This is a genomic window from Pseudomonas sp. AC016, assembly GCF_979253365.1.
This window is the reverse complement of sequence record NZ_CEEDCC010000001.1, coordinates 5,733,021-5,789,904: the sequence shown is the minus strand read 5'-3', so window position 1 is coordinate 5,789,904 and position 56,884 is coordinate 5,733,021. Positions and strand designations below refer to the sequence as shown.

Sequence of the window (56,884 nt, the reverse complement as noted above, 5' to 3'; positions counted from 1 at the left end):
CGCAGCGGCTTTCAGCAGTACCAGTGCGTGATCCCCGAACACTGTGCGCAGGACGCCATGCAGGCACTGCTCGATACCATCGCCGAGTCCGGCCAGGGCTCGTTTCTGGCGGTGCTCAAACGCTGCGGCGATATTGCCTCGCCGGGGTTGCTGTCGTTCCCGATGCCGGGCACCTCGCTGGCGCTGGATTTTCCGCAACACCGTGACCTTGCCGGCTCGCTGTTCCCGCGTCTGGACGCCATTGTCCATGACGCGGGCGGACGTCTGTATCCGGCCAAGGACGCCCACATGAACGGGAGCGATTTCCGCCAGGCCTACCCGGCCTGGGAGCGACTGGAAGCCCTGCGCGACCCATCCCTGATGTCCCGCTTCTGGAAACGAGTCCTGCCATGAAACGAATTCTGATCATCGGAGCCACCTCGGCCATCGCCCATGCCTGCGCCCGTCTCTGGGCTGCGCAGGGCTGCGATTTCTTTCTGGTGGCACGCAGTGCCGACAGGCTGCAAGTCACGGCGGCCGATCTCGAGGGGCGCGGCGCCAGGACCGTCACCCTGCACGAAATGGATGCCACGCATTTTGCCGAGCACCCGAGAATGCTCGCCGACTGCCTCCAGGTACTCGGCCAGATCGATGTGGTACTGATCGCCCATGGCACCCTGCCTGACCAGCGAGCCTGCGAGCAGGATGTCGGGCTGGCCCTGCAGGAGTTCATCACCAACAGCGCGTCGGTGATCGCGCTGCTGACCCTGCTTGCCCAGCATTTCGAGGTCCAGCGTTGCGGCACACTGGCGGTCATCTCCTCGGTCGCAGGTGAACGGGGCCGACCTTCCAATTACCTGTATGGGGCCGCCAAGGCTGCGGTCTCGACCTTTTGCGACGGTCTGCAGGCGCGCCTGTTCAAGGTCGGCGTGCACGTGCTGACTATCAAGCCTGGTTTTGTCGATACGCCGATGACTCAGGGCCTGTCGTTGCCAGCGGCGTTGCTCGCGCAGCCGGAACAGGTCGCCGAACGGATCGTCAACGGTATCGCGCGCCAGTCCACCAGCCTGTATGCGCCCGGGTTCTGGGCGCTGATCATGCTGGTGATCCGCTCGATTCCGCAGCCGCTGTTCAAGAGGCTGAACCTGTGACTGCCGCGCCCTGGCTGTCCGGCTGGCGCTACCGGGCCGTGGTGCTGTCGGTCATCGGCTCGGCGCTGGGCTATCTGGCTTTTTGTCTGTGGGGCGGCTGGCACGAGGTGGCGCAGGCCGCAGCAAGGGTTGGCGCGATGGGCATCGGCCTTGCGCTGTTGATGTCAGCTGTCAATTACGGGCTGCGTTTCGTGCGCTGGCAGCTCTACCTTTGCGTGCTCGGCCATCCGCTGCCCTGGCGTCCCAGCCTCGGTGCCTATCTCGCCGGATTCGCCCTGACCACCACGCCGGGTAAAGCGGGAGAAGCGTTGCGCGGGGTACTGCTAAAGCCGCTGGGCGTGCCCTACCCGAAGAGTTTTGCGGCGTTTGTCAGTGAGCGTCTGTCAGACCTGCTGGCGATTGCCCTGCTGACGCTGTTCGGCCTGTCCTGGTATCCGCCCGCGCAACCGATGATCACGATGGGTCTGGTTCTGGTGCTACTGGGCTTGCTGGTCCTTTCCCAGCGGCGCTTGCTGGAATGGCTGCGCGGGATGATTCCGGTAACAGCGACTCGATTGCCGACACTGTTCAGGCACCTGTTCGACGTGCTTCTGGCCGCTCGCCAATGCCATCGGCTGGATGTGCTGCTGGGTGCCAACCTGCTCAGCCTGATCGCCTGGAGTGCCGAGGCGCTGGCGTTTCATTGGGTGCTCGGCTGGATGGGCGCAGAGATTCCACTGACCTTCGCGGTGTTCACTTATGCATTGGCGATGCTCGCCGGTGCCCTGAGTTTCATGCCCGGGGGGCTGGGCGGTGCCGAGGCGGTGATGATCGGGCTGCTGATGTTCAAGGGCATGCCGGCTGCCGACGCGATTGCCGCCACCATCCTGATTCGTCTCGCGACCTTGTGGTTTGCAGTAGCGATAGGCGCGGTGATGCTGGGACGGTTCAGGGATTCGACAAGCTATAGCCGCTGAACAACGCCGTGGGAGGCCCCACCACGTCTTCGACGTAGCGCTGTCGCGCAGCAAACACCGGACTACCCACTACTCATCTCAAGGAGGAGCCGCTCAATGAGTTCATCCAACGCCAAACATTCAGTCGTCATACCGTTGCTGCTGCTATGCGCTGCTATCACAGCCAGCTTCATCGCTTCCAGCGGCCCGATCCAGTGGATGGACAACGGTGTGTTTCTGGCGGATGCCACCACAGGCGAGTATTTCAGTCAGTCACTCGGCCCGCTGGATCATCCGTTTTATCACTTCTTCAGCTCGATGTTTTACGCCCTGTCTGGCTCTCAGGTGCTCAGTCTGATGAACTCGCTGCTCCTGCTGCCGCTGGCATGGATCATCTACCGACTGGCCACCAGCGTCGGTGCCACCCCTCGTCAGGCGCTGCTCGCAGCGACCGCCACGGTACTGGCCCACGCGGTGTTCTGGGTGTCGACCAAAGCCGAGGTGTATCTGCTGCACACACTGTTCGTGCTCTTGGCCTATGCCGTGCAGTTCAGCGCCCACTCGCGGTGGACGCCGTTAAAGAAATTGTTCGTCATCGGCGTCCTGACCGGCATAAGCGCGTCGATTCATCAACTCACCTTCATCGTGATGCTGCCGCTCTATATCCAACTGCTGGTCCAGCACAAGGCGCGGGTCCTGATGACGGTGCCCGGATTCACGCTAGGGTTCGCCACTGCCGCCGTGGCGGTGTTCAACGATCTGAATGCCGGAATGAGCCTGATAGACATCGCCCGTCGCTACCTGACAGGCGCCTCGACCACTATCGCCGGACCTGAATGGGAAGGCAGCCTGTTTCGTTTCGATGACATGTGGCACGAGAAAAACTCGGTGGTGCTGCTGATGTTGTCGCTGATGGGTCCGCAGATCGCCGGACTGCTGTTGTTTCCCAGAGACAGCCGACTGCGCCTGCTGTGGAGCGCAGCCTTGCTGAATCTGATCTTCGCGATTTCCTACAATGTCACCGACCGTTTCACCTTCTTCCTGCCGGGAATCGCGATGTTGAGCGTTATCGGCATGATCCAGCTGCCTGCGCTGCTGCCTCGCAATCGGGCCGGCACTGCGCTGCTCAATGCCTCTGTGCTGACGTCGCCATTGGTGATCATGCTGGCCTGGTCGCTCTACGCCAGCGGCGTGGTCAATTTACCGACCCACAAAGAGAAGCTGCCGTTTCGCGAGGACATTCATTACTTTATGGTGCCCTACCTGCCCGACCGGTCTGCCGAGCAGTTCGTGAACGCGTACGAGCAGTCCGTGCCGGAAGGCGCGCTGATCATCGCTGACTGGACGCCGATGGGCGCGATACGCTCCGGGCAGGCAGTCGGTTTGTTGCGCGGTCGCAGATTGGCGATGTGCGGCGACAACATCGACATCCGCGCCTATCTGGGCAACCCGGGCGTCTATCTGGCGCGCCTGAGCTATTGCGGGATGATTGCGGACAATTACGCGCTGGAGGACAAGTCAGTGGGATTTGCGTTACACACCAAGTAACGCAAACCCCATATTACCAAGTGAATCAGGGCTGCCAGAGCGCCTGACCACCGCCGAGCTTGCGGTCGAGGAAACTGGCCGCACTGATCAGCGCCAGATGACTCAGCGCCTGCGGGGTATTACCGAGATGACGGGCATGCGGGTCGAACTCTTCGGCGTACAGACCCAGCGGGTTGGCGTAGCGCAGCAGTTGCTCGAACTCCAGGTGCGCCTGACCGACTCGCCCGGCGCGGGCCAGGCATTCGACGTACCAGAACGAACAGGCGACAAACGCGCCCTCTTCGCCTGCCAGGCCGTCGTCATGATCGTCGTCGTTGCGATAGCGGAACACCATGCCGTCACGCACCAGCGTGCGCTCGATGGCATCCAGGGTCGCCAGCCATTTGGGATCGCTGGCACCGACAAAACGCACCAGCGGCATCAACAGCATCGAGGCATCCAGATTGCGGCTGCCCTTGTGCTGCACGAAATGCCCCAGTTCGTCGTTCCAGAAATTTTCCCAGATGTCGTCGTGAATCTGCTCGCGCACCTTGGTCCAGCGCTCGAAAGGCCCGGACAGCGAACGCTTGAACGCCAGGCGCAACGCCCGGTCCAGCGCCACCCAGCACATCAGCCGCGAATGCAGAAAGTGCTGATCGCCGCCGCGCATTTCCCAGATGCCCACGTCCCGGTCACTCCAGTGCTCGCAGACGTAGTCCACCTGACGCACCACGTGCTTCCAGCCATCATGGGAAATGGCGTCGCCGTACTTGTTGGCCAGATAAACGGCGTCCATCAGTTCGCCATAGATATCAAGCTGCGTCTGTTCGTAGGCTTCGTTGCCGATGCGCACGGGTAACGCGCCGCCGTAGCCGGTCAGGTGGTCGAGGTGTTCCTCAGGCAGCTTATCGTGACCGTCCAGGGCATAGAGAATGCCCATCTTCTGCGTGTTCTCGCAGCTGTCATCCAGCCGACCGCGCATCCAGCCCATGAAAGCGTTGGCTTCGTCGGTATAGCCCAGCCGCATGAAGGCGTACACGGTGAAGGATGCATCACGGATCCAGGTGTAGCGGTAGTCCCAGTTACGCTCGCCGCTGGGGGTTTCCGGCAGGCCGAAGGTCGCCGCGGCGATGATGCCGCCATGCTTGCGCGACGTCAGCAGCTTGAGTGCCAGCGCCGAGCGCATGACCATCTCGCGCCAGCGGCCCTTGTACTCGGACTGTCCCGCCCAGCGACGCCAGAACGCCAGGGTGTCGTCGAAATAGCGTGAACACTTGCCCGCCGCCACGTGCGGATCGTCGACACCGCCGAGAATGAATTCGATGGTCTGGCCCTTTTCCATCTGGAACTCGGCGACCGCTGCGTCGTGTTCCACATGCAAAGGCGTTGCCGCAGACAGACGCATGCCGGGCTGGCCCTCGGCCTGAAAGCAGACGTCATTGCCGTCCTGATGCGCGATGGTCTCGGCGCGACTGTAATCCATGCGCACCTTGCAGCGCATGCGGATCGTAGCCTTGCCGAAGCGCACCTGAACGCGCCGCACGATGCGCGGCAGGTCGTCCTGATCCTCGCCGATAGGCATCAGATCAGTCACTTCCACGACCGCTTCTTCTGAAATCCAGCGGGTCTGCAGCACGTTGGTGTCCGGCAGATAAATCTGCAGGCGCCGCGCATCGGGCAGGTCTGGCGCCAGCTGAAAGATGCCCGCGTCGTTGGTGTCCAGCAATGCGGTAAAGATCGAGGGACTGTCGAAATCCGGCCAGCAGCAGAAATCGATGCTCCCGGTGTCGGCGATCAGCGCAGCACTGCGCATGTCGCCAATGATGCCGTGGTTCTCGATCGCGTTCTGCGCCTCTTCTGGAAAGTCAGCCATTGCCGCGGAACTCCGGATAAAGGGTCATGCCGCCGTCGATAAACAGCGTCGTGCCATGCACGTAATCCGAAGCGTCGGACGCCAGCCAGACAACAGCATTGGCCACGTCTTCCGGCTCGCCGATGCGGCCATAGGGAATCAGTTCGAGCATTTTCTTTTCTGCATCGCCCTGCCGCGCGTCGGCATTGATCGGGGTGCGGATGGCGCCAGGCGCAATGCTGTTGACGCGAATCTTCTGCTCGCCTACTTCCTGAGCAATGCTGCGCATCAATAGATCGACGCCGCCCTTGGAGGCCGCGTAGTTGACGTGCCCCGCCCAGGGAATCAGCTGGTGCACCGAACTCATGTGAATGATCTTGCCCATTGCCCGTGACACATCCTTGCGCATGCCCTGGCTGATGAACTGACGCACGGCAGCGCGGGCACAGAGAAACTGGCCGGTAAGGTTGACGTTGATGACCGTGTTCCAGTCCTCAAGGCTCATGTCGACGAACGCGGCGTCCTTTTGCAGACCCGAGTTGGCGAACAGGATGTCCAGCGCACCGAACTGCTCGATGGTCTGGGCAAACAGCCGCTCGACCTCATCTTCCTTGGAAACGTCGGCACCCACGGCGATTGCCTGCCCGCCCGCCGCACGAATTTCTTCCGCGAGCTTTTCAGCAGGTTCAGCCTTGGAGTGGTAATTGATCACGACCGCCGCCCCGGCATCTGCCAGAGCGCGTGCAGCCGCAGCGCCCAGACCGGAACTGGCACCGGTGACGAGTGCGACTTGTTGCTTGAGAGAGATATGCATCGAATTTCAGCCTCGAAGTCTGCTAGGGCATGCGTTAGATGCTGACTGGCGAGGCTGAAAGTTAGTTCAGTGGCGTTTCGCTTACGGAGCCGGATTAGGCTGGGAAACGTGGATGGCTTCGATCCCGGCAATCACGTCGTCGGACAGCGTGACATCAATGCTCGCCAGATTGACAGCCAGTTGATCCAGCTTGGTGGCGCCGATGATATTGCTGGTCACGAAAGGTCGACTGGTCACGTAGGCCAGTGCCATCTGCGACGGGTCCAGGCCGTGCTCGCGGGCCAATGCCACGTACTTGGCCGTCGCGCTGACGGCCTGTGGATTGTTGTAGCGCTGGAAGCGTTCGAACAGGGTCAGACGACCGTCTGCCGGACGTGCGCCGTCCAGGTATTTGCCAGCCAGAACACCGAACGCCAGCGGCGAATATGCCAGCAGGCCGATCTGCTCACGAATGGCGATTTCCGCAAGGCCCACTTCAAAGGTGCGATTCAGCAGGTTGTAAGGGTTCTGAATCGACACGGCGCGTGGCAGGTCCAGTTTTTCAGCCAGATGCAGAAAACGCTGGGTGCCCCATGGCGTTTCGTTGGACAGGCCGAAATGACGAATCTTGCCCGCCTTGACCAGATCGCCCAGCACCGACAGGGTTTCCTCGATCTCGACCGACTGATCGTCCGGGTCGTGGGTGTAGCCCAGAACACCGAAGAAGTTGGTCTTGCGGTCCGGCCAGTGCAACTGGTACAGGTCCAGATAATCAGTGTTCAGACGCTTGAGGCTGGCATCCAGCGCGGCGGTGATGTTGTGGCGGTCCAGACGCGGGTTGCCATCGCGGATATGGTCCATGCGGCCCGGCCCGGCAACCTTGCTGGCCAGCACCCAGTCGCTGCGGTCGCCGTACTTCTTGAAGTACTCGCCGATGATGCTTTCGGTCTTGGTGTAGGTTTCGCCACGCGGCGGCACCGGGTACATCTCGGCGGTGTCGAGGAAGTTGACGCCAGCCTCTTTGGCCATGCGAATCTGTTCGAATGCCTCTTCCTGCGTGTTCTGCTCGCCCCAGGTCATGGTGCCCAAAGTGATGGCGCTGACCGACAGGTCAGTCTTGCCCAATGAACGAAATTGCATTGATGACTCCATCCGGTTTCAGAAAAAAAGCACACAGGGGTGCCATAAAAACGAGCCCTATAAAACGCCTGTCGATGATGCACTGCAAGGACTTTTGTCGCTTTTCATGACAGTCTTCATTTAGCGATAGCCCTGAGCCTGCAGGTCGAAAAGCGCGGCGTAGCGGCCTTGTGCCTCGATCAGGCTGTCATGGCTGCCGCGTTCCAGGACCTTGCCGTGTTCCAGCACCACAATGTGTTCGGCGTTGCGTACGCTGGAGAAACGGTGGGAAATCAGCAGGGTCATGCGCCCCTTGGCGTACTCGCGGAAATGATCGAATACTGCCGCTTCCGCCCCGGCATCCAGCGCGGCCGTCGGCTCGTCGAGAATCAGAATGTCGGCGTCGCGGCGCATGTACGCACGTGACAGCGCAATCTTCTGCCATTGGCCACCGGACAGTTCCTGGCCGCCCGCGAACCAGCGGCCCAATTGCGTTTCGTAACCCTTGTCGAGCTGTTCGATGAACTGCGCAGCCATGCCTTGAGCTGCGGCTTCGCGCCAGCGGGTTTCGTCGTGAAACGCTTCAGTGTCACCGACGCCGAGGTTTTCGCCGACCAGAAACTGGTAGCGAATGAAGTCCTGAAAGATCACCCCGATACGGGTACGCAGCGCTACTTCATCCCACTCCTGAAGGTCGCTGCCGTCGAGCAGAATGCGCCCGTGATCGGGCTTGTAGAGACGGGTCAGCAGCTTGATCAGCGTGGTCTTGCCGGAACCGTTTTCGCCGACCAGCGCCACGCTGCGGCCCGGCGCCAGATGCAGGTCGATATGCTCCAGTGCAGGACGGCTGGTGCCGGGATAGGTGAAGCTCACGTCTTCGAAACGCAGGCCATCACTCGGCAAGGCGCCGTACGTCAGACTTCCGGCTGGCACGACGACCGGCTGGGCGAGGTAGACATAAAGATCGGCCAGGTACAGTCCGTCCTCATAAAGCCCACTGATCGCGCTGAGGCTGCTGCTGACGGCGGCCTGCCCCTGTTTGAACAGCACCAGGTACATGGTCATCTGGCCGAGCGTGATACGGCCGTGCACCGCATCGACCACCACCCAGGCGTAGGCCAGATAAAACGCGGCAGTGCCCAGCAAACCGAGTAAGAAACCCCAGCCGTCGCGGCGTACGGTCAGGCGACGGTCTTCGGCGTACAGTCGCTCGAAGGTCTCGCGATAGCGCTTGAGCAGCAGCGGCGCGAACCCGAAAAGCTTGACCTCCTTGATGTAGCCCTCGTGAGAAAGCAGCGTTTCGATGTAGTTCTGGCGGCGTGTTTCCGGAGCGCGGCGGGTGAACAGACGGAATGCATCACCGGAAAAATGCGCCTCGGCAAAGAACACCGGCAATGCGCCGAGCACCAGAATTACCAGCGCCCAAGGTGAGAAATGCACCAGCAGCACGGCAAAGCTGATCAGCGAGATCAGGTTCTGCAGCAGGCCCAGCGATTTGGTGACCAGCGCCAGCGGTCTTGTCGAGGCCTCTCGCCGCACGCGCACCAGCTTGTCGTAGAACTCCGAGTCCTCGAACTGCATCAAAGACAGGGTCTGGGCCTTTTCCAGAATCAGGGTGTTGACCTTCTGCCCCAGCAGTACCCGCAACAGCGCCTGCTGCACCGACAAGCCGCGCTGCGCAGCGGCCAGCAATGCCAGCACGCCCGCCTCGAACAGCACGTAGCGCAACACTGGCCAGAGCGGCGCTTCGCCGGTGCTGGCATGCAATTGCATGGCGCTGACCACGGCATCCACAATGCGTTGGCCCAGCCAGGCGGCCAGCGCGGGCAACAGGCCGGCCACCAGCGTGGCAAGAATCAGGCCCAGCGACAGCCATCTGGAGGTGGTCCAGACCAGTTGCATTGCCCGAAAGGCCTGCTGCATGAACGACGAAAAACGCTTGAAAACGGGCATACGCAATAGAACTCTTGATACCGGACCAACCCCTGAAGGTCGGCCATCATACGGCCGCAAACGCAGGCTCGCTCAAAAACAGGAGGCTCATCGTGAACGATGCTTACAACCTGCAACGCTTTGTGGAGGCTCAGCAACCGGTATTTGCACAGGTGCTGGCGGAGCTTGAAGCCGGGAAGAAACGCAGCCACTGGATGTGGTTTGTGTTTCCGCAGATCCGTGGCCTGGGTCGTAGCGATATGGCCCAGCGCTATGCCATCAGCAGCCTCGATGAAGCACGGGCCTATCTGCAACATCCTGTACTCGGCCCACGCCTTGAACAGTGTGCCCACCTCATCGCCCCACAGGTAGAACGTACGGCGCGACAAATATTCAGTTCGCCTGACGACCTGAAGCTGCATTCGAGCATGACCCTGTTCAAACTCGCAGCGCCTGACCGGCCGGTGTTTCAGGAAGTGCTGGATACGTTCTTTGACGGTGAGCCGGATGCGATGACGGTGAAGCTGGCAGGCGGTTGAATCGGTTTTCACAGTAGACATCTGGCTGTGGGAGGCGGCTTGCCGGCGATGCTTTTTCTCAGTTGATCCGCCGGTGGCTGGTCTGACGCAATCGCCGGCAAGCCGCCTCCCACAGGTATGCATTTGGCTTTGTTACATCCCCGCCGGAGCACGCTGTACGCAGCGCTCACGCCGGTCATCCACGCGCTCGGCGAACCAGGCGGTGGTCAATTTGCGGGTGATCTTGGGGCTCTTCAGGGTGATGCCAGGCAGAATCGCTCGGGGTAATGGCTTGCCGGCCGCTCTGTCGGCCATCGCAAACACCTTGCGGTACAGATCGGTTTCTTCGAATTCGAAGGTGTCGCCCTGCTTGAGCTGGCTCCAGATCTGCGATTTGTTCATGCCCAGCCGGTCACCCAGCGTGCGCACTGCCAGCTCTGTCGAACCCGGCGATGTGGAGTCGAAACGAATCAGGTCACCGTCGAACGCCAGATCGATGCCCGTCGCCTGACTCACCGCAGCCTGAAACGCGGCGTTGCGGCTCGCGTACCAACCGGCGTTGAAATCGGCGAATCGGTACAGGGTTTTGTCATAGCTCACGGGGTAGCCCAGCAAGTGCGCGATGCCGAAGTACATGCCGCCGCGCCGGGTAAACACCTCACGTCGGATGGTGCCATCGACCGTGTAGGGATAATCCTCGGAACGCTTCTCTGCGAAGGCAATGCTGACCTGCATCGGGCCGCCGGTCTTGACCGGATTGAAGTTGCCGAACAGCGCCTGCCCCAGCGGCACCATGCCGATGAAGTCATCGAAAATCGCGCTCAGCTCTTTCTCGGTGCGGGCCGCATCAAGACGCTTGCCGTAGGTCTTGCCATCGGGTGAGCGAACGCGCAGCGCGGTGGCGATCAAGGCATTCGGAATATGCAGACGCGCCGCACGCCGATCTATTTCGGCGCGTGCAATGCGTCCCATGTCAGGAACGGCAGGGTCGACCTGATAGGTTGACTCCTGCTCGGTCACGGCCAGTACCGAACAGACATTCTCGGTGGTCAGGGGGATTTTCTGCGCTGTGAAGGCCGCCTGGATGTCCGTGGCCCACGCCTGACGGTCGCTGACCGTGGTCGGCATCAGGCGCAGGATTCGCGCCCGCGCCTGATCAGGGCTCAGTTCGGGTTCCTGTGGTCGCTGCGTGCCGCACGCGGCCAGCAGCATCAATGCGACGCTCATCGTGAGCGATTTGAACAGACCTTGATTCAATCCTTGACCCCGCTACATGTGCTCTTCTGAGTCCGGACTCAGTGTCCTGCGTCAGAACACTGACCAGTCGATCCTCGCACTGAGCTTTTCCAGCGCAGCCATACCGACAAGCGAATTGCCCGCTGCGTTCAATTCCGGGGACCACACACAGACCGAGAACCGCTCTGGCACAACGGCGACGATGCCGCCACCGACGCCGCTCTTGCCGGGCAGCCCGACCCGGTAGGCAAAGTTGCCCGCCTCGTCGTAAAGACCGCTGGTGGCCATGATCGAGTTCAGTTGCGTGGCCTGTCGGGCGCTCAGTATCTGCTCGCCGCTGTGAATGCAGAAACCCTGATTGGCGAGAAAACCGAAGGCGCGGGCCAGGTCGATGCAGCTCATGCTCAGGGCGCAATGATGGAAATAGCTGCGCAGTACATCTTCAACATCGCCATGAAAGTTGTCGAACGACTTCATCAGGTACGCCGCTGCCGCATTGCGCGACCGATGCTGGTATTCGGATTCTGCGACTTTGGAATCGGAGGTGATCGACGGGTTGCCGCACAGGCGCCGGACAAAGTCACGCATCGACAACGAGGGCGCCGCGAAGCGGGCCTGGTTGATGTCGCAGATCACCAGCGCACCGGCATTGATGAACGGGTTGCGTGGCCTGCCCCGTTCGAACTCCAGCTGCACCAGCGAATTGAACGGCTGGCCGGAAGGCTCGTGACCGAGACGCTGCCAGATATCCTCGCCCGAGTGCCCGATGGCCTGCACCAGACTGAACACCTTGGAAATGCTCTGGATCGAAAACCGCGTTTCGGCATCGCCTGCGCTGAACATCTGGCCGTCGTTGCCGTACACCGCGATGCCCAGTTGATCGGGCCTGACGCCACCCAATGCCGGAATGTAATCGGCCACTTTGCCCTGACCGATCAAGGGTCTCACTTCATCGAGGATTTCGTTCAGCAGGTCTTGCATCTAAGCGCCCCTTGTTTTGGGTGCGCACACTACACCAACAACAGGCGGCTGGCATCATCGCAAGGTGATATCCCGACTCTTCTCGAATGCCTGCCGGTCCACCCGCTCTGCAACCTTGACGGCATGAGGAAAGATTTTCTTCTCGACGAACAGATCATCGACCTGCTGCAGGGCGTCGACGTCGCGGTCTTCGACCGGTTCCAGTGCCTCGATGCCCCACAGGATTTATCCGCGCCCGACGCCGAGAGGCCTGTTCGTTCCTGAGCAAATCCATATAGAAACAATTCTCATAAGAGATGTTATATTGTATCTATAACTATCAGGAAGTCTCACATGTCGTCTCGTAGAATTGCGTCTCTGGCAGGCTTGGCCATCGGGATGCTCGGCAATCCCGGTTTTGCGGAAGAACAACAAAAAACCATCGAGCTGGAAAGCGTCAACGTCACCTCCGACTATCAATACGAAACGGCAACCAGCCCGGTACAGGGCTATCGCGCAACCCGCTCCGCCACCGCAACCAAGACCGATACCGCGATCAAGGACATCCCGCAGTCGATCAGTGTGGTGCCTGCGTCGGTGCTGAAGGATCTGGGCAGCAACAGCGTCGATCGGGCGCTGGACTTCGCTGGCGGCGTGTCGAAGCAGAACAATTTCGGTGGTCTGACGCTCTACGAGTACAGCATTCGCGGCTTCACCACCTCCGAGTTCTACAAGGACGGTTTCAGCGCCAACCGTGGCTACCCCGCCACGCCCGACGCGGCGAACATCGAGCGTATCGAGGTCCTCAAGGGTCCCGCCGCCAGCCTGTATGGCCGTGGTGATCCAGGCGGTACCGTCAACATCGTCACCAAGAAGCCACAGCGTGAAGCCTTCACCACCCTGCAGACCAGCGCTGGCAGTTGGGACCGCTATCGCACGGCGCTGGACGTCAACACGCCGCTGGACGAGGAAGGCAACCTGCTGTCGCGGGTCAATCTGGCAGTCGAAGACAACAACAGCTTTCGCGATCATGTCGAAAGCAAACGGGTGTTCGTTGCGCCCTCCTTCAGCTGGCAATTGAATCCTGACACTCACCTGTTGGTGGAAACCGAGTTCGTCCGTCATACATCGACCTTCGACCGCGGCGTCGTCGCGCCCAACAACAAATGGAGCGGCGTGTCGCGCTCGACCTTTCTCGGCGAACCCGACGACGACATCGATAACGACAACAACATGGTCCAGTTCGCGCTGGATCATCAGCTCAATGACACCTGGTCGTTGCGCCTGGCCAGTCATTACAAACAGGGCGAGATGTCGGGTTACGCCAGCGAATCGCGTCCTCTGAGCGCCGACGGCCGCACCGTCAACCGCCGCTATCGTGAGCGCGACAACAATTGGCATGACAGCATTACCCAGCTTGAACTGCGCGGCCGTTTCGAGGGCATGGGCCTTGAGCACGAAGTGCTGATCGGCACCGAATACGAGAACTACCGCAAGAACGAGCGCGTCACCAACATCGCGCCGGTGGCGGGCACCAGCTATGCCATCGACCTTTACAACCCGGTCTACGGCCAGCCCAAACCCAACGGTGCCCGCTCAGGCACTGACTTCTTCGAACATGTCGAAAGCCGTGCGTTGAATCTGCAGGATCAGATTGTGTTCACCGACAAGCTGCGCGGGATGATCGGTGCGCGCTTCGAACATTTCGATCAGCAGATTGACGACTACACCACCAACCGGACGTCCGGCCAGCGGCACGACGCGTTCACTCAGCGTGCGGGGCTTCTGTATCAGCTCACGCCACAGGTCGGCCTGTTCACCAACGTCTCGACCTCGTTCAAACCCAATAACGGGCTCGACGCGTCAGGCAACACCTTCGATCCGGAAGAAGGCATTGGTTACGAAGCGGGTATCAAGAGTGAACTGTTCGATGATCGTCTGAGCACCACGCTGTCTGCGTTTCACATCGAGAAGGAAAACGTGCTGGCCCTCGACCCGTCCACTGACACCAACCGCGCCGTGGGTAAAGCGCGCAGCCAGGGTTTCGACCTGCAGTTCACCGGGCAAGTAACCGAAGCGGTTCGCGTGATCGGTGCCTTCGCTTACATCGACGCCGAAGTCACCAAGGGTGACCGCACGATCCCGACCGGCAGCCGAATCCTCGGCGTGGCAAAGCACAGCGGCAGTCTGCTGGGCGTCTACGAATTCCAGGAAGGCGTGCTGCGTGGTTCGGACGTCGGCGCCGCCTACACCTATGTCGGCGACCGTTCCGGCGAGTCAGGCACCCGCTTCGAGCTGCCTGCGTACCAGACCGTCGATTTGCTCGCCCACTACAAGGCCAGCGATAACGTGACCGTGGGGTTGAACCTCAACAATATTTTCGACGAGAAATATTATGAGCGCTCCTTCAGCAATTACTGGGTCGCACCAGGCGAGCCGCGTAACTTCACGGTCAGCCTCACGCTGAATCTCTGATCACCCAAACAACAAGGATGCATCATGCTTTCATCGAAACCGCTCGTGGCCCTGAGCCTGCTCAGCGCACTATTCGCCGCTCAGGTCAGTGCCCATGGATTGTGGACCGAACAGCGTCGCGGCAACATCGAAGTGGTCTACGGCCACGGCGCCGAGGACAACGCGTTCAAGGCGCAGAAAGTCAGCGGCGCCTGGGCGTATGACCTTCAGGGCCGGATGATTCCGGTGACCGTGCAACGTCTGGACGATCACGCGCGCCTGGTGCCGCTCAAGCCGCCGGCCGTGATGTCGGTCGCGCTGGACAACGGCATGTGGACCCGCAACGCCGAGAAGAAATGGATCAACGAGGGACGCAGCAAGGTGCCCAACGGCACCGACTCGATCCACACCTTCAAGTACAGCGTGGCCATCTACGAAGAAGGTGCGAAGCTGCCGACGTTCGAAAAGCTGAACTTCGTCATCGTGCCCCAGGCTGATCCGTTGAAGGTTGGCGTTGGCAAGCCGCTGCCGGTCAAGGTTCTGCTCGATGGCAAACCCGCTGCGGGTATCAAGCTGATCGGCGATTACCGCAGCGCGCCGGACGTGGTCAGCGCCGAGACCGATGCTCAGGGCCTGGCCACTGTGGTGGTGCGTAATGAAGGCTTGAACATCATCGCAGCCGAAGTGACGCTGCCGGTGAAGGACAACGCCGATATCGCCGAGCGTGGCCTGTTCACCTCGCTGACTTTCGTGGGTGAAGCGCACCACGATTGATGCCTGACACGCTGCGCTGATGCGCAGCGAACACAGGGTTGTGAGAGGCCTCTTTGCGACAGCGCTGTCGCGCAGCAAACCTCGTGGGAGATTCTATGGTTTTGGGAAACCCCTCAAGCCGCCTTTGATTGATATTCGCTCTGGGTTTTTAACAGGGCGAATACGACTCGAGCCATCTTCCTTGCCAGCATGACCAAGGCTTGAGTGGTGCTGAAGCCACGCTTTCTCTGCTCTTCATAAAACGGCTTCCACGCGGCTGTACGGCTGCCAGACATGGCCGCGTTATGAAGCAGCCGACGGGCTTCCGGATCGCCACGCTTGGTCAGGCGGCGCGGCCCGTCACTTTGTCCGGATTTGGACACCCTGAGGTCCAGGCCTAAAAAGGCGATGAAGGCGTTGGCGTTGCTGAATTCGCCTCGCTGAAAAGTAGTGACCAGCCGGGCCGCCGTCAGAAAGCCGATACCTTCTACTTTCATGCAACGACTGACCTGTCCCATCAACTCGGCTCGCTGCAGGACATCCTTGATCTTCTTCTCGACCAGCGCTTCAAGGCGCTTCATCGAATTGATCTGCGCCGCGAACGCTGTTTTCAACAGGGGCTCATTGGACCAGCTCTGAACCAGTCCGGTACGCGCCTGGACCAACGCCGCACGACGACGAAACAGGCTCAGCAACTGACGATAAAGCGGGCACGGCGGTACCCAAGGGTGCAGCTCGTCAGCCTCTTTCTTCAAATATCGGGCAAGCAAACGAGCGTCCAGCGCATCCGTCTTGGCGCGTACATTGACGCCTTTTCGGTAATGGCTCAGTTGGTAACCATCGATCATATAGATGGTGCAGCCGGCCTCATAAGCCATGTCGGCGAACAGTACGTGGTAGGTATTGGTGGCTTCGACAGCGATTGACACCGTTCCAGCCAAGGTACGCAACCACTTGCTGATAGACGCCTTGGTGTTGGGAATCGCTTCAAGTCGGTCGGACTGGTCCTGATAGATCACCAGCTCATTTTTGGCGACGTCTACTCCGACGACAGGTTTAGTCTGGGCAACCAGCATTGCCATGGCGCAATCTCCGGGATAAGGTTTGAGAACTTGAAGGGACCACCCAGAGGCGCAGGCTTGTTTCTATCGTAGGTCGCGAGCCATAAGCATTCTTTATCGGCGCTTGGGTGAAAGGAGGAGGGGTGAAATCTCCCACAGGTCTGTACTGCGCAAACAGTCAGAAGCGAACTGAGTCCCTCCTCCTCCCTTCAAGTCCTACCATACAAGCGGACTTGTCCGCGAAAAGGCCTGTACATCCGACGACTATTCATCGGCTGAACTACAGCATTCGCGGACAAGTCCGCTCCCACAAAATCCGGTTTCTTCAGCGGGTTACAGGTTGTTCGATAAGAGACGGCTTGCCAGCGATGCGTGTTTTCAGTCGACTTTTCAGTGACTGGCCTGACGTCATCGCCGGCAAGCCGCCTCTCACATTTAGATCCGTGTCATGACCGCACTGATTTACAAATACTTCAACCAGGTGATATCCCGACGCCGCGCCTTGAGTGATGCGAACCAGCGCACGGCGGGGAACAGCACCACTGCCAGCACAATGGACGTCAGCCAGACGCCCCACATGTGGTCGAAGCCGAAGTAGTTGCCCTGATTCTTGCCCCAGATCGCCAGTGCAATCAGGTACAGGATCTTCAGCACGTACAGGTGCAGCAGGTAGAAGAACATCGGTGCCGAACCCAGCACCACCAGCGGTCGCAGCCAGCCCTTTTCCTGACAGTGCTCGAAGGCGATCAGAATCAGCATGCCGATGCCCAGCGTCAGGCTGATGAACAGCAACGACGGCGGGTACTTGGTGATATTCAAAAAGCTCATCACGGTCTGTATTCCAGTCTCGCCCACGCTCCACGGTTTTTCACCGTAGCCGTTGATCAGGCGCAGCACCAGGAAGGCCTGCAGCGCACCCAGACCGCACATCCACAGTTTGGTGCGGCGTGACGCCGCGTCGTACCCCGCAGAGAACCACGGCCCTGCGGCGTAGCCCAGAGCAATGATGCCGATCCACGGCAGCAACGGGTAAGAGGTACGCAAACGCAGGTTGTCCGAGACGTCGATCCAGCCACGGTCATGCAGGATGGCCCAGGGAATGTGCATCGCCGAGTCGACGCCGAAGTGCAGCGAATCCAGCAGGTTATGACCGGCAATGATCACCACGCCAATCACCACCAGCGCCCAGCGGGGCAGGTAGACCATCGCCGACAGCGCCACCATGCTAAGGCCGATGGCCCAGATTACCTGCAGGTAGATCACGGTCGGCGGGAACTGGAAGGTCCAGGCAAAGCTCACCAGCGTGAACTCGAGGGCGATCAGGAACAGGCCGCGTTTGAGCAGGAATGCCGAAACGTCCGCCCGGCCGCTGTATTTCTCGCCATACAGGTAAGCCGAAAGCCCGGTCAGCAGGACAAACAACGGTGCACACAGGTGCGCCAGCAGGCGGCTGAAAAACAGCTCGGGCTCGGTGCTTGCCACCTCCATCGGGTCTAGCACCTGACGGTGCAGAAAGAAGGTTTCCCGCACGTGGTCCAGCAGCATGAAAAGAATGATCAGCCCGCGAAGAGCATCGATGGAACGCAGCCGGGAAGCCGGCGCACGTGAGGGATGAACAGCTGTCGTCATGAAGGGTCAAGGTCCGTGGGTGGGTGGGCGGTGTCGATTTTCCTGGCTGTTGCAGGCTCCCCGATCCAGAACGGGAAGCCCTTCGACCCTGTTTAAAACTCGTTCTGCAACGCCTTGTAGCCGCGCACCAGATCGATATTGGTGTGCGCCACGTCTTCGGAAAACTCCGAAGCCGAGATGCTCACTGGCGGGTATTGCGAAAGGTCGGTATTAGGCCCGATCCGGGTGGTGGACGGCACGTAAAAGTTTTCCGGCAGGTCGCGGCCGTCAACCACCGAGTTGTGGCGCACCACGCTGCCATTGCCGACCTGACAGTTGAAGAGCACGCTGTTGAAGCCGATGAACACCCGGTCACCGACCTGACACGGCCCGTGCACGATGGAGCGGTGGGCAATCGAAGTGAACTCGCCGATGGTCACTGCCGCGCCGGATTTGGAATGGATCACCACGCCGTCCTGAATGTTGGAGTTGGCGCCGATCACGATGGGTTCCATGTCGCCTGTGGCATCGACTTCATCGGCGCGGATCACTGCATAGGGGCCGACGAACACATTGTCCTTGATGATGACCTTGCCGCAGATGATTGCGGTCTTGTCGATGTAGGCGGATTCGGCAATCACCGGCAAATGGCCGGACGGGTTTTTACGGATCACGGTGGCAAGCCTCAGGTCAGGTAGTTGGACGTTTGTGCAGCAGCATCATGTGGGTGAAGGCTTTCGAAATGGCGCACGCTGACGCTGGAAGCGGCGTACAGGCCTTCCAGTGCCTGCTGGATCTTGCGGGCAGCGTCTTCGACGTACATCAGGTTCTGGCCGTTGAGCCGGGCGAATGCCTGCTCGTCGGCGCGCTTGACGGCGGTCTGGACCGGCGTCCCGAGAGCACGCTCGGTGGTGTCGATCAGTGCCATCAAACCAAGCTCGGTAGCGTGCTCCGGAATACGTACCTGAACCGTCGCCACGCTGCGCTGGCTGTGCGGCGTGGCCAGCGAGCCGTTGGCGCGCAACCAGTTCGCGACCTGCATGGTGTCGACAAAGGTCTGGCGGTCGAAATGAGCGATGAACGCGCTTTCCAGCAACTGTCGCGACAGCGCCGCCGAGCACGGGCAGGTAGACGAATAGGTAATGCCCACCGACAGATCCAGAGACAGGCGCCCCGCTTCCCAGATGCCTTCGAGCGTGACCGGATAGGATTTCCAGCCGCTGAGCCCTTCGGTGACCAGCGCAGGGCGGCGACACAGCAGGTTGAAATTCAGCCTGATGCGCGAGCGGGTCGAACGGCAACTGGCGTGGCTTTCCACCATCGCTTCAAGCAGGTCCGCCAAGGACGCGACGTTGAGCTCACGCTCTTCGGCAAAGCGGTCGAGCAGGCGATACAGCCGCGACATGTGAATGCCTTTGACACTCGGGTCGGCCAGATCAACATGCAGGTCCACAAAGGCATGCACCGAATGGCTGACACCCTCTTCGCTCAAACGTATCGGCACTTCGATGGCTTGCATGCCGACCCAGTCGAGAGCGATCAGGGCCGAAGACGCTTCCGTCAGGGCAACATCAGGGAGAGAGTTGTTCATGTGAGTCGGTCGTCTCGTTGGCTGGCCTCGCTTGGAACGCGATGCCTGATGTCTTGGGGCGTTTATCACCCCCACACAAATTCGTTACACTATAACATCATCAATACCAACAGCATCAACCGAACACGCAGCCCGCCCTGACCATAACGGACGCACTCGCCGGAAAATCCGGCTACAGGTTTCAGGTCTTCGTCAATTCCTCGATCAGAAAGTCCCGGAATGCCGACACGGCCGCAGGCAGGTTGCGCCCTGCCATGCTTTGCAGTTCGATGCGCCGCGCCTTCATGCCTTCATCGCTGATCGGCAGGGAAACGAGTTGTTTTTCCTGCACGCGCTTGTCCAGGGTCATCTCGCTGGACAGACTGATGCCGCCCTCCTCACTCACAAAGCGCAGCAGCGCACCGATGTAGTTGCTGGTCAGCACCGGATCGAACATCAGGCCCTGCACGCCGCAGCAGATGTCGAACAGTTGTCGCAGCGTGGTATCGGTGTTGGTCAGGGCAATGGCGTAGGGCTGCAACTCGGCCAGCGCCACTTCCTTGCGTGACGCCAGTGGATGGTTGGGGCTGACCACCGCACAGATCGCGCCGCTGTGCACGTGCTCGACCTTGATTTCATTCTGCGGCGTGAGGCTGAACGTCAGGCACAGGTCCGCGTCGCCCGAACGCACCCGTTCGGTAGCCTGGGCGGGTGCGCAGACTTCCATGGAAAAGTGGATGCCTTCATAGATTTGCCGGAAACGGGCGATGCATTGCGGTAGAAAGTCCAGCGCAAACCCTTCGGAACAGGCCAGCCGCACATGCCCCCGCTGCAACCCCTGCAGCTCGGTAATTTCCAGCACCACCTGCTCGGCTTCCAGCTGCGATTTGCGCGCGTAGGCAGCCAGCCGAGTCCCGGCCTCGCTGAGCACCATACCTCGCGCCTGACGCTCGAACAGCACGGCGTCCAACTCGCGTTCCAGCTTGCTGATCTGTCGGCTGACCGCCGAGGACGCGACATTGAGCCGGGTTGAAGCTTCGCTGATCGAACCGCACCGCGCCACTTCCAGAAAATAGCGCAGGGCCGTGGATTGAACGCCGTAGAGCTGCATGACGACTCCTGTGTTGCCTTTTTGGCAATGAAAGGTTCGAAATATTGTACTTGTGGCATTGATACGCTTTGCCTAGAGTCGTGTCGAGGCCGTCGGCTAGACCAAAAGAAAATCATGGCCGCTCAAGACATACCCCTCTTCTCGCATTTGCGATCCCACTGCCCTTTGATCCAATCACTTTGCCTTAGGGAGACAACGGCATGGGCATCAAGGGTTTCGCTCGCAGCATTGCGCTGTTGGGCCTGTTCAGCAGCTTTTCCGCCTTCGCCGGCAAGGCCGACGACACACTGGTTTACGCCTCCGACAGCGAGCCGGAAAACATCAGCCCCTACCACAACGACTTGCGCGAAGGCGTGATCCTCGGTCGCCTGATCTGGGACAACCTGGTCTATCGCAACCCCGACAACGGTCAATACGAACCGATGCTCGCAACCAGCTGGAAGCAGGTCGATGACACCACCATCGATTTTCAGCTGCGCGAAGGCGTGAAGTTCCACAACGGCGATCCGTTCACCGCCGACGACGTGGTGTTCACCCTCAACTACGTCGTGTCTCCCGAATCCAAAGTGGTCACAGTGCAGAACGTCGACTGGATCAAGAGCGCCGAAAAACTCGGTGACTACAGCGTCCGCCTGCACCTGAAAAAGCCCTTCCCGCCCGCACTGGAATACCTGTCCAACGCGGTGCCGATGTTTCCGAAAAAGTACTTCGAGCAGGTCGGGCTTGCAGGCTTCAGTCGCAAGCCTATCGGCACTGGCCCTTATAAGGTCATCGCCATCGCGACCGGCGAAGGCGTGAAGATGGACAAGAACCCTGACTACTTCAAGGACAGCCCGCAGGGCCAGCCAAAGATCAGCCACATCAACTTCCGGGTAATCGCCGACGCCGAAACACGACTCGCCGAATTGATGACCGGCGGCATCGACTGGACCTGGCGCGTTGCGCCGGATCAGGCCGAAAACCTCAAGGTCATGCCCAATCTGGTGGTCACCAGCGGCGCGACAATGCGCATCGGCTTTCTGATTCTCGATGCCCGCGGCACGTCTACGGCCGACTCGCCCATGAAGCACTTGAAGGTGCGCCAGGCGATCAACCACGCCATCAACCGTGAAGGTCTGGCCTCGCAACTGGTGGGCGGCGAAAGCAAACCGCTGCAGGTCGCCTGCTATCCGGGCCAGTTCGGCTGCGACACCACGGCAGCCACGGTCTACAACTACGACCCGGCCAAGGCCAAGGCGCTGTTGGCCGAAGCGGGTTACCCGAATGGTTTTGAGACCGAGATCTTCGCCTACCGCGACCGTGACTACGTCGAGGCGATCATCGGCAACCTGCGCGCCGTCGGCATCAACGCCAAGCTTCGCTACCTGAAATACGCCGCCCTGCGTGACCAGCAACGCGGCGGCAAGGTGCCGATGTCGTTCCAGGCCTGGGGGTCGTTCTCGATCCTCGACACGTCGGCCTCGGCAGGCACCTGGTTCAAGGGCAATCCCGACGACAACATCAAGGACCCGCAAGTCCAGGGCTGGCTGCAGACCGCCGACAATGCACTGGACCCGCAGGTGCGCAAGGACAACTACCGCAAGGCGTTGCAGCGCATCAGCGAACAGGCCTACTGGGCGCCGCTGTTCAACTACTCGATGAATTACGCCTACGTCTCGGACCTGAACTTCAAGCCGTACCCGGACGAGTTGCCGCGCTTCGTGTTGTCGAGCTGGAAGTAATGCCCTGAACGGGTGACCGCCCTCCGCGCGGCTCACCCCGTCATCCCATGGATACAAGGTCACGTGCCATGTCTGGATTTCTGCTGCGCCGCCTGGGCATTGCCCTGTGCGTCGCGATTACCGTCTCGGTGATCAGCTTTTCCCTGCTGCACCTGTCCGGTGATCTGGCCACCGCCATTGGCGGTCCGGAAGCCACCAGCGAGCAGATCGAACAGATCCGCGTGCAATACGGCCTCAACAAACCGCTGGTCACCCAGTATTTCGAGTGGCTGAGTGATGTGTTGCGGCTCGATCTGGGTGATTCGTTCTTCTTTCAGGAATCGGTCTACAACCTGATCGCGTCGCGCCTGTCGATCACCCTGGGGCTGGGCGCCATGGCACTGAGCATCGCGCTGTTGATCGCCATTCCGCTGGGCGTTCTGGCGGCAGTGAAACGCGACACCTGGATCGACCGGCTGGCGCTGAGCATCGCTGTTCTGGGTCAGGCGATGCCGAGTTTCTGGTTCGCACTGATGCTGATCGTGGTGTTCTCGGTGACGCTCAAATGGCTGCCCGTGTCGGGCAATTCAACCTGGGCGCACTTCGTGATGCCAGCCATTGCGCTGGGCTACTACGCCACGCCCGCCATCATGCGTCTGACCCGTGCCGGAATGCTCGACGTGCTCAATTCCGATTACATCCGTACCGCACGCGCCAAGGGCCTGCGCCCCGGCACAGTGCTGTTCAAGCATGCGCTGCGCAACGCGCTGATCCCGGTGGTGGCGCTCGCCGCCGTGGAATTCGGTTTCATGCTCGGCGGCTCGGTGGTCATCGAAACTGTGTTCTCGCTGCAAGGCATCGGCCAGCTGGCCTGGGACGCAATTGCCCGTGACGACTTCCCGGTGGTGCAGGCGGTGGTGCTGTTGATTGCCGTCATCTACATCGTCCTCACCCTGCTGGCCGATGTGCTCAACGCACTGCTCGACCCGCGCATCCGCGTGAAATAGGAGGTTCCATGAGCACAACCACCGCTTCGCCGCTGGTGATCAACGATTACCAGCCGCCCGCCAGAAGTGTATTGCGCACGTTGCGCCTGAGCTTCGGCCATCGCGGCTTTGCCATCGGTGCCGTATTGCTGCTGATCATCGTGCTAGGCGCGCTGTTCGCACCGTGGCTCGCGCCGTACGATCCTTACATCCAGGACGTGATGCTGCGCATGAAACCGCCGGTGTGGATGGCCAACGGCACCTGGGACTACGTACTCGGCACCGACAAGCTGGGCCGCGATTACTTGTCGCGGTTGCTGTACGGGGCACGCATTTCGTTGTTCATCGGGTTCTCGGCGGCGCTGATTTCCGGCGTCATCGGCACCATCATGGGCCTGCTCGCCGGTTACTTCGGCGGCAAGGTGGACGCCGTCATCAGCTACCTGATCACCACGCGTCTGGCGATGCCGGTGGTAATGATCGCGCTGGCCTCCGCTTCGTTGATCGGCGGTTCGCTGAAGGTGGTGATCATCCTCCTCGGCTGCCTGTTGTGGGACCGCTTCGCCGTGGTGGTGCGTGCTGCCGTGCAGCAGATTCGAGACGCTGAATACGTGGCCTCGGCGCAAGCCCTCGGCTGCTCGACCCTGCGCATTCTGGCCAGTGAAATCCTGCCCAATCTGGTCGGTGCGCTGATCGTGGTCGCCACGCTGGAAATGGCCCACGCCATCCTTCTGGAGTCGGCGCTGTCGTTCCTCGGCGTCGGCGTGCAACCGCCGATTCCGTCCTGGGGCCTGATGATCGCCGAAGGCAAGCCGTACATGTTCTTTTCCCCGTGGGTCATCGCCATTCCCGGTATCGCACTGATGGTGCTGGTACTGGGCATCAATCTGGTCGGCGACGGCCTGCGTGATCTGATCCTGCCCGACGGGCGCAACTGACAGAGGAGATTCGGACATGGCGCTGTTGCATGTTGAAAACCTGCGTGTCGACATCCCCTTGGGGCAGGACACGCTGCACGCGGTACGCGGTCTGGACTTTCAGGTCGAACGAGGAGAGATGCTGTGTATCGTCGGCGAGTCGGGCTGCGGCAAATCCCTGACCTCGCTGGCGCTCATGGACCTGCTGCCTCGCAAGGCCCGGCGCACCGCGACCCGATTGAGTCTGGACGGCATCGACATGCTGGGCCAGAGCGAGCGGCAGATGTGCGACCTGCGCGGCAACCGCCTGGCGATGATCTTTCAGGAACCCATGACCTCGCTCAATCCCGCCTACAGCATTGGCGATCAGCTCAGCGAAGTGCTGACCCGGCATCGCAAGGTGTCACGCAAGGACGCCCTGCTGCGGGCTGCGCAGATGCTGGAAAAGGTCGGCATCAGCAACGCCGGGGAGCGCTTGCGCCAGTATCCGCATCAGCTTTCGGGCGGTCTGCGTCAGCGGGTGATCATCGCCATGGCACTGATGTGCGAACCGGACGTGATCATCGCCGACGAACCCACCACGGCGCTGGACGTGACCATTCAGGCGCAGATCCTGCGGCTGATCCGCGACCTCCAGAAAGAGCTGGGGCTGGCGGTGATCTTCATCACCCACGACCTGGGGCTGGTGGCACGCATCGCTGACCGCGTGGCGGTGATGTACGCCGGGCAAATCGTCGAGACCGCGCCGGCCGTCGAGCTGTTCGAAAACCCGCAGCATCCTTACACGCGTGGCTTGCTGGCGAGCATTCCGATTCCGGGACGCACTCAACCGGGTCAACCCCTGGGCTCGATTCCCGGTCTGGTGCCCAGCCTCGTTGGCGAGCAGCACGGTTGTGCGTTTCGCAACCGCTGCCCGCAGGCGATTCCAGCCTGCGCCGACGACGTTCCGGCCATCAACGGCCACGACCACATGACCCGCTGCCTGTTTGCGGCACCGGGCGCAGAACCGGTGTTTCATCGCGAGGGCGCACGGTCATGAACCAGGCACTGAAAACCAGCGTAAAAAAAGACATCGCCCTGGAGCTGTGTGACATCCGACGCGAGTTCACCATCAGCCGGGGCTTTTTCAAACCGACTGCCACATTGAAAGCCGTCGATGGTGTGTCTCTGCGCCTGATGCGCGGTGAAACCCTGGGGCTGGTCGGCGAGTCCGGCTGCGGCAAAAGCACCCTGGCCAAGATGCTGCTGGGTCTGCTGGCACCCAGCAGCGGCGACGTGCTGGTCAATGGCAAGCATCTGGCGGGCACCGACCGCAAGGAGATGGCGCGGCGCATACAGCCGATCTTTCAGGACCCCTACTCTTCACTTAATCCACGCAAAACCCTGCGCGAGATCGTCACCCTGCCGCTGATCGTGCACGACATCGGCAGCAACGCAGAACGCCGCAAGCGCACCGAAGACATGATGGACGTGGTCGGCCTGCCCAAGCGGGTGATCGACAGTTACCCCAGCCAGTTGTCCGGCGGCCAGCGCCAGCGTGTGGCGATTGCGCGGGCACTGGTGATGCGACCCGATGTGCTGATCTGCGACGAACCTACTTCGGCGCTGGACGTGTCGGTTCAGGCGCAGATTCTCAATCTGTTGCAGGACCTCAAGCAGGAGTTCGGCCTGACCTACCTGCTGATCAGCCATAACCTGGCCGTGATTGAACATCTGGCCGACCGAGTGGCTGTGATGTACCTGGGCAAGATCGTCGAGGAGCGCACCCGCGAATCACTGTTTGCCCGGCCCGGTCATCCCTACACCCAGGCGCTGCTGGACTCGGTGCTCACACCCGATCCGCATCTGGGCATTCCCGAACTGGGTCTGCAGGGCGCCTTCCCCAACCCCATGTCGCCGCCGTCGGGCTGTGCGTTTCATCCACGCTGCCCAAGCTGCATGACGGTCTGCAAGAACCAGTATCCCGCCACCGACACGCTGGAAGGCGGAACCGTCCGTTGCCATTTGCGTGACACCCCGAAAACCCTGGAGCTGATTCCCTCATGACTAGCCGTTCGCACGCCATCGACAACGTCACCGAACAGTTCGACAACGGCGCTTTCTTCGCCCTGCTTGGCGAGAGCGTCGCGTACCCGACTCAGAGTCAGGAACCGGAAAGCCTGTCCGAGTTGTACCGCTACCTCACCGATTTCATCACGCCGCAGGTCGAGCGGCTGGGCTTCACGGCCAGCCTTCACGACAACCCGGTGGCCGGGCGCGGCCCGCTGATGATTGCCACGCGAATCGAAGATCCGTCCCTGCCGACCCTGCTCAGTTACGGGCACGGCGATGTGGTGCGCGGCTACGATGCGCAATGGCAGCCGGGCCTGTCGCCCTGGCAGGTAGTCGAGCGCGGCGAGCGCTGGTATGGCCGGGGCACAGCGGACAACAAGGGCCAGCACCTGATCAACCTGACGGCGCTTGAGCAGACGCTCAAGGCGCGGGGCGGCAAGCTGGGTTTCAACGTCAAGCTGCTGCTGGAAATGGGCGAAGAAGACGGATCACCGGGGTTGAGCCTGTTTTGCCAGCAGCACGCAGAAGACCTGGCCGCCGACATTTTCATCGCCTCCGACGGACCACGTCTGGCGGCGGCAAGGCCGACGCTGTTTCTCGGCTCGCGTGGCGTCTTCAACTTCGAGCTCAGCGTGCACTTGCGCGACGGCGCGCATCATTCCGGCAACTGGGGCGGTCTGTTGGCCAACCCCGGCATCATTCTGGCCAACGCCATTGCCAGCCTTGTGGACGAGCATGGTCGAGTCAAAGTTGCGGGGCTGATGCCGACCGCCATTCCCGAGGCGGTGCGTACGGCACTGGCCGATATAGAAGTGGGCGGCGGGCCCGGCGATCCGGTCATCGATCCTCACTGGGGCGAGCCGGATCTTTCATTGAGCGAGAAAGTCTTCGGCTGGAACACGCTGGACATTCTGGCCTTCAAGACCGGCAATCCTGATGCTCCGGTCCACGCCATTCCCGGCAAGGCCCATGCGCTGTGCCACATACGCTTCGTGGTTGACAGCGATTACACGACGTTCATTCCGGCCGTGCGGGCGCACCTGGATGCGCACGGTTTCACTCAGGTGGAGGTGAAGCAGACGCGCATGGACGTCATGCACGCCACGCGCCTGTCACCGAACAGCCCGTGGGTCGGCTGGGCGCTGGAGTCGCTGAGCAGAACCACCGGCAAGAAACCTGCGCTGCTGCCCAATCTGGGCGGTTCACTGCCCAATGACGTGTTTGCCGAGGTGCTCGGTTTGCCGACGGTCTGGGTGCCCCATTCCTACCCGGCCTGCTCACAGCATGCACCCGATGAACATCTGCTGGCTCCGGTGGTGAAAGAAAGCCTGCAGATCATGGCCGGTCTATTCTGGGACCTGGGCAATGACGGCGCTCGTCTGGCCCGTGAACATCAGGCACAGGAAACAGGCCAATGAATCAGGCACAACTGAACGCAACACAATGGCTGTCCGGGCAATTCGACGCCATGGAGGCATTACTGCAACAACTGGTCGACATCGACTCCAACAGCTACGACAAGGCCGGTGTCGATGCCGTCGGCGACCTGCTTGCGGCGCAGTTGCAGGCCGACGGGATAGGCGTAGAGCGCATTGCAGTCGAGGGCTTTGGCGATGTGTTGCTGGCTGAACTGCCCGGTGGACCGGGCAAGCCGGTCCTGTTGCTGGGTCATCGCGACACGGTATTCCCCAAGGGCACCACCACGACTCGTGGTTACACGCGGGACGAGAAGCTGGCGTATGGCCCTGGCGTTGCCGACATGAAAGGCGGTCTGGTGCTGAACTGTTTTGCGCTCAAAGCACTCAAGCGCGCCGGTCCGCTGCCGTTTCCGGTGCAGATTCTGTATACCGGCGACGAAGAGATCGGCTCAGGCAGTGCACGCATGCACATCGAACGACACGCCAGAGCCGCACGCGCCGTGCTCAATCCCGAGCCGGGCCGGGCCAGCGGCAATGTGGTCAGCGCCCGCAAAGGCGGCGCGACGCTGGTCATCGAAGTCAGCGGCCGGGCTGCGCACTCCGGCGTCAACCATGCCGACGGTGCCAGCGCCATTGAGGCGCTGGCGCACAAGGTGATCAAGCTGCATGCGCTGACCGACTACGCGGCGGGTATCACCACCAACGTCGGGTTGATGTCGGGCGGAACCTCCAGCAATACCGTGGCACCGACCGCCACAGCCAGACTCGACGTGCGCTTTATCGAACTGCGTCAGTGGGGCGACATACTCACGGCCATTCAGGCCATCGTCGACGCGGAGGAACTGCCCGGCACCTCGGCCAGGCTGCTGGAAGCCACGACCTTCCTGCCGATGGAAGCGCAGCACAGCACCGACCTGTTGCAGCGCTACCAGAGCGTCGCGGCGGAACTGGGGTTCAGCGTGGAAGGCGAATTCACCGGCGGCTGCGCCGACTCGGGCTTCACCGCAAGCCTGAGCATCCCCACCCTGTGCGGACTGGGGCCGGTGGGCGGCAAGGTGCACACCGACCGCGAATACCTGGAGCTTGACACCCTCGTGCCGCGTGGTCAGGCGCTGGTAGCGACCATCGTGGGGTTGGCGGAATGATCAGTGCGAGCCTTGGATTGATCGCACAGATTGCGGATTCAGTGAGCCGAGCGCATGACGTGAATAACGCTGAAGCTTGGCCACGCAGCCCACGACGCTCTGCGTCGCACTCCAGAGCGGACGCGGAGCGTCCTGAGAGGCGTTACCACGCAGAGCGTGGGAACGATCATCAAAGGCTTGCGCGCCCACTTTGAGCGCGAAGGCGGGAACGATCAGTCATCTCTGGGCCGACCCTATTACTTGAGGAAACCACATGCCTTTTTCATCCGACCTGCTGGAAAAATCTGCCACCGAACTCCGCACGCTGATCGGCAATCGACAGCTGTCGCCCGTCGAGCTGCTGAACGCCAGCATCGAACGCATTGAGACCCTAAACCCGAAGATCAACGCCTTCGCCGCGACCTGTTTCGAGCGGGCGCGGGAGGAAGCGGTTCAGGCCGAACAGGCCGTGATGCAAGGCAAGCCGCTGGGTTTGCTGCATGGTCTGCCGATCGGGATCAAGGACCTGGAAGAAACCGCAGGCGTCCTCACCACCTACGGCTCGCAACTGTTTCGCGACAATATCCCCAGTCAGGACAACCTGCTGGTGGCGCGTCTGCGCAGCGCCGGGGCGATCATGGTCGGCAAGACCAACGTCCCGGAGTTGGGCGCAGGCGCCAACACCCGCAACGTGGTGTGGGGCGCAACCGGCAACCCGTTCAATCCCGAGCTGAACGCAGGCGGCTCGTCCGGGGGTTCCGCCGCAGCGCTGGCCGTGGACATGGTGCCGTTGTGCAGCGGCTCGGACACGGGCGGCTCGTTGCGCATCCCCGCTGCGCTGTGTGGCATCGTCGGCTTGCGCCCTTCACCCGGACTGGTGCCGAGCGAGCGCAAAAAACTTGGCTGGACACCGTTGTCGGTGGTCGGGCCGATGGGACGCAACGTCGCCGATACGTTGCTGCAGCTGCGCGCCAGCGCCGGTCTGGCGCACTCCGACCCACTGAGCTATGCAGTGGCAGATAACGAGTTTGCGCCGCGCACTATCGACCTCAGCCAGTTGCGCGTCGGCTACAGCGAAGACTTCGGCACCTGCGCGGTGGACGAGCAGATTCGCGCAGTATTCCGGGAAAAGATCGGTGCCCTGAAATCGCTGTTCAAATCCTGCGAGCCCATCGACCTGAACCTCGGCACTGCGCATCGCACCTTTGACGTCCTGCGCGCCGAGGCCTTCGTTGCCGGTTTGCAGGACGCCCACGACAAGGATCCCGACGCACTCGGCCCCAACACCCGCGCCAATTTCGACATGGGCGCGGCGATGTCGCTGCAGGATTGCGTGAAGGCCCATGCCGAGCAGAGTCGTCTGTTTCGCAGCTTTCAGAAACAGTTCGAGCATTACGACCTGATCCTTGCGCCGACCACGCCGGTGTCGCCGTTCCCGTGGAGCGAGCTGTACCTGCGTGAGGTCAACGGCGTGCAACTGGACAATTACTACCGCTGGCTGGCGCTCTGCTACACCATCACCCTGACCACCAATCCGGCACTGTCGCTGCCCTGCGGCACCGATCACAACGGCATGCCGTTCGGCCTGCAACTGATTGGCGGCTTCCGGGGCGATGCCGCGTTGATGGCCTGCGCTCATGCACTGGAGCAGGCCACCTCGGCAGACTCACGTGTGTGTCGCCCGCGTCCCGATCTGCAGAAACTGCTGGCATCGGCTGTCGATCTGAAACACATCGTGACCCATCCGCCGATCCATGAAGGCTCGCAGACGGTCAGGCCGGATATAGGGGCGATGTGATAGCCATTTGATGCGCAGCGGTGCATAGGTAAAGTTGCAACGCTGGTTCATACTGCGCGGCCATGTTCTCAAGGAGCCAGAGCCCGTGGCCGTTCTGCAAGCCATCCTGCCCGTTTTTCTACTGATCGTTCTCGGCTATGTGCTGGGCAAACACAAGACCCTGACTGTCGAGAGCACCAAGGCCTTGAGCGTGCTGGCCTTCAAACTGTTTCTACCGATGGTGCTGTTCACCGGGATGGTCAAGGCACCGCTGCACGACGGCCTCGATCTGCGGGTGCTGGCGGCGTACTTCGTGCCTGCCCTGATCGTGTTTGTCTTGATCAATCTGATCATGCACCGGTCTGGCACCACCTCGACGCCCTTCGGCCTGACCGCCAGCTTCTCCAACAACATCCTGATCGGCATTCCGCTGGTGGTCGGTGTGTTCGGCGATCAGGGGCTGGTCTTGCTGTTCACGGTCATCGCGGTGCACAGCCTGACCCTGTTCACCTTCCAGAGCCTGTACGACAGTCTGGCCGGTGACCAGCCATTCAACACCCGCTCGCTGTTCGCCAGCCTGGCCAACCCGTTGATCATCGGGCTGTTGCTGGGGATCGTGGTCAACCTGTCAGGGCTCGTGCTGCCCGAATGGGCCGATCATCTGACCACCTGGCTTGCCCAGGCTGCCCTACCCTGCGCCTTGATCGTGCTGGGCTCCAACCTTTCCAGTTTCAAACTGACACCCAGCCCGCAGGCGCTGGGCATTACCGTCGGCAAGCTGTTCCTGATGCCGTTGCTGGTATTACTGGCGTGCATGCTGCTGGGTATCGAGGGGTTGTCGCGAGGCGTGCTGGTGCTGATGGCCGCAGGCCCTGCCGGGGTCAACGTGCTGGGCTTTGCCCGCAGCGTGCCGCATGTGCAGAAAACCAGCTCGGCGATCTGCCTGACCACAGTGCTGTCGGCCGCGACGCTGCCCTTGTGGATGTGGCTGGTGAGCTTGATCGGATAAGACCCGAGAGGCAGCCACTGCCTCTCGGGCCTGCCACACGTTACTGGGGTAACGCGTAGGCAATCACGTAGTCGCCACGATCAGGCGACTGACGGGCACCACCGGCTGTGAGCAGAATGTACTGCCGGCCGGTCTTGGGTGACACGTAGGTCATAGGACCCGACTGGCTGCCCACTGGCAGACGAGCCTTCCAGATTTCGTTGCCGTTGCCGCTGTCGAAGGCACGCAGATAGAAATCCTGAGTACCCGCGAAGAACAGCAGACCCGACTGCGTGGACAGCGAAGCGCCCAGGGTCGGCATGCCGATCGGAATCGGCAGACCCATGCGAATGCCCATCGGTCCAGTGTCCTTGACCGTGCCAACCGGAACCTGCCAGACCAGCTTTTTGGTCTTCAGGTCGATGGCCGACATGGTGCCGAACGGCGGCGCCTGACACGGAATGCCGACCGCAGACAGGAAGCGCTGACGCATGGCGCCAAACGGCGTACCGGTCTGCGGCACAACGCCCATCTCGATGCCGCTGGCACCGGCAGCGATCTTGTCACGTGGGATCATGTAGTTGGCCAGACCCAGGCGCATGTCGTTGACGAACATGTAGCTGTTGGTCGGATCGACCGACACGCTGCCCCAGTTCATCCCGCCCAGCGAGCCCGGAAATTGCAGCGCGTGGTCCATGCCTGGCGGCGTGTAGACGCCTTCATGTCGCATGCCCTTGAAGGCGATCCGGCACATCAACTGGTCAAACGCCGTGGCGCCCCACATGTCGGACTCTTTCAGGGTCTGGTTGCCAATCGACGGCATGTCCACCGAGAACGGCTGGGTCGGCGAATAACGCTCACCCGGCACGCTGCCCTGGGGCACCGGACGCTCTTCGACCCGGGAAATCGGCACGCCGGTTTCCCGGTTCAGCAGAAAGATCTCGCCCTGCTTGGTGACCTGCGCCAGGGCAGGCTGAGTGCCGCCCTTGCCGTCCGGGATGTCGTACAGCAGCGGCTGGGCCGGAATATCGAAGTCCCACAGGTCATGGTGAGTCATCTGGAAATGCCAGCGCACCTGACCGGTCTTGACGTCTACAGCAACGACCGAGGACGACCACTTGTCATCCGCCTCGGTGCGCGTGCCACCGAAGAAGTCCGGTGTGGCGTTGCCGGTCGGCAGGTAGATCAGGCCTAGTTTTTCGTCATAGGACATGGCCGACCAGACATTCGGCGTGCCACGCGTATAGGTCTCGCCTGCTGGCGGGCGTTTGGTGGTAGTGGGGTTGCCAGGATCCCAGGCCCAGACCAGCTCACCGCTGTGCACATCGAAAGCGCGCACCACGCCGGGCGGTTCGCCGGTGGAGAAGTTGTCGGCGACACGACCGCCCACCACCACGACGTTGCCAGCGACCAGAGGTGTCGAGGTTTGCTGGTAATAGCCCTCTTTGACTTCACCCATATCGGTCTTCAGGTCAACCACACCCTGGGTGCCGAAGTCCGTGCAGGCCTCGCCGGTTCTGGCATCCAGCGCGATCAGGCGTGCGTCGCCAGTCGGCAGGAAAATACGGCTGGCGCAGGCGGCAGGCTGAGCGCCCGCCTCGGCGGCAGGCGCTGCGAAGTAACCCAGACCACGGCAGCGCTGCCAGTTGGGCGCACTGCCTTTCGGGTCGAACTTCCAGCGCTGCTCACCGGTGTCGGCATCCAGCGCGAAGACCTTGCCGTAGGCGGTACAGGTGTAGACCGTGTCGCCGATCTGCAACGGCGTGTTCTGGTCTTCGGCACCTGCGCCGGTACTCTGCGGAATATCGCCGGTGTGGAACGTCCAGGCGACCTGCAGCTTGTCGATGTTGCCCTTGTTGATCTGATCCAGCGCCGCGAAACGGTTACCCGCCGGGGTGTTGCCCCAGTGCGCCCAGTCCTTCTGCTCGCTGCCCGGGGCGACCGGCACAACGTCCGGCACGCTGCTGGCGCTGACCACATGGGTCGGCACGAACATATAGCCGATGGTCGCCACGACGCCAATGGCCAGCACGCCTGCCAGACCATAGGCACCGCGCCCTGCCTGAGCGCCGGAAGCGCGGACCAGTGTCGGGTAGATCAGCGCAACCACCAGACCGATCACCGCGAACGTCAGCACGCGTGAGACCAGCGGCCAGTAATGAAGCCCGGCATCCCAGACTGCCCAGATCGCAGTCAGAACAAGGGCCACACCATAGATCAACGCGCCTTTGGGCTGCCGCTTCGCAATCAACGCGCCGCTGATCAGCATCGCCAGGCCCATGAGCAGGAAGAACCAGCTCCCGCCCAACGCCACCAGATAACCGCCCCCGCCCGCCAGGCCAAGCCCGATCAATGCGATAAGCGCCCCCAATACGAGTAGCCCCACCCTGCTCCCCGCCCCTGTGTCTTGTTTGCCAGTCATGTGTCGAACCTGTCGGATTTTTACAGCCGCGCAGAATGTACTAACCAGTTCATAATGACAAATTGTCGCAGGCTGTTTCGGCTTGAAAAGCTGATTCTGAGCACATCAAAATTTGCCTGCACGCTTGGAAAGACGCGGTATTGATGTTGTGGGCGATCAGCGAACGGAATCGGATGGGTGTGGCTTATGGCGTTCAGCGAAAGAGAACCTATGAGAGGTTCACCACATTCTCGGCACAGAGCTGTCGCACAGCAAACCATGTGGGAGTGGACCGGACGGCGTTCCGTTTGTCCGGGAAAAGGCCTGTAAACCCGATGAATATTCATCGGTTGGGCTACCGTATTCGCGGACGAGTCCGCTCCCACGAAATTGCATTTCTTAAGTGGTTTACAGATCGTTTGGTAAGAGAAGCTGGCGACGAGATTGAGTGGTCTTCGGACTGAATCACAAGTACCTCAAACCACCATCCCATCCCGAGCAATCAGTACGTTGTCCGGCAGTTGCCTCGATTGTTCCATCAGCCAGGCGTCAAGAGTGTGACCGATATGGGTCAGGACGGCTTTGACCGGTTTCAGGCGTTCGATGATGTCCAGCGCCAGGGTCAGGTCGTTGTGGTTGCGCGGGGTCTGGGGTTGCGGGGGCATGGAGCAGTCGAGGATCAGGGCGTGCAGCGGCTGGCGTTGCAAGTAGTCGTGCGTGGCCTCGGGCAGGCCGACTGTGTCAGTCAGGTAAGCGATGCGTCGCCCGTCGCCCTCCAGCAGGTAACCCAATGTCGGCCGGGAATGCTGCAGCGGTAACGCAGTGACCTGCAAAGCACCCAGGGCTCGGGTTTCGAAGGCTGCGAACGGCTGGCTGAAATCCAGAATGCCCGGGTGTTTGTACAGGTCCGCCAGGCCTTCCGGATCCGTCGGACCGTGCACCGGAATCACCAGACCCTGCCCCCAGCGCAGGTGCAGCAGACCCTGGGCGTGATCGGCGTGGTAGTGGGTCTGCAGAATGCCGCTCAGGCTGCGTGGCGGAAAACGCTCGGTGAGGTCGGTCAGACCGCTGTCGATCAGCCAGCGCTGATCGTCGAACTCGACCAGCGCACTGCAAGGCAGACGACGCAACGCTTTGTCGCTCAGTGCCGCCAGACAGGCCGGACACTGACAGCCATACACCGGCACTTGCCGGGCGTCGCCAGTGCCGAGCAGCGTCAGGCGCACGCCGGGTGTTTCTCCAGATAGCGAACCAGCGCAGCAACCGTCTGCTGCAGCTCGCCGGAGTTGTCCAGCGGATAGACGCCAGGGTGGCTGGCCAGCAGATCACCGGCAAATTGCTGATTGCGGTCCAGTCGCGCCTCGATTTCCGGCAGGCTTTCCCGGCCTCTCGCCAGCAGACGCTGACGCAAGACGTCCTGATCCACCGTCAGCAGCACCGCCAGCAGATTGGGATAGCGGCGTTGCGAGCGCTCAAGGTGCGCACGGGAACCGTTGATCAGCACGTCATGGCCCTCCAGCAGCCACTGGTCGATGACAATCGGGATGCCGTAATGCAAGCCGTTGGCCTGCCAGTTCAACGCGAACGCGCCGTGCTCGCGCATGTGTTCGAACTGCTCGACGTCCACGGCCTGTGCCGCTTCGCCCACGGCCTCGGCGGAACGGGTGATAACCCGCCGCACCACTCGGCAGTTACGCTCCGCCAGGGTGTCGCGAGCCGCGTCCATCAGGCTGTCCTTGCCTGAACCGGACGGCCCGATGAGATAGATCAACCTGCCTGCCATCAGAATACCCTCTTGCCTTGTCGCCAGACTTTATCGATAACCGGCAGATTGCCGTGACTGCGCGCCTGAATCAGGTCGGCACGCAGGCCAATACGAATTTCACCGCGATCAGCCAGCCCCGCCGCCAGTGCCGGCGTGCGGCTGACCATGTTCATCGCCTGAGGCAACCCACAGTCGTTGTCCTGTTCGGCCAGCATGAACGCCGATTGCAGAAGACTCGCCGGATAGTAGTCGCTGGAGAGAATATCCAGTAGTCCTTCTTTGGCCAGCGACGCGGCCGCCACGTTACCGGAGTGCGAGCCGCCGCGCACGATGTTCGGTGCACCCATCAGCACGCTCATGCCCAGACGCCGACATCCACGGGCTGCTTCCAGCGTGGTCGGAAACTCGGCGATGTTCATGCCGAAGCCCGCCGATTCCTCGACATGGGCCATGGTGGCGTCATCGTGACTGGCGATTGACAACCCGCGCGCCAGACACAGTTCGACAATCGCGCCACGATATCGATCAGCGTATTCGATGGAGTTGGCCACTTGCTCGACGATGAAGCCGTCCATCTCCTGACTGCTCATGTGGTACTTGCCCATATAGTACTCACGGTACTTGGATTCCAGCGCGAACTGACGCTGGCCGGGCGCGTGATCCATGACCGACACGAGTTTCACCAGCGGCTGATCCACCAGGTCGCGAAACACACTCAGGGTGTCCGGGTGACTGACTTCGCAGCGCAAATGCAGCAGGTGCTCGGCGCGGGTCAGGCCTGCATCGCTGGCCGCCGCAATGGCGGCGAGCATCGAGGGCAGTTGCTGCATGCGCTTGCCCTTGGGGTTGATGTCGCCAATCGACAGCGCGTCGAACACCGTGGTGATACCTGCGGCGACTATCTGCGCATCGTGGCTGATGACCGCCGAGGTTGACGGCCAGTCCACACCGGGACGCGGCGACAGGTGTTTTTCCAGGTTGTCGGTGTGCAGTTCGATCAGGCCAGGCAGCAGGTAATCACTCTGCAGGTCCTGCGCCTGACTCAACTGGCTGCGGCCCGAATCGACCTCGACGATCAGACCGTCGCGCACCACCACAGTGCCGGAAAACACCGCATCACCGGTGACCACACGGGCGTTGGTGAATATCTGTTCGTTCAGCATTGCAGCAACTCCTTGGCGGTCAGCTCCACCGGGGTCATGTCCAGTTGACGGCTGGCCACCGATTCGCGGGCATCGCGGTCATGGAAAATGCCGATCAGCGCGGCGCCTTCACGTTTGGCTTCGTCGATCAGTTCCAGCACCACCTGACGATTGGCGTCATCCAGCGAAGCCGTCGGCTCGTCCAGTAACAGCACTGGCCAGGGCACCATGAAGGCGCGAGCAATGTTGATGCGTTGCTGTTCGCCACCGGAAAACGTACTGGGTGCCAGTGGCCACAGACGCGGCGCAATGTTCAGACGGGTGAGCAGCAACTCGGCTCGCGCCCTCGCCTGTTCGCGGGGCCAGCCACGTGCCAGCGCCGGTTCCATGACCACGTCCAGACTCGACACGCGAGGAATGACGCGCAGAAACTGGCTCACATAGCCCAGCGTCCTGCGCCGCACTTCCAGCACCTGGCGCGGCGTGGCGCCGACCAGCTCGGTCCACTCGCCGTCGTGCTGCACGCGAATGCTGCCAGCAGCAGGCAGGTAGTTGCCGTACAGCGTGCGCAACAAAGTGCTCTTGCCCGTACCGGACGCCCCGCCCAACACCAGACACTCGCCGCTGCGCACCGAGAAATTCAGGCCACGCAGCACATTGAGCACCACGCCGTTGTGTTGATGCAGCGTGAAGTTTTTCGAGAGGTCACGGACCTCGATCAAGGTAGTCATCAGGCTCATCTCTCTGTGCGGATCATGGCTGCAGTACCGAGGAAACCAGCAGCTGTGAATACGGATGCTGCGGGTCATCGAGGATCTGATCGGTGAGCCCCGCTTCGACCACGTGGGAGCGACGCATCACCATCAGCCGGTCCGCCAGCAACCGGGCCACGGCCAGGTCGTGGGTGACGATCACCACCGCCAGGTCCAGCTCGCGCACCAGACCGCGTAACAGGTCCAGCAGACGCGCCTGCACCGAGACATCCAGGCCGCCGGTCGGCTCGTCCATGAACACCAGCCGCGGGCCGGAAACCAGATTGCGAGCGATCTGCAAGCGTTGCTGCATGCCGCCGGAAAAGGTGCGCGGCAGATCATCGATACGCAGCGGATCGATTTCCACCTGACCGAGCCAGTCCAGCGCCGCACCGCGCAACTGCTGATAATTGCGTACGCCCTGGGCCATCAGACGCTCGCCGATGTTGGCCCCCGCCGACACGCCCATGCGCAGGCCGTCACGCGGATTCTGCTCGACGAAGCCCCATTCGGTGCGCAGCAAGGTACGCCGTTGCGCCTCGCTGGCGCTGTACAGATCGAGCCAGCTGCCGTCCTGGCCGCGATAGTCGATACGGCCACTCTCCGGCGCGGAGCGGCCGCTGAGCACTGACAACAACGTGGACTTGCCCGAGCCGGACTCGCCGACGATGCCCAATACCTCACCGGGATACAGGTCGAAACTGACGTTCTGACAGCCCTTCTCCGGCCCGTACAACCGGGTCAGACCGCGGACCCTGAGCAGCGCTTCGTCCAGTTCAGGCCGTGGCGCGTTGGTCGGATTGACCGACATGGCACTGATCATCGGGCGTTCTCCTGCTGGCTGGCCCGCTGGGCGCAATAATCGGTATCGGAGCAGACAAAGCTCTGGGTGCCCGCGTCGTCGAGGATCAGTTCGTCGAGAAAGGAATCATGGCTGCCGCAGATTGCGCAGCATTGCTCCCAACGCTGGACTTCGAACGGGTGATCTTCGAAATCCAGACTCACCACGCGGGTAAAGGGAGGCACCGCGTACAGACGCTTCTCGCGCCCTGCGCCGAACAGCATCAGCGCCGGGCTCATGTCCAGCTTGGGGTTGTCGAATTTGGGAATCGGCGAAGGGTCCATCACATAGCGTTCATCGACCATCACCGGATAGGCATAGCTGGTCGCGATGTGGCCGAAGGTGGCGATGTCTTCGTAGAGCTTGACGTGCATCACCCCGTAATCGTCCAGCGCATGCATGGTCCGGGTCTCGGTTTCTGAAGGCTCGATGAAGCGCAGCGGCTCGGGAATCGGCACCTGATACACCATGATCTGGTCAGCGTGCAGCGGGGTTTCCGGGATGCGGTGACGGGTCTGGATCACCGTCGCTTCGGGCGTGCGTTCGGTGGTGGCTACGCCTGCCGTGCGGGCGAAGAAGCGCCGGATCGAGACCGCGTTGGTGGTGTCGTCCGCGCCCTGGTCAATGACCTTGAGCACGTCTTCGGCGCCCAGAATCGCGGCGGTCAGTTGCATGCCGCCGGTGCCCCATCCATACGGCAACGGCATCTCGCGGCCACCGAACGGCACCTGATAACCGGGAATGGCGACGGCCTTGAGCAAGCCGCGGCGGATCATGCGTTTGGTCTGCTCGTCCAGATAAGCGAAGTTGTAGGCGGTGTCCCGCTCAACGGGCGGTTTGAGGCTGCTCATTGCTCGTTCTCCCCGGTCGCGGTGGGTTTGCGCAGTTTGCGGATCAGTTCCAGTTCGGACTGAAAGTCCACGTAATGCGGCAGCTTCAAGTGCGAAACGAAACCGGCGGCTTCGACGTTGTCGCAGTGGGCCAGTACGAACTCCTCCTGCTGGGCTGGCGAACGGATTTCTTCGTTGTACTCGTCGGCACGCAACGAGCGATCCACCAGCGCCATGCCCATCGCCTTGCGCTCGGCATTGCCGAAGGCCAGACCATAACCACGCGTGAACTGCGCAGGCACAGTGGCCGAGCCGACGAACTGGTTGATCATTTCGCACTCGGTGATTTCGATGTCGCCAATCAGGATGGGAAAGCCCAGTTCCTCCGGCTCGATCCACACCTCCACTTCGCCGATGCGAATCTCGCCTGCAAACGGGTGGTTGCAGCCATAGCCACGCTGGGTCGAATACCCCAGCGCCAGCAGAAACCCCTCGTCGCCACGGGCCAAAGCCTGCAGGCGTTCGGCGCGACTGGACGGATACTCCAGCGGCTCGCGGGTGATGTCGGCAATCGGCTCATCGTTGTCGACTTCAGGCTTCATCAGGCCTTCTTTCGCCAACAGACCCAGTACTCGAGGGCACGGCTGCAAGGCAGCATCAGGCGTTACGCTTGGACCCGGATGCTCGCCTTCGGCCAGCAGCGTGAAATCCAGCAGACGGTGGGTGTAGTCGAAAGTCGGCCCCAGCAGTTGCCCGCCGGGCACGTCCTTGAACGTGGCGGAAAGACGACGATTGAGCTGCATGTTCGAGGTGTCGATGGGCAAACTGGCGCAAAAGCGCGTGAGTGTCGTGCGGTAGGCGCGCAGCAGGAAAATCGCCTCGACCAGATCCCCCGCCGATTGCTTGATCGCCAGCGCGGCCAGTTGTTCGTCGTACAGCGAACCTTCGGTCATGACCCGGGCGACAGCCAGCGGCAGTTGCTGGCGGATCTGCTCGACGTCGAGTTCGGCGACGGCGGTATCACCACGACGCCTGCTGGCCAGCAGGCGGTGGGCGTTATCGATGGCCTGTTCGCCACCTTTGACGGCGACATACATCAGGCACACTCCTGCACACGGGTGCTGCGTGGCAAGCCGAGCATCCGGCTGCCCGACAGAAAGAACACATCGAGCCCGCGCGGGAAGTCGTTGCGCGCCGACCGTTCGGTCCAGAACTCCTTTTCCAGCGGCAAGGCCACGCGATTGCGGTGCTCGATGCCGGGGCCGCTCCAGTCCAGCGGGGTTCCGCCTTCAAGGTCTGACAACTGGATAAGCAGCGTGCAGGACTGATCCGGATAGCGGTCGTTACCCAGGTCGAATCCAGCCAGGTCCTGTGCCACCGAGGCATCGAGCAGCGCGAAGCGGGCGTTCTGCCGATCGCTGACGATCGGGCAGCCGCAGTGAAATGAGAGATTGGCGCGAATGGCTGGCGTGTCGAAAGCCGGAGCCAGCCAGACCGGCGTGTCCAGGTCCAGCAACGCCAGACACAGCGCGTGGGTGGCGCTGTCGAGTCCCGACAGCGCGGGCGGCTGATGGGCGGCGTTCAAGGTCTGGGTAATGCCGGGGCCGGCCAGCGCCTTTAGAGCAGCGCGAAAACTGCGCTGAGCGTCGAGTACCGGGTCGGTGAAGGCAGGTTGCAAAAGGACGGCGTTCATCAGTCTTCTCCTCGGACCAGGGTAAAGAATTCCACTTTGGTCGCGGCGGTTTCTGCGTCTTTGGCGGCCTTGCGCCGGGCCTGTGCCTGGGCAAGGGGTTCGATCAGTTCAGCCAGCCACGATGCCTGCTGAGCGCCCTGCAAATGGGCGTCGGCCAGCGCGGCGAGTTCGGCGTGGTGTTTGTCGCGTCCGGCCAGGTAGCTGTAGCCGGTGCGCCCGTCTGCCAGGCGAACCACGCAACGGGTCACGCTCATTTCACCCAGATTGAACGCCGCACCGGTGCCGCCCATGCGCCCGCGTACCAGTGTCATGCCGATTTCCGGCGCACGGATCATCTGGTAGTCGGTGTCGCGCAAGGCGGCTTCATGGCGCTTCATGTGCTCGCGACAGTGCTCATCGACATGCGCCCGGGCGAGGACGCCCATCCAGTGCTGGCGGGCGGCGGTTTCAGGATCGGCTTGAGGGGATTGCTGAGACGATTGCATGGATAACCTCGGCATCAGGTGGTCACTTGATAGTGGAAGCGGTCGCTGCGGCTGGTGGAACGGGACAGTTCCACCGGCTGACCGGACCGGTCGCAGGAGACGGTCAACACCGTCAGCGCGGGCATATGGCGCGGCATCAACAAATGCGCCGCCTCTTCGCGGGTCGGCAGTCGGGCGCCGATCAGGCTCTGTTTGCGGGTCAACGGCAGTTCGCGCTCGGCCAGGTACTGGCGCAGCGAGCCACCGCTGTACTCAGCCAGCAGCTCGCGGTAGTCGGCGCTGAATCGATGCACAATCAGGCTCACGGGCTGGCCGTCGAGTTTGCGCAGCGTGCGCAGCTCGATCATCGGAGCCAGCTCGTTCAGGCCCAGATGCATGGCGTCCTCGGCATTGGCCTGACAGTCGCGGCGCAGCAACAGGATCGCCTCGACCCCGATGCCCTGCGCCGACAGTGACTGGCTGTAGGCACTGTCGGCCTGCATCGGGTAGATCAACGGGCGTTCCAGCACCTGAGTGCCCTTGCCCTGCCGACGCAACACGCTGCCTTCGCGCACCAGTTCATCGACAGCGCGGCGAACCGTGTGGCGATTGACGCTGAAACGTTCGGCCAGTTGAAACTCGGCAGGCAAATAGTCGCCGGGACGGTAAGTACCCAGCTCGGCGCGAAGTGTATCGGCCAGTTCGCGGTACAACGGCTCTGCTTGTCTAGACAACTGCATGGTCAAAAAAAGTGCCCATCGGGACACCCCTCTCCGGTCAGATGAATTGCTTGCGCAAGCGTTGCGACGCAATGTCGATCACGCTGACGACGACGATGATCACCAGCAAAACGGCGCTGGTCTGGACGAATGCAAAGGCACGAATGTTTTCCCAGAGAATCACCCCGATGCCGCCTGCACCGACCAGGCCGACCACCGTTGCCGAGCGCACGTTGGACTCGAAACGGTATAGAGCGTAGGAGATCCACAGCGGCATGACCTGCGGGATCACCCCGTAGATGACTTCCTGCAATGCGCTGGCGCCGGTGGCCCGCACCCCTTCGACCGGGCCTGGATCAATGGCTTCCACGGCCTCGGCGAACAGTTTGGCGAGCACCCCCGTGGTGCTGATCCACAACGCCAGCACGCCCGCGAATGGCCCCAGGCCGACGGCGACCACGAACAGCATCGCGAACACCATTTCATTGATGGAGCGAAAGGCGTCCATGCAGCGGCGCAACGGCAGGTGAATCCACCACGGCGTGATGTTTTCGGAACACAGAATGCCGAGCGGGATGGAACAGACGATGGCCAGCACCGTGCCCCATAAGGCGATCTGAATCGTGACCACCATTTCCGTGAGGTAGCTGCGCCATTCGCGGAAATCCGGCGGGAAGAAGTCGGATGCGAAAGTCGCCATGTTCCCCGAGTCACGAACCAGCGACAGCGGGTTCATTTCAGCGCCTTGCCAGGCCCAGGCCAGTGCGACCAGAAACAGCCCCCAGCCCAGGTAGCGAGGCCAGGTGCGTTTGCCCGCCACCTGGGTGTATGCAACGTGAGTGTTCATAGCAATCGATGTCCTGATGGCAGTTGCCGGAGCGCGAACGGGAGGTCTGCGCCCCGCTCGTTCAGCCTGCGGTGCTGGATGCCGTTTTCTGGTTCAGTTCGGTAATGCGCTCCTGCAGCTTGCTCAGGCCGGCGTCGATTTCCTTCAGCCGGGTTTCCTTTTCCTTGGCGTCGAGCGTGGTGCTGGCCGCGACTTCAGTGCGTTGCTTGAACAGTTCCAGCTGGCGAATCGGCAGCAACTGGTCGTCACTGGACTTCAGGAATTTGCCCAGCTGCATGTTCTTGAGGACGGTTTTTTCTTCATCGGTATCGCCGTAGCTGGCGAAGAACTCGCGGATTTTCGCCTTGTTCTCGTCCGACAGCGCCTTGCTCCAGACCATTGGATCGGCCGGGATCAGCGGCGATTTCCAGATCACTTTCAGCTGCTCGACCTTGTCCGGCTGAGTGACAGCCAGGCGGTCCCAGCTCTCGGTGTTGAATGTCGCCACGTCCAGTTGGCCCTTGGCAACGCTGAGCGCGTTAACTTCGTGGCTGGAGTTCAGCGTGCGCTTGAACGCGGTGGACGCATCGACATGGTTCTTGGCGAATACGTAATAGCCTGGCACCAGATAACCGGAGGTGGAGTTCGGGTCGCCGTTGCCGAAGGTCAGGCTCTTGGCGTTCTTGAGCATGTCTTCAACGGAGTTGATCGGGCTGTCCTTGCGCACGATCAGCAGGCTCCAGTAACCGGCCGCACCATTGGCTGCGGAGGTCTGAGCGAAGATCTCGCCATTGGAACGGTCAACCGCTTCCATGGCGGCCTTGTTGCCCAGCCAGGCCACGTCCACCTTGTTGAAACGCATGCCCTGAATCAGGCCCGCGTAGTCCGAGGCGAAGGTCGCGTTGACCTTGAGCCCGGTTTTCTTGCTCATATCATCCAGAAAAGGCTGCCAGATGGTTTTGAGGTTCTGCGACGACTCCGTGGACATGATGCCGAAATTGATGACCTTCTCTTCCGCCTGGGCAGTGCCCATTGCGCAAGTGGCCAGCAATGCGGCAGACGCGAGGACGCGACCGATACGGTTGAACATGAAAGCACTCCTGAGGTGAGGTTCGTGCAACAGCGGTTGATGTCAGAGGACTGACGCAAAAGTATTCAGACTTTGGCCAGCGCCAGACGCGCAGGCTTTTCGAGGCGAAGCTTTTTCCCGGTGCCGATCAGGCTGCTGCCCTGTTCGGCGCCGTAGAGATCGTCGAGGAAGGACGCGCTGAGACCTTGCGCTTGCCCGTCGTAATGGATACGTCCGCCTTTAAGCGCCACGGCCCGCGGGCAATAGCGCATCGCGTAGTCGACCTGATGCAGGGTAACGACAACGGTCTTGCCGTCGCGGCGGTTGATGTCGGCGAGGATTTCCATGACCCGGCGAGCGGATTCAGGGTCGAGCGAAGCGATGGGCTCGTCAGCGAGGATGACTTCGGCGCGCTGGGTCAGCGCACGGGCGATGGCCACGCGCTGCTGCTGACCACCGGACAGGGTCGAAGCGCGCTGAGCGGCAAGGTCCGCCAGCCCGACGCGCTCCAGTGATGCCATGGCGCGCTGTTTTTCTTCGGTGTTGAACAACGCGAGGTTGCCACGCCAGCGCGGCATGCGGCCGAGGCAGCCGAGCAACACGTTGTCGAGCACGCTGAGGCGATTGACCAGATTGAACTGCTGAAAGATGTAACCGATGTCGGCACGCAGACGGCGTACATGACGATTGAGACGACCCGAGGCCTGCACCTCGCGATCCAGCACCTTGACCTGACCACCGTTTTCCCGGTCACAGCACGCCAGCCCGGCCAGATGCCGCAACAGGGTGGACTTGCCCGAGCCGGACGCACCGATCAGCGCGACCATCTCGCCATGTTGTATAGACAACTCAAGGCCAACCAGAGCGCTTTTACGGGAAAAGCTCTTGTTCAGCCCTTCGACATGGATAGCTGGGTTCATGGTCTGTCTCTGTCTGCCCTACGGCCCGGTGCAGGTCGTATTCGGTTGTCAGCCAGACTGAACCGGACGTGTTGCAGAGACGTGAAGCGAGGATGACGAACCCGTAACAGTTTTGCGCAGGTTGCGTTGCAGGTGCGCCAATACCGACGCCGGGACGCGGAGCGTCCCGACACTGATCGTGCCCATCGCGTGGGCATGCCTCCCGTGACGCTCTGCGTCACAAATGGCACAGACTGAGGATTCAGTGAGCCGAGCGCATGACGTGGATAACGCTGGAGCTTGGGCACGCATCTGCGCCACATTCAAGAGCGGACGCGGAGCGTCCTGGGAGGCATTCCCACGCAGAGCGTAGGAACGATCATCATCGTATTCCTCCAAGAGGACTTGTGTATAACGATGAGCGCAGAGCGTGGGAACCATCGGTATAAGGTTAATGATCGTGCCCATCGCGTGGGCACGATCAGTGTTGACGCGATAAGCGCAGGTCGTTGAGCGATCAGATACGGAAACTGCCCACCAGTTGCTGCAGGCGTGCGGCCTGCTCTTCCAGCGAGTTGCAGGCTTCCAGGGTCTGACGCAGGTTGTCGACACCGAGCTGGTTAAGCGTGTTGATGTGGGTGATGTCGACATTGATCGACTCCACCACCGAGGTCTGCTCTTCTGTCGCAGCCGCAACCGACTGGTTCATGCCATTGATCTCGTCGATGCGGCGGGTCACGCTGCCCAGACGCTCGCCGGCACGGTTGGCGATGCCCACGCTGTCTTCACTCTGGCGCTGGCTCTCGGTCATGTTGGTAACCGCTTCACGGGCACCGACCTGCAGCTCCTCGATCATTTTCTGGACCTGCTGAGCCGAGTCCTGAGTCCGGTGAGCCAGGTTACGCACCTCGTCGGCGACCACCGCGAAACCGCGACCGGCTTCACCGGCACGCGCCGCTTCGATGGCTGCGTTGAGCGCCAGCAGGTTGGTCTGCTGGGAAATGCTGGTGATCACTTCGAGAATCTGCCCGATGTTGGCAGTCTTGTCGTTCAGACTTTCGATGTTCACGCACGACTCGCTGATCTTGCCGGACAGCTCGTTCATCGCCTTGATGGTCTGCTGCACGACGGCCTGACCATCACCGGCCAGCTCACTCGCGTCACTGGACTGCTGCGACGTGCGCGCAGCGTTCTGCGCGATTTCCTGAGCGGCGGCACCCAGTTCGTTGATCGCGGCCGCCACGCTCTCGGTGCGGTTTGCCTGCTGATCGGAGTTGCTCATCGACGCGTTGGATACTTTTACCACCTGCGTTGCGACCGAACCCAATTGAGCAGCGGTCGAGGCAACTTCACGGATCGACGCATGGATGCGCTCGACGAAGTGGTTGAACGATTGCGCCAGCGCGCCGAACTCGTCCTGCGAGGTGATTGCCAGTCGCTTGGTCAGGTCGCCCTCACCGTCAGCAATGTCACGCATCGCACGGCCCATCTGGTGTAGCGGCTGCATGAGTACGCGGATCAACAGGCCCAGCAGCAGGATGATCACCACGACCACGACGACCATTGCCGTAATCGCCGACGCGCGGAATTCGCTGAGCATCGAATAGGCAGCGTCCTGCTCAAGCACCAGTGCAACGTACCAGTTAGCCGTGGAAACGCCCTGCACCGGGGTGAACGAAATGATTTCCGGCTTGTTGCCGGAATCGATCTCTGTCACGCCTGTGGCGATCTTAGGCGTGTTGTTCGGGTAGGCTTCGCTGATGTTTTTCAGCACCAGCTTGCTGTCCGGGTGTACGAGAATCTTGCCTTCGGCGCTGACCAGAAACGCATAGCCATGGCCGTTGAAGTTCAACGAGTTGATGATCTTGCTGACGCTGTCCAGCGAGATATCGGCACCGGCCACACCGGCCAACTGGTTCTGGATCTTGACCGGGGTCGCGATGGTCATGACCAGCTTGCCGGACGAAGCGGCAATGTAGGGTTCGGTCACGATGGTGCCTGTCGCGTTCTGCGCCGCCTTGTACCAGCCACGCGCGCGTGGGTCGTAGTCAGCCGGACGGGTGGCGGACGGGTTGGAAAGCATCACGCCTTCGGTGGTGCCGAAGTAGCCCAGTTGAAAGTTATCGCTGTACACCGAAAGTCCCACGGCACGCTGCAACTGCGGCAACGCCTTGCCGTCTATGGCAATCTGCTGGGACATGGACTGCAGCAACTGGATGCGGCTTTCCAGCCAGGTCTGAATGTTCTGCGTGGTCAGGGTGCCGAGTTGTTGCAGCTCGGACTGAACACTGGATTTCAGTGACTGACGTTGTCGATAGTCATTGACGACAATGAACACACTGAACGCGACAATCACAATCAAAGCGGCGGCCAAGAGGATTTTCTTGCTGAAACCCAGGCTTTTCATCATAGCGAGTACTTCCACGGCATAAACAATAAGGACGATTCAAAAAACGCCAGTCAACTTCGGAAACGGTGCCGTTTTTTCGAAGGGGCTTCTGGGACACGAATCGGAACAGTCGAACAGCCCCTTGGTGGTATATCGGCCAGGCTTGAAGAGTCTTTTATCTTTATTTTCGAGCCGGGTGAGAAACCCTTCCCACAAATGACGGCAAAACGTGCAGAGCGGAAAAAACTGGCTATGGTCAAATCATCCCGTCGTCCAGAGGATGGTCCCGCTATGATGAGTATTGAAAAGCTGTTTGACGATTTACACAGTCTGCCGAGCATTCCCAAGGTGGCTCAGGACCTGATGCTGCAGTTCGATAACCCCTCCTCCAACCTGGAAAGCATCGCCCGCAATATCGAGAAAGACCCTGTGATTGCCGCCAAGGTCCTGCGTCTGGCCAACTCGGCGCGCTTCCGTGGCTCACGCGAATCGTCGAGTATTGAAGACGCCGCCATGCGACTGGGCTTCAACACCTTGCGCACACTGGTGATGGCTTCGGCAGTGACCGGTGCGTTCAAGGCCGGGCCGAGTTTTGACCTCAAGGCGTTCTGGTTGAAGAGCTTCCAGGTGGCCGGAATCTGCCGGATGCTGGCCAAACAAAGCGGTACGGATGCGGAAATCGCCTTCACCTGTGGCGTGATGCACAACATCGGCGAGCTGTTGATCCAGACCGGCGCGCCAGAAGTGGCCGAACGTCTGAACAGCGCGACCAAGGCCGGAACGGCCGGACGTGCGGCCAATGAAACCGTGCAACTGGGCTTTGGCTACCCGGAAGTGGGCACCGAACTGGCCCGACGCTGGCAACTGCCCAAGGTGATTCAGGAGGCAATCGCGTATCAGGCCAAGCCAATGCAAGCCCCCAATGACGCGCCTCTGCCACGCATCGTCGCCCAGGCCATCGTGATTTCCGACGCACTGGAAGCCCACGGCGGCGCGACGCCTGAAGCACAGAAAGCTTCCGACGGACCAATCATGGAAGGCATCGATCTGGACGCCCTGTTCGCCGGACTGCCCGCAGTGCTGGAGGCCGACAAGGCGTTCGCGCAGTTGTTGAGCTGATCGCTGCTGATCGCTGCTGATCGTTGCCTCGCTCCGCGTCCGCTCTCGAATGTGACGCAGAGTGACACGGGATGCATGCCGAAGCGGAGCGCTCATCGTTATACACAAATCAACTTGCTCTCCTACAAGGCAGCAGCGCTGCCATGCTTTTTGACGCGGTAGTGCGTACACCAGCGATTGCGACGTGGGTGAAGGCTGAGTCCTGGCGCTGATTCGGGGGGCAATCGGCATGGATGCCGATTGAGCTGCACTGGGCCATGGATGGCCCATTTGCAGCGACCCCCGAATCAGTGTCAGGACGAAGGAACCCCGGCGAAGCCGGGGCCGGAACCGGAGCGAAGGACTTTGGCTACTTTGGTCCCTCAAAGTAGCGCGCCGTAAGGGCGCAAAGGTGACCTGAGCCGGGCGCTCGGCTCACTGAATCCGCAATCTGTGCCATTTGTGACGCGGAGCGTCACGGGCGGCATGCCCACGCGGAGCGATGGGCACGATCAGTGTTGAGGCGGACTTGTGTATAACGATAAGCGCGGAGCGTCGGCACGATTACCTTTCAACAAATGACTACTGAAGCGCCTCGACCAGCGCCTTGTTGAACGCAACCGGTTCTTCCATCTGCGGGGCATGGCCCATGCCTTTGAATTCCACCAGCTTGGCACCCGGAATCATCTCGGTGACCTGCTTGCCCAACACCTTGTACTTGCCGATTTTGGCCTTCACGTCCGGCGGCGCGATGTCGCTGCCGATGGCGGTGGTGTCAGCGTCACCAATCATCAACACGGTCGGCACCTGCAGTTTCGGGAATTCGTAGAACACCGGCTGGGTGAAAATCATGTCGTAGATCAGCGCCGAGTTCCAGGCAACGGCTTTCTGACCGGGTCCTTTGTTCAGCCCTGCCAGCATGTCGACCCACTTGTCGTACTCAGGCTTCCAGCGCCCGTCGTAATAGGTCTTCTGCTCGTAGGCACGAATGCCTTCGGCGGTGGTTTTCAGTTCCCGCTCATACCATTGATCCACGGTGCGGTAAGGCACGCCAAGTGCTTTCCAGTCTTCCAGGCCAATCGGGTTGACCATCACCAGCTTCTCGGTCTGCCTGGGGTACATCAACGCATAACGCGTGGCCAGCATGCCGCCGGTCGAGTGACCCACGATCGACACTTTGTCGATGCCAAGCTTTTCCAGAAGCGCATGAGTATTCATCGACAGTTGCTGGAAGCTGTACTGGTAATAGCCAGGCTTGGTCGAGGTGCAGAAACCGATCTGATCGGGAGCGATCACCCGATAACCTGCCGCGCTGAGGCTTTTGATCGAGTCTTCCCATGTAGCACCGCAGAAATTCTTGCCATGCATCAGGACAGCAGTGCGGCCATTGGCCTTGCCGGTGGGTGCGACGTCCATGTAACCCATCTCCAGTGCCTGACCCTGGGACTGGAAGTCGAACTTCTTGAGTGGGTGGGGATAGGTGAAGCCTTCCAGTTGCTGACCATAACTGGGCGTTTCAGCCAGCGCCGCACAAGGCAACGCCATCGACATCAACAGACCGGCAATCTTTGCAGCCCGCATAGGGGGCACCTCCTTAAGGTGTGGGTCGGGAATGCCGGAAGCGCTTGGCACAACGCGTTCCGGACCCGCAAGTAGACCCCAGATCCCACAACAGATTCGCCCTTTTCCTACCTACAGAAACGTAAGAAGACGTTTCTGCGCTGCAAGGCAAAAGGCTGGACGCCCACTGCGGCGCTTCCCTAGACTGGCGCATGCTCTTGCAGGCGCCATCCGGATGAACATGTCTGATGCCAAGGAACCCACATGAATCGCAATGAACTGCGCAAGGCCGATATCAACCTGATGGTGGTCTTCGAGACCCTGATGCAGGAGCGCAATGTGACTCGCGCGGCGGAAAAACTGTTCCTCGGCCAGCCGACCATCAGTGCGGCGCTCAACCGTCTGCGCGGCCTGCTCAACGACCCGCTGTTCATCCGCGTCGGCCATCGCATGGAGCCGACCGCCCGTGCCCATGAAATCCTCAAACACCTGACGCCCGCGCTGGACGCCATGTCCACAGCGCTGAGCCTGACGACGGACTTCGATCCCTCGGTGAGCAAGATGACCTTTCGCATCGGCCTGTCCGACGATGTCGAATTCGGCCTGTTCCCCGCCATGCTCAAGGCGATCCGCAAGGAAGCGCCGGGCGTGGTGATCGTGGTCAAGCACGTCGACTACCTGAATATCTCCGAGGTCCTGATGTCGGGCGACATCACGGTCGGGGTGTGCCTGACCCGCGAGCTGCCCGCCAACGCCAAACGCAAGACGCTGCGCAACGTTCAGCCACGTCTGGTGAGGGCCGACAAGCCGTCAGGCCCGATGTCGATGGATGAGTACTGTTCACGGCCGCATGTAGTGGTGTCGCACGTCGCCAGCGTCAGCAGTTTCGCTGATGAGTGGCTGACCGCGCTGGGCCGCAAGCGCCAGGTGGTGTTGTCAGTGCCGCAGTTCACCACCCTGCCTGCGCTGATGGCTGGCACCGATCTTATTTCGGGGCTGTCCGATTACGCAGCGAGTGCCATGAGTGCATTGGGATTGGTGTACGACGAGCCGCTGCCCTTCCCCACCCCGGGGCTGGACCTGTCGATGACATGGCTGAGTGTGATGGACAACGACCCTGCCGAACGCTGGTTGCGCAGCAGGATCGAGGCATTCATGGGCGAGCGCCGGGAGGCACCCGCCCTGGCCGGCTGATCAGCCGAAACGACCGGTGATGTAGTCTTCGGTCTGGGTCTTGGAGGGCTTGGTGAAGATGGTGTCGGTGTCGCCGTGCTCGATCAGTTCACCCATGAACATGAACGCGGTGTAGTCCGAGCAACGGGCAGCCTGCTGCATGTTGTGGGTCACGATGATCACGGTGAACTGCTCTTTCAGCTCGGTGATCAACTGCTCGATACGACCGGTGGAGATCGGGTCAAGCGCAGACGTCGGTTCATCCAGCAGCAGCACCTGAGGGCGCAGCGCGATGGTACGTGCGATGCACAGACGCTGTTGCTGACCACCGGACAGGCCGGTAGCGCTCTGCTTGAGCTTGTCCTTCACTTCATCCCAGAGCGCTGCACCACGCAACGCCTGCTCGACGCGATCTTCCATTTCACGACGCGACAGTTTTTCATGGTGCTTGATGGCGTAGGCGATGTTGTCGTAGATCGACATCGGGAACGGCACCGGCTTCTGGAACACCATGCCCACGTGGCTGCGCAGGCGGTTCATCGAGTAGCCCGGCGCCAGGATGTTTTCGCCATTGAGCAGCACTTCGCCGCGCGCTTCCTGTTTCGGGTACATCGCGTAAATACGGTTGAATACACGCAACAGGGTCGATTTGCCGCAACCCGACGGGCCGATGATCGCAGTGATGCGCTTCTCGGGAATGGTCATGTCGATGGACTTCAGCGACTTCTGGTTGTTGTAGAAAAACTCCAGACCGCGCACTTGAATCTTGGTCTTTTCGTTGGCCAGGGAAAGGTTGTTCATCAGGACGCCCTATTGCGCAGAAGAATTAAGCGAGAAAGCAGACTCAGTATCAGTACGAACAGCGTCATGACCAATGCACCGGCCCATGCCAGGGAGTGCCAATCGTCGAACGGGCTCATTGCGTACTGGAACACCACCACCGGAACACTGGCGATTGGCTTGAGCAGATCGCTGCTCCAGAACTGGTTGCCGAATGCGGTGAACAGCAGCGGCGCGGTTTCGCCAGTGATACGTGCCAGTGCCAGCAATACGCCGGTCACGACACCTGCCTTGGCGGCGCGCAGAACGATCTGCAGGGTCAGCTTCCATTGAGGTACACCCAGCGCCAGCGCAGCTTCGCGCATGGTCGAGGGTTGCAGTTGCATCATTTCGTCAGTGGTACGCACCACCACCGGAATCACCAGCAGCGCGAGCGCCAGTGCACCGGCAATCGCCGAGAAGCCAACCTGATGGCCAGTCACTGCGTTGAGCGGCAGAACAACGACGGTGTACACGAACAGGCCCAGCACAATGGACGGTGCCGACAGCAGAATGTCGTTGATGAAGCGCACCGCGTTGCCCAGCTTGGTGTAGCGCGCGAACTCGGCCAGCCAGATACCGGCCATCAGGCCGATCGGCGTACCGATGAGCAGGCCGATGCCAGACATCAGCACGCTGCCGTAGAAGGCGTTGGCCAGACCGCCTTCAGTGCCTGGCGGAGGCGTCATGCCAGTAAACAGTTGCAGGTTCAGGGCGTCGATGCCCTTGATGATGGTGGTCAGCAGAATCCAGACCAGCCACAACAGACCGAATGCCGTGGCACCACAGCTGAGCACCATGGCGATCTTGTTCTTGATATTGCGAACACGGTAGATGCGCTCGCTGCCTGCCAGGTCCTTACTCATAACCCCTCCTTACGCGACAGACGCGACAACATCAGACGTGCAAGGGCCAGCACGATGAAGGTGACCACAAACAACAGGAAGCCCAGAGCGATCAGCGCAGAACGGTGAATGTCGGTGTATGCCTCGTTGAATTCGTTGGCGATGACCGAAGCGATGGAACTGCTTGGCATCATCAGCGACGCCGAGAACTGGTGAGCGTTGCCCAGTACGAAGGTCACCGCCATGGTTTCACCCAGCGCACGACCCAGGCCGAGGAACACACCGCCGACCACTGCAGAACGGGTGTAAGGCAGTACGATGTCCCAGACCACTTCCCAGGTCGTGCCGCCCAGCGCATAGGCCGACTCTTTGAGCGCGACAGGTACGGTGCGGAAGACTTCCTGCATCACCGAGGTGATAAACGGGGTGATCATGATTGCCAGCACGATACCGGCCGTCAGCATGCCGATACCCAGGGGCGGGCCCTGGAACATCGGGCCAATCAGCGGCAGCGCGCCCAGGTTTTCGGTGATCCAGGGTGACATGTGTTCAGCCATGAACGGCCCGAACACGAACAACCCCCACATGCCGTAAATGATCGACGGGATTCCCGCCAGCAGCTCGATGGCCGAGGCAATGGGCATCCGAAGCCATGGCGGCGCTACTTCGGTCAGGAAAATCGCAATGCCGAAACTCACCGGAACGGCGATCAGCAAAGCCAGAAAAGAGGTCACCAGCGTGCCGTAGATCGGAACCAGCGCGCCGAACTTGCCGGCGTTCACGTCCCATTCGGTACTGGTCAGAAAGCCAAACCCGAACGTCTGGAATGCCAGACTGCCACCCCAGAGGGTCGACAGGGCAATACAACCCAGCAAAGCAAGCACCAGCATCGCGGCGGCCTGCAATGAACGCTTGAACCACAGGTCGTGGCGATGATCCCGCTTGGCGCGCTTCTCGCCTTCGGTCTCGACAGCTTTGACGGCAGCGGACAGGTATTGGGTGTTTTCAGTCATGTTGAGTCCACTCGCAAGGAAAAGCCCCCGTCATCGGACCGATATCGCGGTCGATGACAGGGGTCGTACACGCTTGAATCACTTACTTGGTGAATTCAGCTTTCCAGTAGTTTTCTACGCGATCGACCAGCGATTTCGGCAAGGCGACGTAATCCAGCTCTGCTGCCTGCTTCTGACCGTTTTCGAGAGACCACTTGAAGAAGTCGAAAGCCGCTGCGCTCTTCTCTGCGTTCTTGGCTTTCTTGTACATGATGATCCACGTGGTGGCAGTGATCGGCCATGCCTCTTCGCCCGGAGCGTTGGTCATGATCAGACCGAAGTCCTTGGCGTTCGCCCAGTCAGCGGTGTCGGCAGCAGCAGCGAACGACTTGGCGGTCGGCGCGATGAACTTGCCGGCAGCGTTTTTCAGCTGGGTGTAGGACAGCTTGTTGGTTACAGCGTAGGAGTATTCAACGTAGCCGATCGAACCTTTGATCTGCTTCACGTAAGCCGACACACCTTCGTTCCCCTTGCCGCCCACGCCTGCTGGCCACTGCACGGTCGAACCGAACTTCAGCTTCTCGTTCCACTCGGAACTGGCTTTGCTCAGGTAGTTGGTGAAGTTGTAAGTGGTGCCCGAGCCGTCCGAACGGTGAACGACAGTGATTGCGGTGTCAGGCAGTGTCACGCCCGGGTTCAGCGCAACGATGGCTGGGTCGTTCCACTTCTTGACCGTGCCCATGAAGATCTTGGCCAGGGTTTCGCCGTCAAGTTTCAGCTTGCCGCTTTCGATGCCTTCCACGTTGATGATCGGCACGATACCGCCGATGACGCTTGGGAACTGACCCAGGCCGGCAGCCTGCAGGTCTTCAGCGGACATAGGGGCGTCGGAAGCGCCGAAGTCAACGGTAGCAGCCTTGATCTGGGCAATACCGCCACCCGAACCGATGGACTGGTAGTTGATGCGGTTGTCGGCAGTTTTGCTGTAGTCCTGGGACCATTTGGAAATGACCGGGAAGACGAAACTCGAACCAGCGCCGGTAACATCAGTCGCATGGGCTACACCGCTCAGGCACAGCGAAGCGATCAGAAGCGACAAGCGTTTTTTAGTCAGCAGAATCACGGTAATACCTCAGTCCAGGAGATTGTGTGGTGGCCCACTTGAAGAGGCCCGAGGCGGATTTAAACGCTCAAATGTTTCTGTTTAATGACAATCCGTCGAACTGCGTCGGGTGAAGGCGCTTTTTATGGCCAATTTCCTACATGCGCTTTTTCCCGAGAATTCATCGGACCCAATGTTTTCGGGGCTCAAAGGATCTGTTTCAAAGGCTAGCCATGTGCCAGCCATCTCTATATAGCTCAAAGCCATCACCGTTATAAAAGTGTAAAAGAATGTGCCCTTTTAGACCCTCAGGTTTTCCGGGCAGTAAATGCTTATAACCAGATCGCCTGAAAAACCGCGTCATCCACACCCTGATTACTGCTGCTTCCCCGCTCTTTGGAGGATGATTGAAAAGCGACCTTACAGGGGTGGTATTAAATTAAAGCATAATCATTGTGCTACCGTTCGTCGGAATCGCCGGCACCTATGGCAAGTGGCCAATGACCAACGTGGGTATGTTAAAAATCTTAAAACCGGAGTAAGCCTCATGATCAAGACCAAATTCGCTGCCCTGACTCTCGCTGGCCTGATGGCCGTTGCATCGGGCGCAGCTTTTGCTGAAACCTCACCGACGCCTGCCAGCCCGGTCAACGACAACGCGACCAAGCTGCCGGGCACCAATTCGGCACCGGCCGATCGCAATTCGTCCAACACCAAGGGCACGCAGCAAGGTGAGCAGACCAACAAGTCGATGAACAACGGCTCAGGCACCATGACGCATGACAAGAACACCCACGGTACCCACGACAAGAGCGGCGTGACCGAGAAGCCAAAGGTCAACTGATCTGTGTGACGACAGTGGCGGGTCTCCCCTGCCACTGGTCGGCCGTTCGGCACCTGCACCACCGATCATCACTCAATGCCTTTAGCAACAACACGAAGGACACTGACAGGAGGTTTTCGAACATGAAACTTAAGACAGTTGGCGCATGGACACTTGCCGCAATCATGGGCAGCGTCAGTGCAGTGGCCATGGCGGGCTCGACAGGGCCGACCAATCCGGACAGCAGCGGCCCGAAAGTACCGGGCACCGGGATGGAAAAGAATACTGACGGCACGACTCCGGGTACTCAGGGCACCAGCCCGGGAACAAAGGGCATGGACCCACAACCAGGCAACAACAGCGGCATGGACAAAAAGAATGATGCTGGCAAGGCCCGTATGGACACTGATGACGATCAGGACGATGACGACGACAGCGCGCCGTGAGGCTGATCAGGATCGTGAAACTGTAAATGCAGCATAGCGCGGCGGCCCGCTTCAAACGCAGTCAAGGACCGCCTCGCCCTTCCCTTCCGTCAGACCTGAATGCAATCCGCCTGCGAAACGTCCTTCCCTTCTTCTGTCGCAACCTCGCTGTCCATCGTCCACTTCACGTAGCACACATGCACGGGCATTGCGTGCTCGGCACAGAAGTCCAGCCAGCGCAGCTGGTTGTCCTGCAAGCGATCCCCTGGCCCTTTCACTTCGATCATCCGGTAGCCGCGCTGCTCGGGGAAAAACTGGATAAGGTCCGGCATGCCCGTGCGATTGGCCTTGATGTCATGCAGCAAACGACGAAACCAGTGGCGTAAATGCTCGGCAGGCAAGCAATCCAGCGCCTGATCCAGCAAGGCTGGCGTCAGCGCGCCCCAGAATACGAACGGCGATTGCAGGCCATGTTTGCCGAGGAAGTTCTCAAGGATGGTGGCGCGATACGCATCGGACTCGAGCTGGGCCAGGCACGCATCGAACAGGTGCGCACGGCGCGGGTAGAAATCCGGGCTGTAGAGGTCGCTCGGGGCGCTGTGGAACGGATGGAAGAACGCACCCGGCAAGGGTGAGAAAATCGCCGACCAGCACAAAAGTCCGAACAGGGAATTGATCAGCGTATTCTCGACGTAGTGCACCTCGCCGCCTTCTTGCTGCAAGTGCTCCCGGATCA

At 60.8% G+C, this 56,884-nt stretch carries 52 protein-coding genes and 2 pseudogenes (2 of these 54 only partly in view); 20 read left to right on the top strand and 34 right to left on the bottom strand.

Annotated features, from left to right (window positions below):
- From AC0IXS_RS26065 to AC0IXS_RS26050, 4 genes are all read left to right on the top strand, one after another.
- Positions 1-393, top strand: partial view of an FAD-binding oxidoreductase gene (locus tag AC0IXS_RS26065; protein ID WP_057408088.1) — the end only. The gene continues 924 nt to the left of window position 1, outside the view; 393 of the gene's 1,317 nt are visible here — the last part of the coding sequence; the start codon falls outside the window, past its left edge; its stop codon occupies positions 391-393.
- Positions 390-1,130 carry an SDR family oxidoreductase gene (locus AC0IXS_RS26060; protein ID WP_057408087.1) on the top strand — a complete coding sequence of 247 codons (741 nt, stop codon included), beginning with the start codon at positions 390-392 and terminating at the stop codon, positions 1,128-1,130. Before AC0IXS_RS26065 ends, AC0IXS_RS26060 begins: the two co-directional genes overlap by 4 nt.
- Positions 1,127-2,086: a lysylphosphatidylglycerol synthase transmembrane domain-containing protein gene (locus tag AC0IXS_RS26055; RefSeq protein ID WP_471826060.1), complete on the top strand. Its 960-nt coding sequence runs from the start codon at positions 1,127-1,129 to the stop codon at positions 2,084-2,086. Before AC0IXS_RS26060 ends, AC0IXS_RS26055 begins: the two co-directional genes overlap by 4 nt.
- A 96-nt stretch (positions 2,087-2,182) precedes the next feature.
- The gene (locus AC0IXS_RS26050; RefSeq protein ID WP_122668194.1) at positions 2,183-3,613 is read left to right on the top strand and encodes a DUF2723 domain-containing protein; all 1,431 of its coding nucleotides are present in this window, start codon (positions 2,183-2,185) and stop codon (positions 3,611-3,613) included.
- A gap of 25 nt (positions 3,614-3,638) precedes the next feature.
- Here AC0IXS_RS26050 and AC0IXS_RS26045 read toward each other — a convergent pair whose 3' ends face one another.
- The 4 genes from AC0IXS_RS26045 to AC0IXS_RS26030 form a co-directional block, all read right to left on the bottom strand.
- A complete protein-coding gene (locus AC0IXS_RS26045) occupies positions 3,639-5,465 on the bottom strand; it encodes a glycoside hydrolase family 15 protein (RefSeq protein WP_471826058.1) in 1,827 nt (608 codons plus the stop codon).
- The gene (locus tag AC0IXS_RS26040) at positions 5,458-6,258 is read right to left on the bottom strand and encodes a glucose 1-dehydrogenase (protein WP_122410809.1); all 801 of its coding nucleotides are present in this window, start codon (positions 6,256-6,258) and stop codon (positions 5,458-5,460) included. Before AC0IXS_RS26040 ends, AC0IXS_RS26045 begins: the two co-directional genes overlap by 8 nt.
- Positions 6,259-6,339: 81 nt before the next feature.
- Positions 6,340-7,377, bottom strand: a complete 1,038-nt coding sequence (locus tag AC0IXS_RS26035) for an NADP(H)-dependent aldo-keto reductase (RefSeq protein WP_122668191.1) — start codon at positions 7,375-7,377, stop codon at positions 6,340-6,342.
- 120 nt (positions 7,378-7,497) lie between these two features.
- Positions 7,498-9,309, bottom strand: a complete 1,812-nt coding sequence (locus tag AC0IXS_RS26030; protein ID WP_471826056.1) for an ABC transporter ATP-binding protein — start codon at positions 9,307-9,309, stop codon at positions 7,498-7,500.
- Positions 9,310-9,401: 92 nt separating this feature from the next.
- Between AC0IXS_RS26030 and AC0IXS_RS26025 the strand changes: the two genes are divergently transcribed.
- Positions 9,402-9,827, top strand: coding sequence for a DUF1810 family protein (locus tag AC0IXS_RS26025; protein WP_191957440.1), 426 nt, complete (start codon positions 9,402-9,404; stop codon positions 9,825-9,827).
- 132 nt (positions 9,828-9,959) lie between these two features.
- Here the strand turns inward: AC0IXS_RS26025 and AC0IXS_RS26020 are convergent, their stop codons facing one another.
- From AC0IXS_RS26020 to AC0IXS_RS26010, 3 genes and pseudogenes are all read right to left on the bottom strand, one after another.
- Positions 9,960-11,033 carry a DUF1615 domain-containing protein gene (locus AC0IXS_RS26020; protein ID WP_122668188.1) on the bottom strand — a complete coding sequence of 358 codons (1,074 nt, stop codon included), beginning with the start codon at positions 11,031-11,033 and terminating at the stop codon, positions 9,960-9,962.
- Positions 11,034-11,114: 81 nt separating this feature from the next.
- Positions 11,115-12,023: a glutaminase B gene (glsB, locus tag AC0IXS_RS26015; protein ID WP_004885243.1), complete on the bottom strand. Its 909-nt coding sequence runs from the start codon at positions 12,021-12,023 to the stop codon at positions 11,115-11,117.
- A gap of 54 nt (positions 12,024-12,077) precedes the next feature.
- Positions 12,078-12,242: pseudogene (locus AC0IXS_RS26010) on the bottom strand (ABC transporter substrate-binding protein); the annotation flags it as partial.
- Between the two features lie 114 nt (positions 12,243-12,356).
- On the opposite strand from AC0IXS_RS26010, the gene AC0IXS_RS26005 reads away from it, so the two are divergent.
- Together AC0IXS_RS26005 and AC0IXS_RS26000 are read left to right on the top strand one after the other, a co-directional pair.
- The gene (locus tag AC0IXS_RS26005; protein WP_057408080.1) at positions 12,357-14,477 is read left to right on the top strand and encodes a TonB-dependent siderophore receptor; all 2,121 of its coding nucleotides are present in this window, start codon (positions 12,357-12,359) and stop codon (positions 14,475-14,477) included.
- A gap of 24 nt (positions 14,478-14,501) precedes the next feature.
- On the top strand, positions 14,502-15,230 hold the full coding sequence (locus tag AC0IXS_RS26000) for a DUF4198 domain-containing protein (RefSeq protein ID WP_122668186.1): 729 nt from the start codon (positions 14,502-14,504) through the stop codon (positions 15,228-15,230).
- 113 nt (positions 15,231-15,343) lie between these two features.
- On the opposite strand, the gene AC0IXS_RS25995 is transcribed toward AC0IXS_RS26000, so the two are convergent.
- The 5 genes from AC0IXS_RS25995 to AC0IXS_RS25975 all read right to left on the bottom strand — a co-directional run bounded on the left by AC0IXS_RS25995 (position 15,344) and on the right by AC0IXS_RS25975 (position 20,559).
- Positions 15,344-16,291 carry an IS110 family transposase gene (locus AC0IXS_RS25995; protein WP_057409210.1) on the bottom strand — a complete coding sequence of 316 codons (948 nt, stop codon included), beginning with the start codon at positions 16,289-16,291 and terminating at the stop codon, positions 15,344-15,346.
- Positions 16,292-16,732: 441 nt separating this feature from the next.
- A complete protein-coding gene (locus tag AC0IXS_RS25990) occupies positions 16,733-17,899 on the bottom strand; it encodes an acetyltransferase domain-containing protein (protein ID WP_122668185.1) in 1,167 nt (388 codons plus the stop codon).
- A gap of 92 nt (positions 17,900-17,991) precedes the next feature.
- Positions 17,992-18,552, bottom strand: a complete 561-nt coding sequence (locus AC0IXS_RS25985; RefSeq protein ID WP_004885233.1) for a gamma carbonic anhydrase family protein — start codon at positions 18,550-18,552, stop codon at positions 17,992-17,994.
- Between the two features lie 11 nt (positions 18,553-18,563).
- The gene (gene folE2, locus AC0IXS_RS25980; RefSeq protein ID WP_057408076.1) at positions 18,564-19,469 is read right to left on the bottom strand and encodes a GTP cyclohydrolase FolE2; all 906 of its coding nucleotides are present in this window, start codon (positions 19,467-19,469) and stop codon (positions 18,564-18,566) included.
- A 181-nt stretch (positions 19,470-19,650) separates the two neighbouring features.
- Positions 19,651-20,559 (bottom strand): LysR substrate-binding domain-containing protein, encoded by a 909-nt coding sequence (locus AC0IXS_RS25975; RefSeq protein ID WP_057408075.1) that lies wholly within the window; start codon positions 20,557-20,559, stop codon positions 19,651-19,653.
- Between the two features lie 200 nt (positions 20,560-20,759).
- Between AC0IXS_RS25975 and AC0IXS_RS25970 the strand changes: the two genes are divergently transcribed.
- The 9 genes from AC0IXS_RS25970 (at position 20,760) to AC0IXS_RS25930 (ending at position 31,542) form a co-directional block, all read left to right on the top strand.
- A complete protein-coding gene (locus tag AC0IXS_RS25970) occupies positions 20,760-22,280 on the top strand; it encodes an ABC transporter substrate-binding protein (RefSeq protein ID WP_057408074.1) in 1,521 nt (506 codons plus the stop codon).
- A 68-nt stretch (positions 22,281-22,348) separates the two neighbouring features.
- Positions 22,349-23,266: an ABC transporter permease gene (locus AC0IXS_RS25965; protein WP_004885229.1), complete on the top strand. Its 918-nt coding sequence runs from the start codon at positions 22,349-22,351 to the stop codon at positions 23,264-23,266.
- An 8-nt stretch (positions 23,267-23,274) separates the two neighbouring features.
- Entirely contained in the window at positions 23,275-24,183 is a 909-nt protein-coding gene (locus AC0IXS_RS25960; RefSeq protein ID WP_057408073.1) for an ABC transporter permease, read from the top strand.
- A 16-nt stretch (positions 24,184-24,199) separates the two neighbouring features.
- On the top strand, positions 24,200-25,201 hold the full coding sequence (locus tag AC0IXS_RS25955; protein WP_122410324.1) for an ABC transporter ATP-binding protein: 1,002 nt from the start codon (positions 24,200-24,202) through the stop codon (positions 25,199-25,201).
- Positions 25,198-26,208 (top strand): ABC transporter ATP-binding protein, encoded by a 1,011-nt coding sequence (locus AC0IXS_RS25950; RefSeq protein WP_057408071.1) that lies wholly within the window; start codon positions 25,198-25,200, stop codon positions 26,206-26,208. The genes AC0IXS_RS25955 and AC0IXS_RS25950 overlap by 4 nt, the downstream gene beginning before the upstream one ends.
- Positions 26,205-27,632 carry a M20 family metallopeptidase gene (locus AC0IXS_RS25945; RefSeq protein ID WP_057408070.1) on the top strand — a complete coding sequence of 476 codons (1,428 nt, stop codon included), beginning with the start codon at positions 26,205-26,207 and terminating at the stop codon, positions 27,630-27,632. Before AC0IXS_RS25950 ends, AC0IXS_RS25945 begins: the two co-directional genes overlap by 4 nt.
- The gene (locus tag AC0IXS_RS25940; protein ID WP_320471126.1) at positions 27,629-28,777 is read left to right on the top strand and encodes a M20 family metallopeptidase; all 1,149 of its coding nucleotides are present in this window, start codon (positions 27,629-27,631) and stop codon (positions 28,775-28,777) included. Before AC0IXS_RS25945 ends, AC0IXS_RS25940 begins: the two co-directional genes overlap by 4 nt.
- Positions 28,778-29,030: 253 nt before the next feature.
- The gene (locus AC0IXS_RS25935) at positions 29,031-30,554 is read left to right on the top strand and encodes an amidase (protein WP_191957436.1); all 1,524 of its coding nucleotides are present in this window, start codon (positions 29,031-29,033) and stop codon (positions 30,552-30,554) included.
- 85 nt (positions 30,555-30,639) lie between these two features.
- Positions 30,640-31,542: an AEC family transporter gene (locus tag AC0IXS_RS25930; RefSeq protein ID WP_057411231.1), complete on the top strand. Its 903-nt coding sequence runs from the start codon at positions 30,640-30,642 to the stop codon at positions 31,540-31,542.
- 40 nt (positions 31,543-31,582) lie between these two features.
- On the opposite strand, the gene AC0IXS_RS25925 is transcribed toward AC0IXS_RS25930, so the two are convergent.
- The 16 genes and pseudogenes from AC0IXS_RS25925 to AC0IXS_RS25850 all read right to left on the bottom strand — a co-directional run.
- Entirely contained in the window at positions 31,583-33,943 is a 2,361-nt protein-coding gene (locus AC0IXS_RS25925) for a glucose/quinate/shikimate family membrane-bound PQQ-dependent dehydrogenase (protein ID WP_320471129.1), read from the bottom strand.
- Positions 33,944-34,398: 455 nt separating this feature from the next.
- Positions 34,399-35,148 (bottom strand): phosphonate metabolism protein PhnP, encoded by a 750-nt coding sequence (gene phnP / locus AC0IXS_RS25920; protein WP_057410948.1) that lies wholly within the window; start codon positions 35,146-35,148, stop codon positions 34,399-34,401.
- A complete protein-coding gene (gene phnN, locus AC0IXS_RS25915) occupies positions 35,139-35,705 on the bottom strand; it encodes a phosphonate metabolism protein/1,5-bisphosphokinase (PRPP-forming) PhnN (protein WP_004888387.1) in 567 nt (188 codons plus the stop codon). Before phnN ends, phnP begins: the two co-directional genes overlap by 10 nt.
- On the bottom strand, positions 35,705-36,850 hold the full coding sequence (locus tag AC0IXS_RS25910; RefSeq protein WP_057410949.1) for an alpha-D-ribose 1-methylphosphonate 5-triphosphate diphosphatase: 1,146 nt from the start codon (positions 36,848-36,850) through the stop codon (positions 35,705-35,707). Before AC0IXS_RS25910 ends, phnN begins: the two co-directional genes overlap by 1 nt.
- Entirely contained in the window at positions 36,844-37,560 is a 717-nt protein-coding gene (phnL, locus tag AC0IXS_RS25905; RefSeq protein WP_057410954.1) for a phosphonate C-P lyase system protein PhnL, read from the bottom strand. Before phnL ends, AC0IXS_RS25910 begins: the two co-directional genes overlap by 7 nt.
- A gap of 22 nt (positions 37,561-37,582) precedes the next feature.
- Complete coding sequence (gene phnK / locus AC0IXS_RS25900; protein ID WP_057410955.1) at positions 37,583-38,392, bottom strand: phosphonate C-P lyase system protein PhnK; 810 nt, start codon at positions 38,390-38,392, stop codon at positions 37,583-37,585.
- 8 nt (positions 38,393-38,400) lie between these two features.
- On the bottom strand, positions 38,401-39,273 hold the full coding sequence (locus AC0IXS_RS25895) for an alpha-D-ribose 1-methylphosphonate 5-phosphate C-P-lyase PhnJ (RefSeq protein WP_025995407.1): 873 nt from the start codon (positions 39,271-39,273) through the stop codon (positions 38,401-38,403).
- A complete protein-coding gene (locus AC0IXS_RS25890; RefSeq protein ID WP_471826047.1) occupies positions 39,270-40,349 on the bottom strand; it encodes a carbon-phosphorus lyase complex subunit in 1,080 nt (359 codons plus the stop codon). Before AC0IXS_RS25890 ends, AC0IXS_RS25895 begins: the two co-directional genes overlap by 4 nt.
- Positions 40,349-40,945: a phosphonate C-P lyase system protein PhnH gene (gene phnH, locus AC0IXS_RS25885; RefSeq protein ID WP_122431514.1), complete on the bottom strand. Its 597-nt coding sequence runs from the start codon at positions 40,943-40,945 to the stop codon at positions 40,349-40,351. The genes AC0IXS_RS25890 and phnH overlap by 1 nt, the downstream gene beginning before the upstream one ends.
- Complete coding sequence (gene phnG / locus AC0IXS_RS25880) at positions 40,945-41,430, bottom strand: phosphonate C-P lyase system protein PhnG (RefSeq protein WP_074454551.1); 486 nt, start codon at positions 41,428-41,430, stop codon at positions 40,945-40,947. Before phnG ends, phnH begins: the two co-directional genes overlap by 1 nt.
- 14 nt (positions 41,431-41,444) lie before the next feature.
- On the bottom strand, positions 41,445-42,149 hold the full coding sequence (phnF, locus tag AC0IXS_RS25875) for a phosphonate metabolism transcriptional regulator PhnF (protein ID WP_191955050.1): 705 nt from the start codon (positions 42,147-42,149) through the stop codon (positions 41,445-41,447).
- Positions 42,150-42,186: 37 nt separating this feature from the next.
- Positions 42,187-42,975 (bottom strand): phosphonate ABC transporter, permease protein PhnE, encoded by a 789-nt coding sequence (phnE, locus tag AC0IXS_RS25870; RefSeq protein ID WP_471826044.1) that lies wholly within the window; start codon positions 42,973-42,975, stop codon positions 42,187-42,189.
- Positions 42,976-43,036: 61 nt separating this feature from the next.
- Positions 43,037-44,044 carry a phosphonate ABC transporter substrate-binding protein gene (gene phnD / locus AC0IXS_RS25865; RefSeq protein ID WP_122564228.1) on the bottom strand — a complete coding sequence of 336 codons (1,008 nt, stop codon included), beginning with the start codon at positions 44,042-44,044 and terminating at the stop codon, positions 43,037-43,039.
- Between the two features lie 65 nt (positions 44,045-44,109).
- The gene (gene phnC, locus AC0IXS_RS25860) at positions 44,110-44,943 is read right to left on the bottom strand and encodes a phosphonate ABC transporter ATP-binding protein (RefSeq protein WP_029242104.1); all 834 of its coding nucleotides are present in this window, start codon (positions 44,941-44,943) and stop codon (positions 44,110-44,112) included.
- Positions 44,944-45,439: 496 nt separating this feature from the next.
- Complete coding sequence (locus AC0IXS_RS25855) at positions 45,440-46,204, bottom strand: methyl-accepting chemotaxis protein (RefSeq protein WP_407072014.1); 765 nt, start codon at positions 46,202-46,204, stop codon at positions 45,440-45,442.
- Between the two features lie 90 nt (positions 46,205-46,294).
- Positions 46,295-47,329 (bottom strand): annotated as a pseudogene (locus AC0IXS_RS25850) (HAMP domain-containing protein); the annotation flags it as partial.
- Positions 47,330-47,602: 273 nt separating this feature from the next.
- Between AC0IXS_RS25850 and AC0IXS_RS25845 the strand changes: the two are divergent.
- Positions 47,603-48,430: an HDOD domain-containing protein gene (locus AC0IXS_RS25845; protein ID WP_025993125.1), complete on the top strand. Its 828-nt coding sequence runs from the start codon at positions 47,603-47,605 to the stop codon at positions 48,428-48,430.
- A gap of 561 nt (positions 48,431-48,991) precedes the next feature.
- Here the strand turns inward: AC0IXS_RS25845 and AC0IXS_RS25840 are convergent.
- Positions 48,992-49,990 carry an alpha/beta fold hydrolase gene (locus AC0IXS_RS25840; protein WP_057408529.1) on the bottom strand — a complete coding sequence of 333 codons (999 nt, stop codon included), beginning with the start codon at positions 49,988-49,990 and terminating at the stop codon, positions 48,992-48,994.
- 243 nt (positions 49,991-50,233) lie between these two features.
- Between AC0IXS_RS25840 and AC0IXS_RS25835 the strand changes: the two genes are divergently transcribed.
- Positions 50,234-51,163 carry a LysR substrate-binding domain-containing protein gene (locus tag AC0IXS_RS25835; RefSeq protein ID WP_025992970.1) on the top strand — a complete coding sequence of 310 codons (930 nt, stop codon included), beginning with the start codon at positions 50,234-50,236 and terminating at the stop codon, positions 51,161-51,163.
- Here the strand turns inward: AC0IXS_RS25835 and pstB are convergent, their stop codons facing one another.
- The 4 genes from pstB to pstS all read right to left on the bottom strand — a co-directional run bounded on the left by pstB (position 51,164) and on the right by pstS (position 54,921).
- Positions 51,164-51,943: a phosphate ABC transporter ATP-binding protein PstB gene (gene pstB, locus AC0IXS_RS25830; RefSeq protein ID WP_004883964.1), complete on the bottom strand. Its 780-nt coding sequence runs from the start codon at positions 51,941-51,943 to the stop codon at positions 51,164-51,166.
- A complete protein-coding gene (pstA, locus tag AC0IXS_RS25825) occupies positions 51,943-52,827 on the bottom strand; it encodes a phosphate ABC transporter permease PstA (protein ID WP_004883967.1) in 885 nt (294 codons plus the stop codon). The genes pstB and pstA overlap by 1 nt, the downstream gene beginning before the upstream one ends.
- Positions 52,824-53,819, bottom strand: a complete 996-nt coding sequence (gene pstC, locus AC0IXS_RS25820; RefSeq protein ID WP_029244210.1) for a phosphate ABC transporter permease subunit PstC — start codon at positions 53,817-53,819, stop codon at positions 52,824-52,826. The genes pstA and pstC overlap by 4 nt, the downstream gene beginning before the upstream one ends.
- Before the next feature lie 82 nt (positions 53,820-53,901).
- Complete coding sequence (gene pstS, locus AC0IXS_RS25815; protein ID WP_025992971.1) at positions 53,902-54,921, bottom strand: phosphate ABC transporter substrate-binding protein PstS; 1,020 nt, start codon at positions 54,919-54,921, stop codon at positions 53,902-53,904.
- Positions 54,922-55,447: 526 nt separating this feature from the next.
- Here pstS and AC0IXS_RS25810 point away from each other — a divergent pair.
- On the top strand, positions 55,448-55,744 hold the full coding sequence (locus tag AC0IXS_RS25810; RefSeq protein ID WP_004883970.1) for a hypothetical protein: 297 nt from the start codon (positions 55,448-55,450) through the stop codon (positions 55,742-55,744).
- A 122-nt stretch (positions 55,745-55,866) separates the two neighbouring features.
- Complete coding sequence (locus tag AC0IXS_RS25805) at positions 55,867-56,169, top strand: hypothetical protein (RefSeq protein ID WP_057408527.1); 303 nt, start codon at positions 55,867-55,869, stop codon at positions 56,167-56,169.
- Positions 56,170-56,258: 89 nt separating this feature from the next.
- Here AC0IXS_RS25805 and AC0IXS_RS25800 read toward each other — a convergent pair whose 3' ends face one another.
- Positions 56,259-56,884 carry the 3' end of a VRR-NUC domain-containing protein gene (locus AC0IXS_RS25800; protein ID WP_471826039.1) on the bottom strand. Its footprint extends 1,075 nt past the window's final position, so 626 of the gene's 1,701 nt are visible here — the last part of the coding sequence; its start codon lies off the right edge, out of view — the gene reads right to left on this strand; the stop codon is at positions 56,259-56,261.

Bases quoted from the DNA above. Each gene is read 5' to 3' on its own strand.
- AC0IXS_RS26060 (WP_057408087.1), top strand. From the start codon at position 390: ATGAAACGAATTCTGATCATCGGAGCCACCTCGGCCATCGCCCATGCC.
- AC0IXS_RS26050 (WP_122668194.1), top strand. From the start codon at position 2,183: ATGAGTTCATCCAACGCCAAACATTCAGTCGTCATACCGTTGCTGCTG.
- AC0IXS_RS26045 (WP_471826058.1), bottom strand. From the start codon at position 5,465: ATGGCTGACTTTCCAGAAGAGGCGCAGAACGCGATCGAGAACCACGGC.
- AC0IXS_RS26040 (WP_122410809.1), bottom strand. From the start codon at position 6,258: ATGCATATCTCTCTCAAGCAACAAGTCGCACTCGTCACCGGTGCCAGT.
- AC0IXS_RS26035 (WP_122668191.1), bottom strand. From the start codon at position 7,377: ATGCAATTTCGTTCATTGGGCAAGACTGACCTGTCGGTCAGCGCCATC.
- AC0IXS_RS26030 (WP_471826056.1), bottom strand. From the start codon at position 9,309: ATGCCCGTTTTCAAGCGTTTTTCGTCGTTCATGCAGCAGGCCTTTCGG.
- AC0IXS_RS26020 (WP_122668188.1), bottom strand. From the start codon at position 11,033: ATGAGCGTCGCATTGATGCTGCTGGCCGCGTGCGGCACGCAGCGACCA.
- glsB (WP_004885243.1), bottom strand. From the start codon at position 12,023: ATGCAAGACCTGCTGAACGAAATCCTCGATGAAGTGAGACCCTTGATC.
- AC0IXS_RS26005 (WP_057408080.1), top strand. From the start codon at position 12,357: ATGTCGTCTCGTAGAATTGCGTCTCTGGCAGGCTTGGCCATCGGGATG.
- AC0IXS_RS26000 (WP_122668186.1), top strand. From the start codon at position 14,502: ATGCTTTCATCGAAACCGCTCGTGGCCCTGAGCCTGCTCAGCGCACTA.
- AC0IXS_RS25995 (WP_057409210.1), bottom strand. From the start codon at position 16,291: ATGGCAATGCTGGTTGCCCAGACTAAACCTGTCGTCGGAGTAGACGTC.
- AC0IXS_RS25990 (WP_122668185.1), bottom strand. From the start codon at position 17,899: ATGACGACAGCTGTTCATCCCTCACGTGCGCCGGCTTCCCGGCTGCGT.
- folE2 (WP_057408076.1), bottom strand. From the start codon at position 19,469: ATGAACAACTCTCTCCCTGATGTTGCCCTGACGGAAGCGTCTTCGGCC.
- AC0IXS_RS25975 (WP_057408075.1), bottom strand. From the start codon at position 20,559: ATGCAGCTCTACGGCGTTCAATCCACGGCCCTGCGCTATTTTCTGGAA.
- AC0IXS_RS25970 (WP_057408074.1), top strand. From the start codon at position 20,760: ATGGGCATCAAGGGTTTCGCTCGCAGCATTGCGCTGTTGGGCCTGTTC.
- AC0IXS_RS25965 (WP_004885229.1), top strand. From the start codon at position 22,349: ATGTCTGGATTTCTGCTGCGCCGCCTGGGCATTGCCCTGTGCGTCGCG.
- AC0IXS_RS25960 (WP_057408073.1), top strand. From the start codon at position 23,275: ATGAGCACAACCACCGCTTCGCCGCTGGTGATCAACGATTACCAGCCG.
- AC0IXS_RS25955 (WP_122410324.1), top strand. From the start codon at position 24,200: ATGGCGCTGTTGCATGTTGAAAACCTGCGTGTCGACATCCCCTTGGGG.
- AC0IXS_RS25950 (WP_057408071.1), top strand. From the start codon at position 25,198: ATGAACCAGGCACTGAAAACCAGCGTAAAAAAAGACATCGCCCTGGAG.
- AC0IXS_RS25945 (WP_057408070.1), top strand. From the start codon at position 26,205: ATGACTAGCCGTTCGCACGCCATCGACAACGTCACCGAACAGTTCGAC.
- AC0IXS_RS25940 (WP_320471126.1), top strand. From the start codon at position 27,629: ATGAATCAGGCACAACTGAACGCAACACAATGGCTGTCCGGGCAATTC.
- AC0IXS_RS25935 (WP_191957436.1), top strand. From the start codon at position 29,031: ATGCCTTTTTCATCCGACCTGCTGGAAAAATCTGCCACCGAACTCCGC.
- AC0IXS_RS25925 (WP_320471129.1), bottom strand. From the start codon at position 33,943: ATGACTGGCAAACAAGACACAGGGGCGGGGAGCAGGGTGGGGCTACTC.
- phnN (WP_004888387.1), bottom strand. From the start codon at position 35,705: ATGGCAGGCAGGTTGATCTATCTCATCGGGCCGTCCGGTTCAGGCAAG.
- AC0IXS_RS25910 (WP_057410949.1), bottom strand. From the start codon at position 36,850: ATGCTGAACGAACAGATATTCACCAACGCCCGTGTGGTCACCGGTGAT.
- phnL (WP_057410954.1), bottom strand. From the start codon at position 37,560: ATGACTACCTTGATCGAGGTCCGTGACCTCTCGAAAAACTTCACGCTG.
- phnK (WP_057410955.1), bottom strand. From the start codon at position 38,392: ATGTCGGTCAATCCGACCAACGCGCCACGGCCTGAACTGGACGAAGCG.
- AC0IXS_RS25895 (WP_025995407.1), bottom strand. From the start codon at position 39,273: ATGAGCAGCCTCAAACCGCCCGTTGAGCGGGACACCGCCTACAACTTC.
- AC0IXS_RS25890 (WP_471826047.1), bottom strand. From the start codon at position 40,349: ATGTATGTCGCCGTCAAAGGTGGCGAACAGGCCATCGATAACGCCCAC.
- phnH (WP_122431514.1), bottom strand. From the start codon at position 40,945: ATGAACGCCGTCCTTTTGCAACCTGCCTTCACCGACCCGGTACTCGAC.
- phnG (WP_074454551.1), bottom strand. From the start codon at position 41,430: ATGCAATCGTCTCAGCAATCCCCTCAAGCCGATCCTGAAACCGCCGCC.
- phnF (WP_191955050.1), bottom strand. From the start codon at position 42,149: ATGCAGTTGTCTAGACAAGCAGAGCCGTTGTACCGCGAACTGGCCGAT.
- phnE (WP_471826044.1), bottom strand. From the start codon at position 42,975: ATGAACACTCACGTTGCATACACCCAGGTGGCGGGCAAACGCACCTGG.
- phnD (WP_122564228.1), bottom strand. From the start codon at position 44,044: ATGTTCAACCGTATCGGTCGCGTCCTCGCGTCTGCCGCATTGCTGGCC.
- phnC (WP_029242104.1), bottom strand. From the start codon at position 44,943: ATGAACCCAGCTATCCATGTCGAAGGGCTGAACAAGAGCTTTTCCCGT.
- AC0IXS_RS25855 (WP_407072014.1), bottom strand. From the start codon at position 46,204: ATGAGCAACTCCGATCAGCAGGCAAACCGCACCGAGAGCGTGGCGGCC.
- AC0IXS_RS25845 (WP_025993125.1), top strand. From the start codon at position 47,603: ATGATGAGTATTGAAAAGCTGTTTGACGATTTACACAGTCTGCCGAGC.
- AC0IXS_RS25840 (WP_057408529.1), bottom strand. From the start codon at position 49,990: ATGCGGGCTGCAAAGATTGCCGGTCTGTTGATGTCGATGGCGTTGCCT.
- AC0IXS_RS25835 (WP_025992970.1), top strand. From the start codon at position 50,234: ATGAATCGCAATGAACTGCGCAAGGCCGATATCAACCTGATGGTGGTC.
- pstB (WP_004883964.1), bottom strand. From the start codon at position 51,943: ATGAACAACCTTTCCCTGGCCAACGAAAAGACCAAGATTCAAGTGCGC.
- pstA (WP_004883967.1), bottom strand. From the start codon at position 52,827: ATGAGTAAGGACCTGGCAGGCAGCGAGCGCATCTACCGTGTTCGCAAT.
- pstC (WP_029244210.1), bottom strand. From the start codon at position 53,819: ATGACTGAAAACACCCAATACCTGTCCGCTGCCGTCAAAGCTGTCGAG.
- AC0IXS_RS25810 (WP_004883970.1), top strand. From the start codon at position 55,448: ATGATCAAGACCAAATTCGCTGCCCTGACTCTCGCTGGCCTGATGGCC.
- AC0IXS_RS25805 (WP_057408527.1), top strand. From the start codon at position 55,867: ATGAAACTTAAGACAGTTGGCGCATGGACACTTGCCGCAATCATGGGC.